Genomic DNA, 55544 nt, shown 5'->3' with positions numbered 1-55544 from the left:
CCCGTGCCTTCATGGATTTCATCCGTCGCACGCTGGACAGCCCGAGCACCCAGGTGCTCGAGTATGTGCGCGACACGCCCCACGGACCGCGTGTATTCGAGGCGCGCGCACGCGCGCTCGAAGCGCCGTTCGAAGGCAGGCGGGCGGCAGTGGTCCTGTTGCGCGACATCACCAACCGGGTCGAACTGGAGGAGGAAAGACGCATCGCCGCCATCGCCTTCGAATCGCAGCAGGGCATGATGATCACCGACGCACACAGCGTCATCCTGCGTGTGAACAAGGCATTCACCGGCATCACCGGCTTTCCGCCCGAAGAGGCCATAGGCCAGAGCACCCGGCTGCTGTCATCCGGACGCCATGACCACGCTTTCTATCGGGCGATGTGGGCGGCACTCCACACGCAGGGCGCCTGGGAAGGCGAAATATGGAACCGCCGGCGCAACGGCGAGGTGTTCCCGGAACGCCTGTCCATCAGCGCGGTGCGCAATGCGCAGGGACTGATCACGCACTTCGTCGCCGCCTTCACCGACATCACCTTCAGCAAGGCGGCCGAGGATGAAATCCGCCGCCTCGCCTTCTTCGATCCGCTCACCGGCCTGCCCAACCGCCGCCTGCTGTCCGACCGCCTGGGCCAGGCCATGGCACACAGCGCACGCAACAACCAGCACGGCGCGCTGATGTTCATCGATCTCGACGATTTCAAGAACGTGAACGATCTGCTCGGCCATCACAACGGCGACCTGCTGCTGCAGAAGGCGGCCGGCCGGCTGCGCGACCTGGTGCGCGAAAGCGATACGGTTGCGCGCTTCGGTGGCGACGAGTTCGTGGTGCTGCTGACCGAACTTCCGGACAACGCAGGGGACGCCGCCCAGCACGCCGAGCGCATCGCCTCGGCCATGCTGACGGCACTGAACCGGCCCTATGTTCTGGACGGACAGACCCGACAGATCGGCGCCAGCATCGGCATCGCGATGTTCAGCGGCAATGGTCTGTCGATCGACGAAATGCTGCGTCGTGCCGATCTGTCGATGTACGAATCAAAGCAGGCTGGCAAGAACACACTGCTGTTCTTCGATCCGGTGATGCAGGAAACGGTGACAGCCCGGTTGCGCCTGGAGGACGAAATCAGGGCCGGCCTCGCCGGAAAGCAGTTCGTCGTGTATTACCAGCCGCAGATCGAGAACGGGCGCGGCATCGCGTCGGCCGAGGCACTGGTGCGCTGGGAACACCCCGAACGCGGACAGATCCCGCCCGGCCAGTTCATCCCGGTGGCCGAACGCGCCGGCCTGATGCCGGCCCTGGGCCGTCTGGTGATGGAGGAGGCACTGCAGCAGCTCGCGCGCTGGTCGCGCGAACCGCACATGGCCCACCTGTCGATGTCCATCAACATCAGTGCCGCCCAGCTCTATCAGGACGATTTCGCCGATCAGGTGCTGGGCGCCCTGCAGCACAGCGGCGCACCGGCGCACCGTATCGTGCTGGAACTGACCGAGTCCATCCTGCTGGGCGACGTCGACGGCGCGATCGCGGTCATGCAGCGGCTGCGTGGACACGGCCTGCGCTTCTCCATCGACGACTTCGGCACGGGGTACTCCTCGCTGGGCTATCTGCAGAAGCTGCCGATCAACGAACTCAAGATAGACCGCAGCTTCGTGCAGTCGCTGGATGGTGGCGAGCGCAGCGCCGCCATCGTGCGCGCGGTGGTCGCGCTGGCTTCGGCGCTGCAACTGAAGGTGATCGCGGAAGGTGTGGAAAGCGAAGCGCAGCGCAGCGCTCTGGTCGGCTACGGCTGCACCTGCTTCCAGGGCTGGCTGTTCGGCCGGGCGCTGCCGCCGGAGGATTTCGAGACCCTGATAGGCCAGGCCGTCGGCGCATGAAGGTCGTGCGCGGCGCACCGGGATGTCGAAACCGTGCGCCGTCATCCGTCGTACCGGACATGCCGCGTCCGCGGCGCGAACCCGTTACCGGAGAATCCCGATGAACGATACCCACTTCCCGCCCCGGCCCGACGCCCTGCACACCGTGACGCCCCACATCGTCTGCAGCGAAGCCTCGGCGGCAATCGACTTCTACCGGCGCGCATTCGGTGCGATCGAACTGATGCGCCTGCCCGGCGCCGAAGGCAGAATCCTGCATGCCCAGGTGCGCATCGGCGATTCGGTCGTGATGCTGGTCGACGCACAGCCCGAGTGGTGCGTGTGCGACCCGAACACCCTGGGCGGCAGCCCGGTCGTGCTGCACCTGCAGGTCGAGGACGTCGACGCCTGGTACGCGCGTGCAGTGACCGCCGGTGCCGCTCCCCTGATGGCGCCGGAGGACATGTTCTGGGGCGACCGCTATGCCCGGGTGCGCGATCCGAACGGCCATGAGTGGGCGATCGCCACGCGCGTGCGCGAGGTGCCGCCGGAAGAACTGCTCGCCCGCGCGGCCACTCTCCGACCCGACTGCAACAGCAAGGAGAACTGAATGCCTCACATGCTGCTCATCATCGAACCGGTCGGCCAGCGTGCCACCCGCAGTGAAGCCGAAGGCCGCGATCTGTATGCACAGATGATGGCCTTCGGCGAAGGCCTGGCCGCGCAGGGACTGCTCATGGGTTCGCAATCCCTGAGCACGGTAGCCACCCGGCTCAGCGAACGCAACGGGCGGACCGAAATCGTCGATGGTCCGTTCGCCGAAGCCAAGGAACTGGTCGGCGGCTATTTCATCCTCGACACCGAGGACAGGCAACAGGCGCTGGCGATCGCGGCACGCTGTCCGGCGGTTTCCTGGGCCACGGTGGAAGTGCGCCACTTCGCTCCCTGCTTCGAGGGCTAGCCGCGCTCCGGGTGACGGCAAGCGCCGGCATGCCGGCACTGTCGATCCGGCACCCGGCCGCGCGTCGTGCACGGAACGGCGCAACCCGCGCCACACCGGGAGACAGAAGATGCGATACATGATCATCGTCAAAGCCACCACCGACAGCGAAGCGGGGGCCATGCCGGAGGAAGCGCTGCTGGCCGCGATGGCTGGCTATCACGAAGAGCTGGCCCGCGCCGGCGCCCTGCTCGATGCCAACGGACTGCAACCGAGCAGCCGCGGCTGGCGCATCCTTTACCGCGGGACGCAGCGCAGCGTGATCGACGGTCCGTTCGCGGAAACCCGTGAAATGATCGCCGGCTACACGCTGATCCAGGTGGCGTCGCGGGAGGAGGCGCTGGAATGGAGCCGGCGCTTCCCCAATCCCGCGGGCGCAGGCAATGACACCGAAATCGAGGTGAGGCAGGTGTTCGAACTGGACGACTTCGAACCTTCAGGGTCGATGGACCGCTTCCGCGCGCTCGACGCCGGGACGCGCTGAGCATGGCGGCCGGCGGCGACCTGCATCGTACGCTGGACGCAGTCTGGCGCATCGAATCGGCGCGCATCATCGGTGCACTGACGCGGCTGGTGCGCGATGTCGGCATTGCCGAGGAACTGGCCCAGGACGCCCTGGTCGTCGCGCTCGAACAGTGGCCAGTGAAGGGCGTGCCGGACAACCCGGGCGCCTGGCTCACCACCACCGCGCGCAACCGGGCTCTGGACCTGCTGCGTCATCGCGGCATGCAGGCCGCCAAGGCGGATGCGCTGACCTGGGAAATCGAGACGCAGATGCAGGACGGCGCGCCGCCGCCACCGGACGCCGGCTTCGACAATCCGCTCGGCGACGATGTGCTGCGCCTGATATTCATCACCTGCCACCCGGTGCTGTCGGTGGACGCCCAGGTCGCACTCACGCTCAAGCTGGTGGCCGGCCTGTCCACGCCGGACATCGCGCGCGCTTTCCTCGTGCCGGAGGCCACGCTGGCGCAGCGCATCGTGCGCGCCAAGCGCACGCTGACCGAGGCGCGCGTGCCCTTCGACCTGCCGGATGCGGCGGAACTGGGTCGCCGGCTCGACGCGGTGCTCAAGGTGATCTACCTCATTTTCAACGAGGGCTATGCGGCCACCGCCGGCGAGGACTGGATGCGTCCGGCCCTGTGCGAAGAAGCGCTGCGGCTGGGACGCGTGCTGGCCGAACTGGCGCCCGCGGCAGCCGAAGTGCACGGTCTCGTGGCGCTGATGGAAATCCAGGCCTCGCGCCTGCATGCGCGCACCGATGCGCACGGCAATCCGGTACTGCTGCTGGAGCAGAACCGCAGCCGCTGGGACCGCTTGCTGATACGGCGAGGCCTGGCGGCGCTGGAACGCGCCGCGGCGCTCGGCGGCTTCGGTCCCTATGCACTGCAGGCGGCGATCGCCGCCTGCCACGCGCGCGCGGCACGCGCCGAGGATACTGACTGGGCGCGCATCGCCGCACTGTATGACGCGCTGTCCCAGGTGGCGCCCTCACCGGTGGTGGAACTGAACCGCGCGGTCGCCGTCGGCATGGCCTTCGGCCCGCAGGCAGGTCTGGACATTGCCGACGCACTGCGCGACGAACCGGCGCTGAAGCACTATGCGCTGCTGCCGGCGGTACGCGGCGAACTGCTGGCACGGCTGGGCCGCCATGCGGAAGCGAGCGCTGCCTTCCGCGACGCCGCTGCACTGACACGGAACGCGCGCGAACGCGCACTGATGGAGGACAGGACACGCGCCGAGGGCAGCAAGACCTGACGTCGCATGGACCGGGCAAAAGAACGGCGGCGACCCGCAGGCCGCCGCCATCAACTCACAGCGCATCGCTGTGGAGGAGGAAGAGGCTCGCAGTGTGGCAGCGGATCGCTACGCCACCGTGTCAGCGACGGACAGACCCGCCCGGCCTCACCCGGGAAGAAGCGGAAAGCCGTTCAGGTGAAGACTCAGGTGAAAAAATAGCGCGTGACATGGAAGAACACCGGTGCCGCGAAACTGACCGAATCCATGCGGTCCATCATGCCGCCGTGGCCGTGGATCATGCTGCCCCAGTCCTTGGCACCCAGGCTGCGCTTCACCGCCGACAGCACCAGTCCGCCGAGAAAGCCCATCGCGACGATGACTGCGGACATGGCGGCCGCCTGCGCGGGCGTAAACGGCGTGATCCACCACATGGCGGCACCGATGGCCGTGGCCGACAGCGCACCGCCGATCAGCCCCTCCACCGTCTTCGACGGACTGACTGCCGGCGCCACCTTGCGCCGGCCGAACAGCTTGCCGAACACGTACTGCAGCACATCGGACAACTGCACCACCAGCAGCAGGTAGAACAGCAGCAGCGCATTGCGTCCCTCGTAGCCCGGTATGTCGAGCAAGAGCAGCGCCGGCACATGGCTGATGCAGTAGATCGTCAGCATGACGCCCCACTGAATCTTCGCCGCGCGTTCGAGAAAGTGTTCCGTGTCCTGCGCCAGCACCGACAGAGAAGGCAGCAGCAGAAAACCATAGACCGGGATCAGTATCGAGAACAGCGCATACCACTGGTCCGCGATCAGGGCGTACTGCAGCGGCAGCACGATGAAGAAGGACACCGACAGCGCGCGATGGTCGCCCGGCCGGGTGGGCGTGAGCGTCATGAACTCGCGCAGCGCGCACCAGGATATGAGCGCGAACATGAGCAGGGTGGCCGTGCGGCCGAGCACGAAGGCCACCGCGAAAACGCCCACCATGACCCACCACGCCTTGATGCGTGCATTCAGGTTGTCCACCACGGCGCGGGCGGACTCGCTGCCGGCGCGACGCGCCAGCGTCCAGCCCACCAGCGAGGACAGCAGCAGCACGGCAACGATGCCGCCCATGAGCCCGTTGAAGGTGTCCTGCGCACTCATGCGAGCTCCGTCACTGCGCGCCGTGCGCGCTCAAGGAAATCGGCCCGGGTTTCACCGGCGATGCGGGCAAGCGGCGCACCGAAGCGCACGGTACAGATGAGCGGCACCGGAAACACGCTGCCCTTGGGCATGCAGCGGTGCAGGTTCTCGAGATAGACCGGCACCAGTTCGACATCGGGAAAGCGCTCGGCCAGGTGAAACAAGCCGGCCTTGAACGGCGCCGGCAGCGCTTGCAGGTTGCGCGTCCCTTCCGGGAACAGGATGAGCGAATCGCCTGCGTCCAGCGCTTCAGCCAGCGGCGCCAGAGGGTCTTTCGTCGCCTCGCTGCGCTGGCGCTCGATGAATACGGCGTTCAGCCCGCGCACCGCGATGCAGCGGCGCACCGGATCGGCATTCCAGTAATCGGCCGCGGCCACCGGCCGGGTACGTCGGCGCAGCGCGCGCGGCAAGGCCGACCACAGCGCCAGGGTGTCGATATGGCTGGAATGGTTGGCGAAATAGATGCGCTGTGCAGCCGTCGGCACGCTGCCCATCCAGCGCGGCGCAGCGCCGACCAGCGCGCGGGTGAGACCGATCAGCAGCGCGGAAATCAGCATGCGCGCTCCGCGTCCTGCAACTGGCGTGCGATGTCGCGCGTGCGGGTGACGCAGGTGAGTGCCGAACCGAGCGCGATCGTCACGCAGGCAACCTTCAAGGACCACAGACTTCCCGCCCATACCTGTTCTCCGGCGCCGATCAGGCAGGCGCCTGTCATGACCGCCATGCGGTGCTGCTTGGCCATCGGACCGCGAAAGCTCTGCGCCAGACCGAGCGCGCCGCCCGCCAGCCGGACATAGGCGGTCAGCGCGGCCGCCAGGGCGCCGGACCAGCCCCAGGCCGGCATGCCGGACGCGTATCCCAGTGCCACGATGAACAGCGAATCTGCGATGCGATCCGGGAATTCGTTGTACAGCGCACCGAGCGGCGATTTCCTGCCGCCCTCGACCGCTACCATGCCATCGAGCAGATTGCACACCAGGCGCCCCTGAATGGCCAGCGCGCAGCCGACCAGGCCGACCAGCGTGGGCCAGCGCAGCAAAAGCAGCGCGCCGACCACCGCGAACACGATGCTGAACACGGAAATCTGGTTGGGCGTTACCCGGGTGCGTGCCAGCCATGCCGCCGCATGCTGCGCCCAGCCGGCGGAGCGGGCGGCGATCGGGCGGCGGTTGCCCGGGCGCGGCGATGCGGGCTCCGGACGACGGTCGCGATCAGTCATCGGAACACCCCGTCTGCACCATGACGCTCACGCTCGTCCGCACCGGCGTGCGACGGACCGGTTGCACAGGCCCGCCTTCGCGGACGTCCACCGGCGCGAACGGCGCAGGCCGCATGCCCTGATCCGCTGACGCTCATGATCCATCGCCCGATTTCACGATTCATCTTGCCGGCCTCCGATGCACACTGTCACGACGCCAATGAACCCGATACATGCCTGTTTGCGCCCGGCCGGAAGAAACCGCCCGCCGCGTCAGATCAGCGGGCGATCTTCCAGCTCGCGGGCCTCATAGTCGGCCAGCGACTGCAAGGACGCCAGCGCACCCAGCGTCAGGCGACCACGTTCCAGATGGAGCATCTTCATCGCATGCAGACGCCTGAGTGTGCGGTTGGTATGCACCAGAGACAGCCCCAGCGCGTCTGCCACATGATGCTGGGTGAGCGGAAAAGGCACGCTGTCGCCATCCGCCAGACCCAGCGCGCGCACCCGCTTGAACAGGTGTATGAGCAGCATCGCCACCCGCTCCAGTGCGCTGCGACGCCCCACGCTCACCAGATTGTCGTCGACCAGCAACTTTTCATGCGCACACAGCCAGGTGACATCGAAACCCAGTTCAGGATGGGCGCGGAACAACGGCCACAGCGCGTCACCCGGAAAAACGCACAGGGTCACATCGGTCAATGCCTCCACGCCGGTGCGCTCGACATCGAGAAGATTGCCCTGCAAGCCGATGAAATCGCCGGGCAGCAGGAAATTCAGTATCTGCCGGCGCCCGTCGGCAAGCGTCTGATAACGGAATGCCCAGCCAGTCAGCAGGGTATAGAGTTCGCTGCGCTTGTCGCCCTGCCGGAGCACGGGCGCCTGGGCCGGAACACTTCGCTCGCGAACCTTCATGCCTTGAATGAAATCGCGTTGCTCCGGCGTTACCGAAGCGAAGGCGGGCAAGGCGCGAAGCGGGCATTGGTTACAGGCGATTTCAGACTTCATGGCGGTGGGCGGGCAGACCGGACGCATCCCGGCGACCGCATGATGCCATCGCTGAGCCGCCGGATCACATTTCGCGCCGCATATGTCATTTGATATTGCGGTAAAGCCGCTCGGCTCACTACAGTGGGAAACCGTCAGCCGGAGTCTCGCCTTGATCCCTTACCAACTTGTCTATGTCAGCAAGCTCGCGCCGGATGCCCCGTTCGAGTGCATTCCGGACATCGTCCGGTCGGCAGGATAAAGAATCCGCAGCGCGGATTGACCGGCATGCTCCTCTTCGACGGACGTCGCATCTGTCAGTATCTCGAAGGCCGTCGTACGGACGTCGTTGTCATGGGAGGGCTGATCGAAACCGACCGCCGCCACACCGGATTCCGCGTACTGCACGAAGGCGAACTTGCGGGATCCCGCCTGTTCTCCCGCTGGAGCATGGGCTATGCGCCGATACAGAACGCCGATCTGGACAGGCTGGCCTCCTGCTCAGGCCCGGCCGTGGTCGACGAGTTGATACGCCGGCTGCCTTCGTTCTATGTCGCACCTTGACGGGCGAGACGGGATCTCCGTCGCTGCGCACGACCGGGTCGGGCGGTTCCGTCCCCGATGCCGCGCTGCCGAAGGCGTGCGGCATCCGCTCATCCGGTCACCGCGGCCGGTGCGCCATGCGCATTGGCGCCGTCGTCGCCCTCACTCGCCAGCCACCAGATGAGCGGAATCAGGCCGATCACCGTGAAGGCGATGAGCTGCCACCAGCCGCTGCGGCCGGTATCGTGCAGCCGCCGCGCCGCGGCCGCGATCGTGGGCAGCAGCAGCGCGAGATTCACCAGCAGGGGCAGCGTCCCCGAACCGTCCACGATGCCGCTGCCCCAGCCGACCAGCACCGTGAACAGGTAGAACCACCAGTATTCGGCGCGCGTGGCACGCCCGTTGAAATCCGCGTACTTGCGCAGGCAGGTGGTGATCGCATCGCCGAAGCTCATCATCGGCCGCTCGTCGCGCCCTGGCTGGCTCGCCGCAGGTGGCGCGACCGGCGGAGACGCGGCGAATGGATCGAGGCTGGCGCCGCATGCCGCGCAGAACTTCGCGCCCGTCTGGTTCTCATGTCCGCACTTCTGGCAATTCATCGCATCCTCCCGAGGCAGTCTTTTCCGATCCGGGGTACGCCCTCGCGCGGCCGGACCCTTTGCGTGAAGCATGTACAGGACCTGCTGGCTGCACATGACGGGCGCAAAGTATAGGACTTCGGAATGATGCCGGAGCAGGCGGCATTGCGCATCGCCAGAAAGAAGAAAGGCGACATCGGGCTGCGAACCCGATGTCGCCGGGGCAAGCACAGGCCGCGCGGGCGGATCAGGCGCGCCGGCGCGCCAGTCCGACCAGCCCGAGGCCGGCCAGCAGCAGCGCGTAGGCATGCGGTTCCGGCACCACGGTGACGCTGGACGGCAGTACCGCGGGCAGCAGGGCGTCACCGAAGGCGTCGCCCAGCGCATTGACGCCCAGCGACAGTCCGCTTACGCCTTGCGCGAGTGCCTTGAAGCTCAGCGTGACCAGCGTGAAACTGTCCGGCTGCAGCAGCGCGAGGTCGTCCGGGGTGTCGAAGGACAGCTCATAGAGGTTGAGCGAACCGAAACCCGAGGACGACACCGTGAACAGGCTGCCCAGTTCGAGCACATCCAGCCCGTTGCCGAAACTCACGCCGAACAGGCGCACGACCGATGGATCGAAGCCCAGATCCAGATCATAGGTGCCGATCGCCAGCGAGCCGTCCAGCCCGGACACGACCAGATCGACGGTGAAGGTGTCGCCGACGCCGACCACCGTTGCCGACGGCAGCACGGACAGCGATTGCGCGTGCGCGAAGCCGGACAGCAGCGACGCGGAAAGCAGCAGGGTGCGAAGGAATTTCATGGAGGTCCTCTGTCTGGAGATGAAAGATCGATGATTCACTTGGTGGCGCAGCGGGCACGCGAGCACAGCGCTGTGATGCGGCGCGTGTCGAGCGCGGTGATGCGCCCGTCGCGATCCACGTCGGCCTTGTCGTACGGGCCGGTCGCCGGCTGGTTCAGGCGCTTGCTCACCAGGGAAATGTCGGCGCTGTCGACCGAGCCGTCGCCATTCACGTCGCCCAGTTTCACGACATCGCTCACCAGCGCGGGCGTACTGGACGGCGGCACGCGACCCTGATTGAGCTGTTCGAAGGCATAGCCCAGGGCGATCAGCTTCGCCTCGCCGAAGGCGCGGCCGGCGAAGGAAATGCCGGACGGGATGGGTACGCCATTCGATTCGACGAAGCCCAGCGGCACGACGATGGACGGATAGCCGGCGCGCGCCCAGGTGCCGGCGCTGCCGCTGCCGGAATAGACGATGGCGTCGTAGTCGTCCTCGGTACCCTCGATGCCGTCCGGCCCGTTCAGCGCCCCGTTGATGATGCCGCGCGAACGTTCGTAGCCCAGGTCACGATTGGCGATATAGGTCGCCGTGTCGGCGCTGTCCGGACTGATGTCGAGCGCATTGGAAGCGATGAACGAAGTCTGGCCGTACTTCAGCGCGATGCCGGCATTCGCCTGGTTGAAGGCGATAAGATCGGCCAGGGACTGGATGGGAAAGGTGTCCGGCAGCGTATCCAGATAGGCATTCACGTCGCGCTTCTGGCCGTAGTTCAGGATGCCCGGCACGCCGATGGAGGCCAGCGCCGGAATCTGGTCCACCGTGGCGCCGGCCGCCCGCATCTTCGCGATGGCCGCATTCATCAGATCGGCCCGGTTGTTCGGGAAGGGCGGCACCGCGAGACGCGCGCCCTGCAGCGCGTTCTTGTCGAGGAAGGGCGTGTAGTCGCTGAGGCATTTGCCTTCATCCAGGCAGGCTTCGGTCGCCGGATCGTTCGGGTCGTACCCGGCGATCACGCCGAGCACGATGGCGGCATCGGTCACCGTGCGGGTCATCGGACCCGCCGTGTCCTGATCCGCGGTGATCGGGATGATGCCGTCGCGGCTGACCAGACCCACGGTAGGCTTGATGCCGACGATGCCATTGGCGTTGGACGGGCTCAGGATGGAACCGGAGGTTTCGGTGCCTATTGTCACCGCCGCCAGATTGGCCGCCGTGGCGATGCCCGAGCCGGAACTCGATCCGCTGGGGCTGAGCCGCGGCCGGCCGTCACCCCCCGGCAGCGGCACCGGATCATAGGGATTGAAACCGTAGCCGCCGAGCGAGCTGTAACCGGCCGGCATGCCGCTGGTGACGAAGTTCGCGAATTCGGTGAGCGTGAGCTTTCCGAGAATGACCGCCCCGGCCGCGCGCAACTTGCGCGTGATGAAGGCGTCGTCGAACGGAATGGAGCCGGCCATGCCCACCGCACCGCCGGTGGTCGGCATGTCTCCGGTGTCGATGATGTCTTTCAGCCCCACCGGAATGCCGTGCAGCGGTCCCACCGGCCGCCCTGGCGCGAAGCGCAGCGCATCCAGCGTATTGGCCTCGGACACCGCCTGCGGATTGACATGCAGATAGGCATTCAGCGCCGGACCGGCGTCGTCGTAAGCGGCGATCCGCGCCAGGTACATCTTCACCAACTGTTCCGACGACAGCAGGCCCGACTGCATGGCGGCCTGCATCTGCGGCACCGTGGCTTCGAGCAAGCTGAACTGCGTCGGCGTGCTCTGCGCGATCGCCTGCGACGCGGCCACGCCCGACAGCGCGGCAAACATACAGGCGACAACCCTCTTCATTTTCATGGACGACCTTTCGTGCGAATGAGTTGGAAACGGCGAAAAAGTCTTCTGACACCGGCCGCTTGACCGGGCCTGCCGCCCAACGCACGAAGCGTTCCACAACAAACTTACAAAGAGGATTTATTCAAAATCATATGGATGCGATCATTTTTTGACTCTATCCAGTTGCTTTGGAAAGACTTCGTTATGCAATGCAATCTTTGCACCGGCAAGGGGCGCAGGCGGGATGCATTCCCGACGTGGTGCAGGCACCATGAAACTGCCCGGCAACGGTGCGGCTCGACATGACAGGCGCGGATGCGCGCAGCCGACTCAAGCACGGAAAGGCCTGATCGCGCCGAAGCCGATGAGCAGCCAGAAGAACGCCGACATCGCGTAGGGCGCCACCATGGTGAGCAGCACGATGTCGCGCCAGATATCCTGATCGTCGGGCAGGGTCAGCCCGTGTGCGCGGACCGCCGCGTCCTGGTAGAACGCGACAAGGGTGGAAATGCGGAATTCGGCAAGCAGGAAAAGCATGGACAGCCCAAAGCCGCCGCCGGCCAGCAGCAGGCGTTGTCCGGCGTGCTCGACGAAGGCGCTGCCGCCATGCGAGAAAGGAAATGCCATCAGCGCACCGAGCACGGCAGTGAATACCGTGAACATGGCGAAGCGCATGGTGCCGTAGTGGCGCGCGGTCTCGCTGGTCAGACGCGCACGTTCGAGTCTTTCCTGCTCGGGGCAGTCCTTGCACATGGTTCGCTGTGTCCGTTCCGGTTTCGCTGCACAATACCGCAGGCATGCGCCGGCTGCGAACCGGGCCGGGCATGTCTATTGCCCGCGCGGTGCCGAATGTCCAGAATTCCGCCATTGCCCGGAGCTCATGCCTTGATTCCCTATCAACTCATCTACACCAGCACGCTCGCTCCACATATCTCACCTTCCTGCGTGGTGGACATCATGCTGGCCTCCCGGCAGAAGAATCCCGAGCGCGGACTGACCGGTCTGCTGCTGTTCGACGGACGGCACTTCTGCCAGTACCTCGAAGGGACGCGCACCAACGTGGTCGTGATGTGCGGCCTCATCGAAACCGACCCCCGACACAGCAACTTCACCGTGCTGCATGAAGGACCTCTGCTCGGCGAGCGACTGTTCGCGGACTGGAGCATGGCCTACGCCCCGACCGACGGTTCGGTATTTTCCAGCTTTGCCGGCCTCACCGGCCCTGCCGCAGTCGACCATCTGAAAAGTCTGCAAGCCGCCCTGGAAATCGAGGCCTGAACGGTTTGACGACACGGGCATGAACCGATGTTGCAGCGCCACAATCTGCGGCGCATGATGCGGGCATCCCTGGTCATGCTCGAGGCGAGCCATGCGCATCCACGTCCGCGTCCTGTATCTCTTCCTGCTGCATGCGGCAACGGCATTCGCCGATGCGCCTCCGGCCCTGCAACTCGAACCGCGCTTCAGCGTATCCGGACTTTCATCCGGTGCCGCGATGGCGGTGCAGATCGGCGTGGCGCATTCGTCCCGCGTGAGTGGCATCGGCATCGTCGCCGGGCCGCCCTATCTGTGCGCCCAGGGCTTCGTCACCACCGCCGTGAATGACTGCCTGCTGCTGGGCAGAAGCTGGTGGCAGAAGGTATTCGGCGGATGGTTCTCGCCACTGAGCGAAAGCGGCGAAAAGAACATCAACGTCAACGACCTGATCGCCGACACCCGAGAACTGGCGGACGCCGGGCGCATCGACCCGCTGCAAGGTCTGTCCGGCATGCGCGTGTGGGAGTACCGTGGCGAATCGGACACCGTGGTCGGCAGCAAGGCATCGTGGGCGCAGCGTGCCTGGTTCGAGAAGCTGGGCGCCGAATTCCACCGCGAAGCGCCGCGCGCCACGCCCCATACCATGCCCACGGCGGACAGCGACCTCGGCGGCTGCGACGTGAATGCCCCCGGTTATCGCCCCGATCCCGATTACGTGAGCAGTTGTGGCTTCGACGCCGCCGGAACGCTGCTGCGCTGGCTGCGCAAGCGCGACCAGGCGCAGCCGGAGGCGCCGCGCGGCCGCTGGTATGCGCTCGATCAGGGACAGTACATTCCCGACCTCGGCCGCGTCACCGACCCGGCGCAGAAGCGCCGGATGACCGGGCTGGAAGCCCAGGCGCGGGTATTCGTACCCGATGTCTGCCGGCAGGAAACCTGCCAGGTGCACGTCGCGCTGCATGGCTGCGTACAGGGCGAGAAACGCAAGGACTACGACACCTGGGTCGAACGCAGCGGCTACACACGCTGGGCCGGCCCGCTGCGCCTCGTACTGCTGTTCCCGCGCGTCACCGCGATCAAGCCGGGCGAGGCGGGTGCCTGGAGCAACGTATCCAATCCCATGGGGTGCTGGGACTGGTGGGGCTACTCCACGCCACAGCCCTATTACCGCATGCTCGATTACGCCACGCGGCAGGCGCCCCAGATCCGCACCATCACGAATATGGTGGACGCGCTTGGCGCGCAGCCCTAGACGCGACATCGCGGCCGGCATGCGCCGCATCGCGACCTGGGGGTCGCTCCTACGGGAGCACACCCAGACCAAGAACGGAGCCGGCGTGTCGTAGGAGCGAGCCCCGCTCGCGACCCTACCCTCGAACAGAGCCGCCGGCCCGCACACGCCACGTCGCGACCTGGGGGTCGCTCCTACGGGAGCACACCCAGACCAAGAACGGAGCCGGGGTGTCGTAGGAGCGAGCCCCGCTCGCGACCCCACCCCCGAACAAAGCCCGCGGCCTGCACACGCCGCGATCGCGGGGTGCGTCGTCACGGCTCCGGCGTATCGGTGTCCTGGCCGCCCCGGCTCAGTTCCACGCGGGCCTGCGCGGCCAGGCTTTCGTAGCGCTGCCGGAAGGTTTCCAGCGTGTCCTCTTCCAGTTCCTCGAGGTCGAGCAGGGCGTTGTGCGCACCGCGCGTGGCGCGTATGAGCTCGTCGAGCTTGATCTGTATCGCTTCGGTATCGCGGTTCTGCGTGTTCTGGATCAGGAACACCATCAGGAAGGTGACGATGGTCGTGCCGGTATTGATCACCAGTTGCCAGGTATCGCTGAAGTCGAACAGAGGGCCGGTGATGACCCACACGGCGATCACGCCCACGGCGAGCACGAACACGCGCGGGCGGCCACAGAAGCGGGAAGCGGATTTGGCGAAGCGCGCATACCAGGTGATGTCGGTCATGCCTTGATGTCCGGTCGGGTGGGGCGAAGTGTGCAGGCGATGGTCATGGCGACGGACCGGTCGCGTCGATCTCCAGTTCGCGTTCCAGCTCTGCGTGCCGGCGCGACTTGATTTCGCTGCGGCTGAAGAAGTGACCGTCCGGCCAGGTCAGGCCGGCGCTGACCGCCCTCGCCTTCAGCGCAGCGATATCGCGCACGCGCCGGTATGCCCAAAGGCGCCAGCGCGGCACCATGACGGCCCACCACAGCCAGGCGAGCACGAAGCTCGCGGCAAACACCGGCAGCACCATCCACTTGCTGTGGTCCGGCAACAGACCGCGATCAAAAAGCTGGCCGAACAGCCAGAGCGGCGCGCACAGCAGTGCCAGCACCGGCAGGTTCACCCACAGCGTGCCGAGCCAGATGGCGCGCGACACCGATATCGGCCCGATTGCCCGCTTCATGCGCCGGGTTCGGTCAGTGTCCCAGCTTGCGGCAGAAGCAATAGACGAACTTCTGTTCGCTGCCGCCCGGAGTACGGTGCGCTTCGCGCTCGTGACCCAGCAGTTCGAACGGGGCGCCGAACTCGGCGTGCAGGCCGTCGGCGCTGTAGCGCATGACCGGCAGACCGCTGCAGCGCTCGGGACCATCCTCGGCGAAGGTGGCGACAATGACGCGCCCGCCCGGCTTCACCGCGTGCAGCACCTGGCGGATATAGGCCGCGCGCTGACCGGCGTCGGTCAGGAAATGGAACACCGCGCGGTCGTGCCACACATCGTAGGCGTGACGTTCGAAACGGGCCTGCAGGATGTCCGCTTCCAGCCAGCACACCTGTTGCGCCCGTTCGCCCAGCCGGTCGCGCGCGGTGGCGAGCGCGGCGCCCGACAGGTCAAGCACGGAAACGTCGGTGAAACGCGCATCGAGCAGGTCATCGACCAGCGCCGAGGCGCCGCCGCCGACGTCGATGATGGATGCCGCGGGCGCGATGCCTGAGTCAAGTATCAGCTTGAGCGACAGCGCCGCATGCGGCTGGAACCAGCTCACCTCGGTCGAGTCGCGCGTGCTGTAGACACGCTCCCAGTGTTCTTTCGATTCCATCGGATGGCTCCGGTCATCTGTCCGCAAAGTATGCCTCGTCCGTAGCCGTACCGGCGATGTCCCGGCGATTCCGGGCAATGCACGCGCCGCTGCGGCTTCGCCGCGATGCACCGGATTTGATCTGGCGCAAACGGCCGCCGCTTGCAACCGCCGCGCAATCGATCCGTAGCCCGGCCGTCATCCGCACGGGCAATCGTGGCGGCCATCATCCATCAACGGAGTACCTTCAGCGATGACCCGCTTCCTGGACAAGGTCCGCACGCTGCGTGTGGACGACCACCGCTACTACCACCAGAGCCGCATCAACCAGACCCTGCATCTGGTGAGCGCGATCAGCTTTCTGGTCGCCTATGCCCTGCTGTTCATCGACCCGGCGGCGGCCGGTCTGACCGGATGGCTGGTCGGCATGGTGACACGGCAGTCCGGGCACATCTTCTGGGAGCCGCGCGGCTTCGACACGGTGCACGGCGTGAGCTACGAATACAAGGAATCGATCAAGGCCGGCTACAACATGCGGCGCAAGGGCATCCTGATCATGGTGTGGCTGTCCATCCCGCTGCTGCTCAGGGTGCGGCCCGATCTGTTCGGGCTGGTGGACGCGGCGCCCGACTTCGCCGGCTATGTGCATCAGGTCGGTCTGTTCTGGCTGGCCCTGGGCGCCGCCGGACTGCTGCTGCGCACGGCGCACCTGTCGCTGCTGCGCGGACCGTCCTGGGGGCTGGCCTGGGCGGTCAAGGTGCTGACCGACCCGGTGCACAACATCGACATCTACTGGAAATCGCCGCTGGCGCTGCTGCGCGGCGAACGGCTCGACCCGATGCAGGATGTGCTGCCGCCGCAACGCATGGCGTGAGCGGTCCGGCACGCGGGGGCTGCGTGGCCCCCGCGCGGCGCGGCTCAACGGCGCCGGCGGGCCGCCAGCGCGATGCCGCCCAGACCGGCGAGCATCAGTGCCAGCACGGAAGGCTCGGGCACCGGCGCATAGACGCCCGGGTTGGCCAGATCGTGGCGCGCCACCGTTTCCATCATGCTCACCAGCGTGACGCCATCGGCGCCGACCACGTTGTAGGTTTCCAGCGGCACATCGCCCGACAGCACGCTGCCGAAGACATCGCCCGCGACCGAGCGCAGCCAGCTTCCGGTCGAACTGCCGCTGTCGCCATACGGACGGTTGTAGGACACGCCGGACGCATCCAGCCCCTTGGGATAGGTGACCGAATCGACAATGGCGCCGCTGGCGTCATAGATATTGATGGTGTCGTTCTTGCCGAGATTGGACAGCGTGCCGATCGAGAACACCTTGACCGCGTCGGACAGGCCCCACAGCGTGCGGAAGGCGTCCACCGACATTTCGGTCAGCACCGCAGATTCGCCGGCCGCCAGACTGCCGAAGGCCGAACCGAAGGCGATCGGGTCATTCACGTTGTCGTCGTTGTAGACCCAGCCGGTGAGGTCCACCGCCTCGCTGCCCAGATTGGTGATTTCGAAGAACTCGCGCTTGTCGTCCGACACCTTGTAGTTCAGCGTGCCATTGGACTTGTATTCGACGGTATCGACGCCGACACCCTCGAACATCAGCTCGGTGATGCGCACCTGGGCCTGGGCCAGCGGTGCGGAGAAGAACAGCGCGGCAGCCAGCGCGCTCGCGACAGCGGTAAATTTCATGACGGGTATCCGGTTTGCGGGAAACCGGGCAGTGTGGCGCGGCCGCATGTCAGCGCCGTGACATGGCCGCCCGCGTATCGCGGGACCGTCTCAGTCGCCGCCGCAACCGCCGCCATCCGACCCGCCGTCGGACGCGCCGTCATCGAAGCCATCGGTTGCGCCATCGCCGTCGCCGCGGCTGAAATCGCTGCCGCAATAGGCGGTCGAGCCGCCATCTCCGCGCGTGTCGCGCCGCACGCCGTCGCAGTCCGGCAGGTAGCGGAAGCCGCCGTCCACCTGCAGCTTGGCGTCCAGTGCGAACAGCAGCGGCAGGCGCGTGGGCGCGCGCGGATCGATGTTTTCCTCGCGGCAGGCATGCAGCCAGCAGCGCCTCAGCCCGGCGTTCTTCACCTTGTCATCGCCCAGCACCACCGCCGGCGTGTGGTGCAGGAAACGGCCGAAGGCCTTGCGGCAGAAGGCGTCGTAGCTGCGCGTGCACAGAATGAACTCGTGCCACAGATCATCGGCCACCTGGCTGGGCATGGCGACAAAGCGGCGCCCGCTCTTCAGACAGGCGAGGAAGAACTGGCGCAGTCCCTGTGCGACGAGCTGGCAATCCTTCAGCGTCAGGTGCGGATGACGCTTGCGCAGGCGCTCGAACAGTCCCTTGGGCAATTCGGCCTGCCGTATCCACGCCTCGCGGCGCAGCGCGGTCAGACGGACCCACAGCGCAATCACCAGCACCAGGCCGGCCATCGCGAAAACGATCAGCAGCGGACTCATGGCCGGTCCGGGCGCGCGCGTCCGAGCATGGGTTGCAAGGCCCGGAAGGCCTGCGACGCCCCCGGCTCCCAGGGCCAGACGCCACGCGTTGTGGGATAGACGATCTGCACCGCCGTGAAAGCGCGGCGACCGTAATAGCGCGCGCAGCCCAGCATGTAGGGGGCCACGCGCGCTTTCTTCGCCGGCTCGATCAGCACCGGAAAACCCTCGAGAAAACCGTCGCAGGGCTCGCCCCGCACGAAGCGCGTGCCAGCCTGGATCTGGCGCAGGTACTCGTTGATCACCCTGTGCCCCAGCTTCACATCCAGGCCGATCACGATGGCCTCGGGCGCCCCGGTCGACTGCTCGATGCCTATCGAATACGAGAAATTGGGCGCCTGGCCCTCCGGATCGAACACGGTCACGACATGACAGCCATGGGTGCGGATGTCGTCCGCCACCCGCTCGTCGTTCGCCGCGCGTTGTTCAGGCGTGATCACGCTGTGTCTCCATGCGAAGGCCGGAAGGGATTGCGCATCGGCAATGCCGGCCACCGTACACGCAGGCAGGCCCGGTTGCCGCGAACTACTTCCCGGTGTTGATCAAGGGCGTCACCGTCATGCCCGAGGGCACGACGATGGTGTTCGAGTTGCCCTTCTCGGCAAACTTGAGCAGCGCCATGTTCGCCTCATGCTGCAGATATTCGCGCGTGAGCGAACCGGCGATGATCTGGTTCGACTCGGCGATGCCGCGCGCCTCGGTCACCTTGATTTCGGCTTCCTTCTTGGCGATTTCGGTCTGTACCTGCATGGCCTCCAGCTTCTTCTGGTTGGCGACCGCCTGCTGTATCGACTGTTCGATGGACGGATCGGTCTGCACCGAACGCACCACCACGCGCGACACCGTGAACACCCCCGGATCGTTCTTGTCGAGTTCGCCCTGCAACTGCTTCTGTATCGCCAGGCCCAATTGTTCGCGTTGCGTATGGATCACCAGTGAATCCAGCTTGGCGATTTCCTCGTAACAGGCGTTGCGGGCGATGCGCAGTATCAGCTCGTAGGCCGGCATGAAATAGCCGTCGTCGTGCCGCGCCGACTGCGACGCGTACTTCGCCGTGAGCTCGGAAATGCTGCCCGGGTTGGCCCGGTAGTAGATCGACACATCCATGTCGCGCAGCGACAGATTGTCCTTGGCCTTGGGCGTCAGGTCGGTCAGATCGATCGCGATGTCCTTGGCGGAAAACTCATGCACCGACGAAATGAGCGGCCACTTGAGGTACACGCCGGGGCCGATCTCATCGGTGGAAATCACGCCCAGCGTGGTCCGTATGCCGACATTGCCGGTCTGTATCGTGCCCGCCAGCGACATCAGCACGATGGCGCCCGCCACCAGGCCGACCGGCACCAGAACCTTGCCCATAGCCATCAAATCGTCTCCTGTCATGCATGATCGTTTCGTCGCCCCCCTGGCGGGCGGCCCGGAACGCTACTTTATGCGATCCGCCCCGCGTGCGGCATTCAGCTTGCATGAACAGAACATGACGGGCAGCGGCACTCGCGGACCGGAAACCGGCCACGGACACATCGCTGCACAGACAGGCGCGGCAAGCGTCACGCGGTGAGTCGGCAGCGACCGACCCGGAGCGTCGCCACATCGCGCGGCGCCAACGACGGTGCCAGTCGCGGAGCCGCACGCGCCAACACGAGCGATCCGCACAAGCAAACGAGCGGATTGCCGAGCCATGAGCCCAAGTACGCACTGACCCGTCGGACTGACGCCGGACCGGGAAGGGTGGGCCGATGTCGCTCGCACACGAATGTCCATTTGGTGTTCGCGGTGTGTCCTCTATTGTTCCTCGTGAACGCGCTGGAAACCTTCAGTCGAGAAGCGTAGTGCATCCAATCGGAAGCACTTGTCTTGCTCAGAAGGACGGCATCGCGTATACGCACGCAACCAATTTGAATTTCACTAGGCGGAATCCGATTGCGTCCAGCGAAATTCACAACTACTGTATATTTATACAGCTACGAGGTAAGTATGAGCTCAGCTTCGAAAATCGAGTGGACCGAGCTGACTTGGAACCCAGTCTCCGGCTGCACCAAGATCAGTCCCGGCTGCAAGAACTGCTACGCCGAGAAGATGGCGCATCGGCTCCAAGCCATGCGTGCGCCGGGCTATGAGAACGCATTCGAACTGACCCTGCAGCACGCTCGACTGGAACAGCCGCTTGGCCGACGCAAACCGACCGTGTGGTTCGTGAACTCGATGAGCGACCTCTTTCACGAAGACGTGCCGGACGACTACATCGACCAGGTCATGGACGTGATCCGGCGCACGCCGCAGCACACCTATCAGATCCTGACCAAGCGAGCGGATCGCCTGCCTCGCTATTTCAAGACGCGCTCGGTGCCGGGCAACGTCTGGCTCGGCGTGTCCGTCGAAGACCGCAAGTACGGTATGCCACGCATCGCACACCTGCGAAAGGTTGATGCTGCGATTCGTTTTCTGTCGGTCGAGCCGCTGCTTGAAGATGTCGGCGAGCTTGATCTAACCGACATCCACTGGGTAATCGTGGGAGGTGAGAGCGGAAAGAACGCACGTCCCATGGACATCGAATGGGTGCGCAACATCCGTCACCAGTGCGAAGACTCCGGAGCCGCGTTCTTCTTCAAACAATGGGGAGGCTGGGGCGCTGATGGCAAAAAGCGCAGTAAGCACGCGAACGGCCGGCTCTTGGACGGTCAGACGTGGGACGCGTACCCAGGATCTGCTACGCCCGCTTGAGCGAGTGGTGGGCGAACTTCTTCGCCAGCGCGATCGCGTTAGGCTTGTCGTTTGAGATCATAAAGTACAACGCGAACAGTGGTGCACCTTGGGCTCCGCTGCTGCGATGCGCGTAGAGCACTTTCGGCTCGGCAACGTACGGGAAAATCCTTTCCAGCCGACGCGTCACCCACTCAAGCATTTGCATGGGGCCGGCTTCCCGCTCATAGCCAGGCGCATCGTCGAACAAGCCGGCCTGCCGCTTGGGTGCATAAAAATCTCGTTCCCACTCATCCGTCCCCATCATGCGCGTCAGCGCGCGCTTTTTGTCTTCATCGATGCCAGACGCGTCGCGTGCTGCCTGTCTGTAGAACGCCGAGAGCGGGAACAGGTACCAGACATCAGCCACCTTTGAGCGGGCCACCGACTCAAGCGTGGACCACGCGAGCTGCATGCCATAAGGATCGATGAACACGATGGCCCGGTCGCGCCCCAACTGCCTCATCACATCAGGCAAATACTCATTCGCATCGCCCTGCTTCAACTCATAGTTTCGGCGGCCCGCCGCATCGAGCATAGCCCGGAGTCTGTCGATGTGCTTTCGCTCCTTTTCGATGAACACCATCTTGTGGAAGGGCGGCTCGCAGCGCATAGCAATCGAAGCCGAGCCTTCGATCTCGACCCTCGTTTCGCCGTCCCTGATGTTGCAGATGCCTGCACCCGCGAACGCATCAACGTAGTGCAGTTGGAATGGCTGATTCTTCAGCGCGGTGGTGTAGAGCGGCAAGTACTCCTCCACCACCCGCAGCTTCTCTGCGGTGTGCTGTGCACCGAACTCATGCCGTACATCCGAGAACGGATCTTCGCCACCCTGCCCCATTCAGCCCCCATGCCTATCCGCTCAATCCACAGAAACGCTCGACTACAGAAGCCCGGCCGACCGCAAGCCGCATCAGTCGAACCACCCAAACCCCTCATGACCCTGTTCGCTTACGGGAACAACAGGAACCACAGGGGACGCACCACGAATATCTTCCTCAGATCGGCTTTTATTTGAAAACCGGTTTGTGGGGTAAACCGTCAAGAATCGGAAGCGGTTCGTCACTTCTTTCATCGAGTTGCAGGCGCAGCCCATGCGCGCGAGCGTCTCATCGGCAGCAAAGCGCGGCAATCATCCTTTCTACCGATCCACCCACGGGCGCCGCAAAGGTCCCCGTTCAGCCCGTCAGGCTTTCCGCCAGCCAATCCATCAACACCCGCACCCGGTGCGGTACGTGGCGGTTGCCGGGCAGCACGGCGTATACGCCCAGTTCGGGCATCGCGCAGTCGGTGAGCACGGGCAGCAGTCGGCCGTCGGCCAGCCAGGGATCGAGGATGAAATCGGGTTGGCAGGTGAGCCCCATGCCGCGCGCGGCGGCTTCGGCGAGGACGTCGCCGTTGCTGGCGGTGATGCGGGCGCGCAGCGGGACGGTGACGGTGCGCCCGTCGGGTGTGGTGAACACCCAGCCCGGCGGGCCGCTGGCGGCGGTATAGCCCAGGCATTCGTGATGAGCGATGTCCTCCGGCGTGACCGGCGCGCCGTGGCGGGCGATGTAGTCGGGCGAGGCGACGGCGATGAGCCGGCTGGAAGCGATGCGGCGCGCGACGGTGGCCGGGTCCAGCCGCGCGGTGACGCGGATCGCCAGGTCCATGCCTTCTTCGATCAGGTTCACGCGGCGGTCGTTGTAGTCGATGTCGATCGCCACCTCCGGGTGCTGCTGCGCGAAATCCAGCAGCAGCGGCGACAGCCTCTTCAGCCCGTAGCTCAGGGGGGTGCCGATGCGGATCGCGCCGCGCAGCGCCTGCCGCTGTTCGGCGATGCCTGTTTCGGCTGCCTCGACCAGGTTGAGGATGACGCGGCATTTTTCGAGATAGGCGGTGCCGGCCGCCGTGAGCGACAGGCGGCGCGTGCTGCGCGCCATGAGCTTGACACCCAGATGAGCTTCCAGCGCGGCGATCTGCCGGGTCACCACCGATCGCGCCACCCCCATCTGCTGCGCCACCGCCGAGAAGCTCCCCAGTTCGGCCACCCGCAGGAAAAGCTGCATCGCATCCAGTCTGTCCATTGTTGTCTGTATGGCAACGATCATTTGCGGATTGTCGCCTATTTTGATCGGCCAACAGGGCTTACGCTGCAGGCATGTCATCCCTGATCGCTGCCGCCCGACCTGCCATGCCCTTCGCACCTGCTCCGGTGAGCCTGTTCGTTCCGCACGGCGCGCCCACCTTCGCGTTGCGCCCGGGCGCCGCGGGCGCCGCGCTGGCGGCGATGGCGGATGCGCTGCCGCGGCCGCGCGCCCTGGTCGTGGTGAGCGCGCACTGGGATAGCGCGCAAGCGGCGGTGGGCAGCGCCGACCGGCACGCCACGCTGCACGACTTCCACGGCTTTCCACGCGAGCTTTACGCGCTGAATTACCCGGCCACCGGGTGCCCGGAACTGGCCGCGCATATCGTGCGCACCTTGCATGATGCGGGGCTGCCGGCCGCGCTGGATGCGGGCCGGGGCCTGGATCACGGCGCCTGGGTGCCGCTGCGGCTCATGCATCCGGATGCCGATGTGCCGGTGATTCCGCTGTCGCTGCAAAGCCGTCAGGGCCCGCGCGGCGCCTGGCGCCTCGGTCGCGCGCTGGCGCCACTGACCGCGCAAGGTGTGCGCGTGATCGGCTCGGGCAATATGACGCACAACCTGCGCGACTGGCAGATCGTGGCGCAGGGCGACGGACAGCCGCCCGCCTATGTGCGCGGCTTCGCCGACTGGATGGCGGCGCGCCTCGCCGACGGCGACCTCGACGCGCTGCTGGACTACCGGCAGCGCGCACCGGATGCGGCACGCGCGCATCCGACCGAGGAACATCTGCTGCCTTTTTTCGTCGCACTCGGCGCCGCGGGCGACGCAGCCCGCGCCGAGCGCTTTCACGCCGGCATCGATGACTACGTGCTGGCCATGGATGCCTGGGCATTTCACGCCCGCCAGGAGGAGAAGACATGAGCCTGAAGAACACCGCCCGCGACTACGGCAGCATCGCGAAGTGGCTGCACTGGATGACCGCCGCGCTGTTCCTGGCCGCCTATGTGTCGGTGTACTACCGCCAGTGGTTCACCGAGAAACAGACGCCGGAAAACATGACTGCGCTGCAGATGCACCTGTCGGTCGGCGTGAGCATCGCGGTCATCGTCGCGCTGCGCGTGATCTGGCGGCTCATGAACCGCGCGCCGGACGACGAACCCGGCAGCGCGCTGGCGCACCGGGCGGCCCACCTCGGCCATCTGGCGCTGTACGCCGTCATGATCGTCGCGCCCCTCACCGGCTATCTCGGCACCGGCGTCGACACCCGGTACTTTTTCCTGTTCGACATTCCGAAGTTCGAAAGCACGGCACTGTTCCAGAGTGTCGTGGTCGACGGCTTCGGTCTGGATTTCAAGACTTTCGAGAAACCCATCGACTTCATCCACAAGGATGTGCTGGGTGCGCGACTGATCTGGCTGCTGGTGCTGGGCCATGTCGCCGCCGCGCTGTACCACCACTTCGTCCGGCGTGACCGCACGCTGCTGAAGATGACTTCGGGCCGCTGAGCGGCCCGTCCCGACCCGCCATAAAAAAGGAGCATCACCATGACCTCGCTGAAAGCACTCGTTGCCGCGCTCGCACTCGCCACTGTCGCCGCGCCGTCCTTCGCCGCACCGGAAACCTTCAAGGTCGATCCGTCGCACACCTTCCCGCGCTTCTCGTACAGCCACTTCGGCTATTCCACGCAGCTCAGCCGCTTCGACAAGACCAGCGGCACCGTCACGCTGGATCGCGCCGCCAGGACCGGCGCGGTGGACATCACCATAGACACCAAGTCGGTGAGCACCGGCTTCCCGCTGTTCAACGAACATATCCAGGCGCCCGATTTCCTGGATACCGAAGCTTTCCCGACCGCCACCTTCAAGTCGTCCAAGGTGGTGTTCGACGGTGACAAGCCGGTGGCCGTCGAGGGCACGCTGACGCTCAAGGGTGTGAGCAAGCCGGTCACGCTCAAGGTGACCAGCTTCCAGCTCATGCCCCACCCGATGAAGAAGAAGGATGCCATCGGCGCCAATGCCACCGTCACCGTCAAGCGCAGCGACTTCAACATGGGCAAGTACGCGCCCAATGTGAGCGACGACGTGGTGATCGACATCGCGATCGAAGCCATCAAGGACTGAAGCCAGGCCTGCGGCCCGCAGGCGCGCCGTCGCGACCTGGGGGGCGCTTCCACAACCGCTCGCCCTGGCCGCGAAGTGGGCGATGCCTGCCGTAGGAGCGAGCACCGCTCGCGACAACACCCGCAAACGCAGCCCGCGGCGCGCGAATGCTGCGTCGCGACCAGTGGGTCGCTCCTACGACGGCGCGCCCTCGCCACGAACGGCGCGGGATCTCCCGTAGGCGAGCACCGCTCGCGACCCCACCCTCGAACAAAGCCCGCGGCCTGCATGTGCCGCGTCGCGACCTTCGGGTCGCTCCCACAACAGCTCGCCCTGGCCGCGAAGGGGGCGATGCCTGCCGTAGGAGCGAGCACCGCTCGCGACAACACCCGCAAACGCAGCCCGCGGCGCGCGAATGCCGCGTCGCGACCAGTGGGTCGCTCCTACGACGGCGCGCCCTCGCCACGAACGGCGCGGGATCTCCCGTAGGCGAGCACCGCTCGCGACAACACCCTCGAACAAAGCCAGTGGCCTGCACACGCCGCGTCGCGACCTTGGGGGCGCTCCTGCAACCGCTCGCCCCGGCCGCGAAGTGGGCGATGCCTGCCGTAGGAGCGAGCACCGCTCGCGACAACACCCGCAAACGCAGCCCGCGGCGCGCGAATGCCGCGTCGCGACCAGTGGGTCGCTCCTACGTCGGCGCGCCCTCGCCACGAACGGCGCGGGATCTCCCGTAGGCGAGCACCGCTCGCGACCCCACCCTCGAACAAGGCCAGTGGCCTGCACACGCGGCGTCGCGACCTTCGGGTCGCTCCTGCAACCGCTCGCCCTGGCCGCGAAGGGGGCGATGCGTGCCGTAGGCGCGAGCACCGCTCGCGACAACACCCTCGAACAAAGCCCGCGGCCTGCATGTGCCGCGTCGCGACCTTCGGGTCGCTCCTACGACGGCGCGCCCTCGCCACGAACGGCGCGGGATCTCCCGTAGGCGAGCACCGCTCGCGACCCCACCCTCGAACAAAGCCGGCGGCCTGCGACCTTGCCCCGGAAGAGGGCTCAAGCCGGGCGCTCAGACCGGCAGTTCGTCGAGCGCGTTGTCGAGATGGGCGGCGTCGCCCCAGCGTTCGATGCGCCAGCCGCCGGCATCGTGGGCGACCCAGTTCAGCGCACAGTTGGCGATCTCAAAATCGCGCCTGGCGTCGAGCGGCAGGCCACGCACACGGCGGGCGACGATGTCGAGCACGCCGCCGTGGGTCACCAGCAACACGTTCCCGCCGGCATGGCGTTCGCGTAGCCGGCCGACCAGCGCCCAGATGCGTTCGGCGAAGCTGTCCAGGCTTTCGCCGCTGTCGCCGGGGAAGCGTGCATGGGTCACCCGCGCCTCGAACTGCGCGAAGTGCTCCGGATGGCGTTCGCGTGCCTCGGCCCAGGTCAGCCCCTGGAAGGCGCCATAGTGACGCTCGCGCAAGCCGGGCTCCGGCATGACGGCCTGGCGGCGGGGCGCGGCGATGCGGCCGGCGGTCACCCATGCGCGGCCGAGATCCGAACCATAGATGTGATCGATACGCGCGCCGGCCAGCGCATCGGCGGTGGCGCTGGCCTGGCGCAAGCCATGTTCGTTCAGAGGAATATCGATCTGGCCCTGGACGCGGCGGTCGACATTCCAGGTGGTTTCCCCGTGGCGGACGAGGCAGATGCGGGTGAGAGCGGTCATGATGGGTCCTTGTGCGACGCAATATTGTAGGCGGCAAGCTCATGTCCGGCTCGTTCGCACGGAACTGCCGGCGCCGCGCCATGCCGCCGGGCCGGGCGCCGGTCGACTCCGGACGCGGGCCAGCGTTTACCATCGCGCCTTCGCCACGCCGCCGATGACATGCGCCCCCTGCTCACGCTCGCCGACCTGATTGACCGCCTGAATGAAGCCTGCGGCCGCCTGCTGCCGTGGACGATACTGGCGGCCGTGCTGCTGGCGGTGGGCAATGCGCTGGCGCGCAAGTTCGATGCAGGATCCAACGCGCTGCTGGAAGCGCAGTGGTATCTGGTATCGGCGGCCTTCCTGCTCGGTGCCGGACGCGTGCTGAAGCTGGACGAGCATGTGCGCATCGATCTGCTCACCGCCCGGCTGTCGCCGCGCGGACGCCTGAAAGCCGACATCGCAGCGCTCGCGCTCACCGTGCTGCCGGTGTCGCTGCTCATGCTGTGGCTGTCCTGGCCCTGGTTCGTCGGCGCGTGGACCAGCAATGAAGTGTCGGCCAGCGCCGGCGGCCTGCCGCTGTGGCCGGCGCGAGCGCTGGTGCCGGCGGGCTTCGCGCTGCTGCTGCTGCAGGCGCTGGCACTGATCGCGCGCCGCATCGCCGCGCTGCGGGAGAGCCAGGCATGAGGTCATCGACGGCCATCGCACGCGACAACCGGAGGACCGGTCGATGAGCGGGTGGCTGGCCGCCAATCTGGCCCCGGTCATGTTCTTCGCAATGATCCTGTTCCTGCTGTCGGGAGCGCCGGTCGCATTCGCGCTGGCCACCTGCGGCATCGTGTTCGGCCTGATCGGCATCGAACTTGGACTGCTGTCGGCGTCACTGGTGCAGGCGATGCCGGACCGCGTATGGGGTGTCATGAGCAACGACACCCTGCTCGCCATTCCCTTCTTCACCTTCATGGGCCTGTTGCTGGAACGCTCCGGCATGGCCGAGGACCTGCTGGATACGGTGGGCCGCCTGTTCGGTACCCTGCGCGGCGGACTGGCGGTGGCGGTGGTGCTGGTGGGTGCCATGCTGGCCGCCACCACCGGCGTGGTGGCCGCATCGGTCATTTCCATGGGCCTCATTTCCCTGCCCATCATGCTGCGCGCCGGTTACGACGCGCGGCTGGCCAGCGGCGTGATCGCGGCATCGGGCACGCTGGCGCAAATCATTCCGCCGTCGCTGGTGCTCATCGTGCTGGCCGACCAGTTGAACCGGCCGGTGGGCGACATGTATCGCGGCGCGCTGTTGCCGGGGCTGATGCTGACCGGCCTCTATCTGCTGTATGTGCTGGCCGTGGCCTGGTTGAAACCGGCCAGCGCGCCGCCATTGCCGGAGGCCGACGAGCACGGCGCATCCGAGCGGCGCGGCGTGTGGGCGCTGTTCGCGCTCGCGCTGGCGGCCGGCATCGCGGCCAGCCGGTTGCCCGCGCTGCAGGCACACACCGCCGATGCGCGGGCGCTGCTGGCGGTGACCGCAGGCGGCGCCGCCGCCTGGCTCGCCGCGCTGGCCGACCGCCTGCTGCGGCTGAACCTGCTGCCCGACCTGGCGCGCCGTGTCGCCTTCGTGCTCATGCCGCCGCTGGCCCTCATCTTCCTGGTGCTCGGCACCATCTACCTCGGTCTGGCCACGCCGACCGAAGGCGGCGCCATGGGCGCGACCGGCGCGCTGCTGATGGCGCTGGCGCGCCGCCGGCTGGACCGCTCGCTGCTCACCCAGGCGCTGGACCGAACGGTGCGGCTCACCAGCTTCGTGCTGTTCATCCTGATCGGTGCACGGCTGTTCTCGCTCACCTTCTACGGCATAGACGGCCACCTGTGGGTGGAACACCTGCTGCTGTCGCTGCCGGGCGGCCAGACCGGCTTCCTGATCGCGGTCATGCTGCTGGTGTTCCTGCTCGCCTTCTTCCTCGACTTCTTCGAGCTGGCTTTCATCCTGGTGCCGCTGCTGGCGCCGGTGGCGGAAAAGCTCGGCATAGACCTGGTGTGGTTCGGCGTGCTGCTGGCGGTGAACATGCAGACCTCCTTCATGCATCCGCCGTTCGGCTTCGCGCTGTTCTACCTGCGCTCGGTCGCGCCGAAGTCGCTGCCCACGCGCGACATCTACTGGGGCGCCGTGCCCTTCGTGTGCATCCAGCTTGTGGCGGTGGCACTGGTGCTGGCCGTGCCACAACTGGTGACGGCGAATCTGGGCACGGGCTCGCGCGCGACGGGCGGCAGCCTGCCGGCGGAGTTCGGTGACTATCGGCGCGGGGCAGGAAGCCCGGGCCTGCCCGCCTCGCATCCCGATGCCCTGCTGGAACGTGCGATCGAACGCGCCGAAAGCGAGGCCGGCAACGACGGCGACGACTGATGCGGCGGCGGGCGCCGCTTGCCCTTCTGGCATCCGGTTCAAGTTCCGGGCCCTGCTTCCGTAAACAATCAGACACTTACGCCTCGGAGCCCGCCGTGAAGATATCCACCCGCCTCGCGCTGATCGTTGCCAGTGCAGCCGCAGGCCTGCTCATCCTCGGTGGCGTCGCCACCTACTCCATTCACGAAACGATGATGACCGAGCGCGAGGCGCGCATCGTGACGCTGCTCGATCTCACCAAGGGCATCCTGAACCGCTATCACGAGGCGGAGAAGGCCGGCACGCTGACTCGCGAACAGGCGCAGAAGCACGCCCAGGAAGCACTGCTGGGCCTGCAGAGCAAGGATCACTACGTATTCGCGCGCGACGACAAGGACACCATGCTGGCGCATGTGCGCAAGGAAAGGCTGGGCCAGGCGGACAATGGCGGCGTGGCGCCGGACGGCCGCACCAATGTGCAGGTGTATCGCGATGCGCTGGCCAAGAGCGACCCCGCCTTTGTCACCGTGCCGGCCAAGAAGCCCGGCGGCGACGTACCCTTGCCCAAGCTCAATGGCGTCACCCATTTCGCCCCCTGGGGCTGGACCGTGGGCACCGGCTTCTTCGTCGATGACATCGACAGTGCGCTGTATGCCTATGTGAGCAAGCTGCTCATTCTGGTGGTTCTGGTGATCGCGGTGACCATCGTGCTGACGGTGGCGGTGGCCCGTCGCATCTTTGCGCAGATCGGCGGCGAGCCGGAGGCGGCGATGCGGGCGGCCAACGAAATCGCCGCCGGCCGTCTGGACGTGGTGATGCCGACGGCGCGCAACGGCAGCCTGCTGCACTCGCTGTCCATCATGCGCGACAGCCTGAAGAACATGATAGGCGGCATCCAGCAGGGCTCGCGCTCGCTGAACACCGCCGCCCACGACATCGCCGAGCGCATGCAGCAGATCCGCAGCGCCTCCGGTCAGTCGGCCGAAGCCACCTCGTCGACCGCTGCGGCGATCGAACAGATGACGGTGAGCGTGAGCCAGATTGCCGATAGCGCGCGCGACTCGGAACAGCACTCCAGCCGCTCGTCGGAACTGGCCGGCGTGGGCGAACAGCGCGTGCATTCGGCATCGGATGCCATCGCCGCGGTATCGCGCCAGGTCAGCGACGCCTCGGGGCGCATCGGCGAGCTGGCCGAGCGCTCGCGCCAGATCAGCGGCATCGCCAAGACCATCAAGGAAATCGCCGAACAGACCAATCTGCTGGCGCTGAATGCCGCCATCGAGGCGGCGCGGGCCGGCGAACAGGGACGAGGCTTCGCGGTCGTGGCCGACGAAGTGCGCAAGCTGGCCGAACGCACCACGCTCGCCACCGGCGAAATCGCGCAGACCATCGCGGCCATCCAGACCGATACCGACGCCGTCGTGCACAGCATGCAGGCGGTCGGTCCGCAGGTGGAAAAGGGCGTGGCGCTGGCAGGCGAAGCCGCCGAGGCGCTGCGCAGCATCAACGACGGCGCCATCGAAGCCCTGACGCAGATCCGCAGCGTCGCGCACGCGACTGCCGAACAGACTCAGGCGAGCAATGCGATCGCCGCCAATGTCGAACGTATCGCCCACATGGTGGAGGAATCCGACCGCTCTGTCGTGGCGGCGGAAGACACCGTGCAGCAGCTCAGCCGTCTCGCCGAGGAACTGGATTCGACGATCGCGCGCTTCAGGGTGTGAGCCGGCCGGGCCGGCTCGCCGTCTGGTCGCGGAGAAGCTCCAGTACCTTCTCCGCGCATGCCTGAGGCGCTTCCATAGGCACCAGATGCCCGGTCGGCAGCTCGTGCCAGTGTTCGCCCCAGAAACGCCGGTTGGCGTCGCGGCCAGCCAGGCGCAGTTCCTCCGAGTCGCGGCCGGCGATGAAGTGCGCCGGCACGCCGCGCGCGCGCAGCGCGCGCACTGCACGGATCGCCTCGCGATGCGCAATGGTGGCGTAGATGGCACGTTCCGCCTCACGCGGAATGGTGAGCGTCACACCGCCGCCCGGATGCTCGGTCAGGCCGTCGCGGATGAAGTCGTCCAGTACGCCGGGCGCCCAGCGCTGCACGAAGTGCTTGGCGGCGAGGTGCGCCCGCGCCTCCTCGCGCGAGTGCCAGTAATGGCGCCGCCGTGCCGCCACCGGCGCCGGACCGACACGCCAGGTGGCGCCCGACAGCTTGGCCGCCGACAGTACGGCGCCGCGCCAGCCCAGTACCAGCGGTGATTCCACCAGCACGACGGCCGAAACCGGATGCCGCGCGCACGCCGCGACCATGGCCGCCAGATAGCCGCCCATCGAATGACCGACCACGGTCAGCGGCGCAGCCGCCGCCAGGTCGGACAGCGCCCGCTCGACTTCGCGCCGCATGCGCTGCCAGCCCTGCGCCGGCGCGTGCTCGGGGCGGGCGCCGATGCGATCGACCGCAGTGATGTCGAACACCGGTGAAAGATGCTGCAGAAACTGTCGATAGACCCCGCCCGGATACCCGTTGGCATGAAGAAACAGCAACCCGGGCCGTTGATGACGGAGCGTGTCATCCTTTTCCATACGTCATGGATGTGCATGTTGCGCCGCACGAAGAGCGGCGCGGATTGAGGAAAACCGGCCAGGGGACCGAGGTCGATACCGATGCAACACGGGCACTTGAGTCACATCAATACTGCACTGCAAAACCGAACGCACACTGATGTCAACGAAGAATTCAATCAAACTCACAGGAAATCATCATGAATGCAAAGTGGATCGCGGTGGTCGCCGCACTCTGTATCTCGCCTGTCCATGCCGATCAGTCCGGCAAGCATGCCGGCACTGAACATCCGGCCGAAGCGGTGAAAGGAAAGAAACCCGCCAACGTCGGCAACAAGCCGGCGCTGCCCCCGGGCGTCAAGCCGGACTACCGCAAGATACATGCCGGCCAGGAGCATCCGGTGATCGAGGCACACGAGCATCCGCGGCCGACTGCGGTCGAGAACAAGCCGGCGCTGCCGCCGGGTGCGACCACGGCCACGCACAAGGTGCATGCCGGGCAGGAGCATCCGGTGATCGAGGCGCACGAACATCCGCTGCCAACCGCCGTCGAGAACAAGCCGGCGCTGCCGCCGGGCGCCACGACCGCGACCCACAAGGTGCATGCCGGGCAGGAGCATCCGGCCATTGAAACCCACGATCTGCCGCCGCCGACCGCGACCACGGCAAAGCCGGCCCTGCCGCCGGGCGTGGTGAAACCCTGAGCGTCAGCGACCCGACGCGCGTTCCAGTTCTGTCATGTGCTCGGCCGTGTCGGCGTCTATGCCGGCATGGGCCAGTACATGCAGTCCAAGTTGCAAGGCCGCTTCCAGCGCTTCCGGGATGACCTCGCTGGCGCCAGCCGCAAGCAGACGCCCTGCATGATCGCCATCGCGCGCACGCGCGATCAGTGGCAACCCCGGAAACTCCTTGCGCAAGGCATGCACCACATGCAGTGCGGCGGCGGTGTCGTCCATGGTCACGACCACCGCGCGCGCCTTGCCGGCCCCCAGGTGATGCAGCAGCGCAGGCTGTCCGGCATCGCCCACCATGACCGCCAGTCCGCGCGCATGGTGGGTGGCCGCCGCCGCTGCATTGCGCTCGATCGCCAGCCAGCGCACGTCGGCGCGGTCGAGCAGGCGCGCCACGCACTGGCCGACGCGACCGAAGCCGGCGATGATGACGCGGCCGTCCTCGCCCGAAGCCGGCAGGACCGGGGCGGCGGTGTCCTGTGCCGACGCCAGCCGTGCGTGCCAGGCGCGACCGGCGCGGGCGGCGAGCGGCGTCAGGAACATGCTCAGCGTCACCACCAGCAGCATGAAGTTGCCCACCGCGCCGGTCATGACGCCGGAAGCCACCGCCATCCCGAGCACGATGAAACTGAACTCGCCCGCCTGACCGAGCAACAGCGCCGCCTCCACTGCCTCGCCATGCGACAGTCGCGCCAGGCGGAACAGCGCATACATCGCGCCGCTCTTGATCAGATAGAGGCCCAGCACGGCCGCCAGCAGCCAGCCGGCGTCGTCGAGCACCTGCAGCAGATCGAGGCTCATGCCGACCGACACGAAAAACAGGCCCATCAGCAGGCCCTTGAATGGCTCGATCGCCACCAGCGCGGCGTGACGGAACTCGGTTTCGGCGAGCATGAGGCCGGCGAGGAAGGCGCCCAGCGCCATGGACAGGCCGGCGGCACCGGTCAGCGCGGCCACGCCCAGCGTAGCGAACAAGGTGAGGGCCATGAAGCTGTCGGCCTGGGTAGTGACCGAAACGCGACGGAACAGCGGCGTGAGCACCAGGCGACCGGCAAGCAGAATGAGCACCACGGCCGCAAGCGCCTTGAACAGTGCGTTCGCCATGAGAGACACGAAGCTGCCACCCGGGTCGCCGCCCAGCAGGCCGATCAGGATGAGCAGTGGCACCACCGCGATGTCCTGCAGCAGCAGCACCGCGAAGCTCATGCGGCCGACGTTGGATCGGGTCTGCCCGGATTCGGCCAGAAGCTGCATCACCACCGCGGTGGATGACATGGCCAGGCCGAGGCCGAGAAGCACCGAAGTTTCGATGCCGTGCCCGAACGCCAGCGCCACGCCGGCGATCAATGCGCCGCAGCCCAGCCACTGCGCACTGCCCACACCCAGCACCCAGCGGCGCAGCGACCACAATTGACGCGCCGGCAGTTCAAGGCCGATCACGAACAGCATGAATACCACGCCCAGTTCGGCAAGCAAACGCACGCCGCCACCCTCGGCGATGGTCAAGGCGCGCAGCCATGCATGGTCGGCGGCGATGCGCCCGAGGCCGTGCGGACCGACCAGCGCGCCGATGGCCAGGAAGGCGACCACCTGGCTCACCCGCGCGCGGGCGAGCAGCGGCATCACCAGTCCGGCGATGGCGAGGTAGAGCAGCAGGGGTTGCAGATGCGGCAGGCCGGCGTGAGCGTCCATCCGTTCAGAATGCGCGAAAGCCGGCGCTGCCGTATTGATTCAGGTCGATCAGCCTGCGACCGGAGCGTAGACGTTGCTGAGCGTACCGATGCCGCTGACGGTCACGTCCACTGCGGTACCGGGCTTCATCGGCAGCACGCCGACCGAGGTGCCGCAGCAGATCACGTCGCCCGGCATCAGGGTCATGTCGCGGGAAATGCGCGCCACGAGCTGGGCCGGAGAGAAGATGAGATCGGATACCGGATAGCGCTGGCGCTCGCGCCCCCCGACCGTGGTGACGATTTCGGCATCGGCGGGCAAGGGGTCGGTGGAAATGACCGGACCGAAGCAGCCGAAGCCATCGAAACTCTTGGCGCGGGTCCACTGGCCGAAGGACGGGTTCTTGTCCACCAGTTCGAGCGCACTCACGTCATTGATGCAGGTGTAGCCGAAGATGGCGTCGGCCGCCTGCGCCTCATCCAGGTTGCGCGCCACCTTGCCCACCACCACGCCCAGTTCGCCCTCGTAGAACACCCGGCCGTCGAACCCGGCAGGCTTGGGAATGGGTTGCTGGTGCCCGTTCAGCGCCTGCGGCGAGCGGATCAGGTAGAGCGGATCCTCGGGGATCGGATGACCGGCCTTTTCCACGGCGGTACGGACGTTGTGCACGATGATGATCATCTTGGGCGGCACGCAGGGCATGAGCCATTCGATGCCCTCGACCGGTACGGTTTCACCGGTCGGCGTCGGGCTGCCGAACAGATCGCCCGCCAGCAGTTCAACGGTGTCGCCATTCAGGCGGCCCAGGCGTTCGGCGCCGCCATGGCGCAGTCGCAGGTATTTCATTGCAGATCCAGGTTATCGTTGTTAATGGAACACGCAGTGCCCGGCCGGCAGCGTCGCCGGCGCCGGAGCGGGCCGCCGCGGACTCAGGCGCGCAGGCGCGAGGACACATCCACCAGCCTTTCGGCGATGCGGGCGAGCATTTTCTGCATTTTCTCGTCGGCGAGGTCGCCGCCGGGTGCGAAGGCACTGGCGGCACCACCGACCGCGATCTGCTCCGACAGCACCAGCGCCCCCACCGACTGCAGCACGGCACGCAGGTGCACCAGACCGCGCAGACCACCGAGCGCCCCCGGCGATGCGGCGCCGAGCGCAACCACCTTGTTGGCATAGGGCACCGTGCCGGCTTCGTCGCCGGCCGGGCGCGACACCCAGTCCAGCGCATTCTTGAGCACCGCGCTCATCGAACCGTTGTACTCGGGCGAGGCGATGAACAGCCCGTCGTGCGCCTTGAACAGTTCCTTGAGCGGCCGCACGCCCAGCGGCAGCCCGGCGGATGCCTCCAGGTCGCCGTCGTACAGCGGCAGCGGATGATCGCGCAGGTCCATCACCGTGGCACTGCCGCCGGCCAGTTCGATGGCCCGGGCAGCGGCCGTTGCCAGCTTCCGGTTGAACGAGCCTTCGCGGGTGCTGCCGGCAAAGCACAGGATGCGGGGCAGATTGCCATCGCGTTCGGAGCTGTCGTGCACGACAGCGAGATTCTTGTTGCGGTTCGTCATGGGGAATCCAGCCAGTCGATGATGGGTTGCCACTGTTCGCGATCCTGCAGCGCCCGCGAGCGCGACAGGTCGAAAATCGTCATGCCGTGCGCCGCCGCCTGAACATAGAGCTGCGAATTGCGCAGATAGGCCAGCACCGGCAGATCGAGTGCGGCACAGAAACGTTCGAGTTCATGGGCCGCGCGCGTACGCACATCCACGCGCATGCCGACGATGCCCAGCTTCACCCTGCTCGCGGCCACGCGCTTGTGCTCGGCCAGTTCCGTCAGGAAGTCACCGGTGGCGAGGATGTCGAACAGTGACGGCTGGACCGGCACGAGCACGCGATCGACCATGCGCAGTGCCGCCTCCAGCCGCTTGCCGCGCAGCCCGGCCGGGGTGTCGAGCACGACATGCGTGGTGCCGCGCGGCGGCCGCGCCGGCTGTTCGGGTTCGATGTCCCAGCCCTGTATCGGCGCGAGCAGCGGCGAACGCAGCGCCAGCCAGTGCCGCGCCGACTGCTGGCGATCGATGTCGCCCAGCATGACGCGTGCGCCCAGGCTGGCCCAGTGACCGGCGACATTGGTCGCCAGCGTGCTCTTGCCGGCGCCACCCTTGGGATTGGCGATCATCACACTGCGCAGCATGCGTTCGGTCATGACAAGACGATTTCGCGCGAGAACTGTCCCGCCGGTTCAACATGCAAGGTCCAGAAAGTGTCCGCAACCCGCGCGGCATCGAGCAGGCTGCCTTCGCGCAGCACGCCGGCAATGGTCACCACCGCCGCATGCACGCCGGCCGGTGACAGTTCCTGGTGCAGGCTGAACACCAGATTGCGCAGCGCTGCCTTCTGTGCCGACAGTGACGCCACCGCCGCCACCGGTTCCATGGCCAGGCCACCGCCGGAAAACAGAAGGCTGCCGCGTCCGGACGCGCGCATCGCCGGCAATACCGCACGGGTCGCGATCAGCGCGCCCAGCACGCCGATGCGCAGATCGGCGGCCAGCGCTTCCGGATCGAGCGCCGACGGTGCGCCCTCGCGCGACACCGAGGCATTGAATACCAGCACCTCGGGCGGCTGCAGCGAAGTACGGACGGCGTCGAAAGCGGTCAGTATCGATTCGTCACTGCCTGCATCGGCAACGAAACCCTGCGCGGTGACGCCTCGCTCCGCCAGTTCGTGCTCATAGCGCTCGAGCTTGCCGGCATTGCGCGAAATCATCGCCACGCAATAGCCCTCGGCGCCGAAGCGCCGCGCGACCGCGGCGCCCACGCCCGAGCCCATGCCGACGATGGCACATACCTTGGAACCCATAAACCTCCCCGTGCGCGTCACGCGCCGCTCGATATCCGGATGACGTCTCCGACCAGGAAAAGCTCCCGATCACCGCCGGCTGCCGGACAGCATGCAAGCCTACCTGTTTTTTGCTGCGGCGCGGGCCGCCGCCAACGCGGCACGACGCTCTTCGTCGGCCTGCGCGATGGCCCGCTTCTGTTCATCGCTCAGCGACTCACCGAGCTGTTTTTCGATCGCGGCCGCCACCCGCGCCGATGTTTCGGTAATGCGTCCCTCGGCCGGCATGGCCGCACGCACCTGGCTGGATGGCAGGTGGGTGATGTCGACCACGCGCTGTACGAACTGGTCGTCGATGCGACGGACTTCGGCCTTCATGAAGGCCATCTGGGCGGGCGTCTGCGCAAACGCAGGCGCCAGAAGGCCGCCGCAGGTCAATAGTAATAGCAGGAACTTCATCGGACGGGGCTCCGGAAAGCGAAAGGATGGCGGATCGCCGGATTCAGGCGGGCAGCAGCACGGTGGAGCCCGCAGTCCTGCGCCCGGCGAGCGCCTCGTGCGCCCGTGCGCAATCGGCTAACGCATGACGCTGTGCCACGTTGATGCGAAGCGTGCCATCCAGTACGCGGGCGAACAGTTCGTCGCTCGCAGCGACCAGATCGGCACGTTGCGCGACGTAATGGAACAGCGTCGGGCGAGTCAGGAAGAGCGACCCCTTCTGCGCCAGCAGCGCGGGTTCGAACGGGGCGACCGGGCCGGATGCGTTGCCATAGCTCACCATCGTGCCCAACGGTGCCAGGCAGTCGAGCGAAGCCATGAAAGTGTCGCGCCCTATGCTGTCATAGACCACACGAACGCCCCGTCCGCCGGTAATGTCGCGAACCCGCGCCGGCTGCGCCGCCGGGGATACGCCCGTGAGTACATGTTCGCAGCCGTGCGCAGCCGCCAGCGCCGCCTTTTCCGGCGTGCTCACCGTGCCGATCACCGTGGCGCCGAGCGCACGCGCCCACTGGCAGGCAATCAGTCCGACGCCGCCGGCAGCGGCGTGGATGAGCACCATGTCGCCCGGCTCGACGTGGCAGGTACGGCGCAGCAGGTAGTGCGCAGTGAGGCCTTTCAGCATCAGCGCGGCGGCCGTGTCGAAGCCGATTTCGGGTGGCAGCGGCACAAGCCGGTCGGCCGGCATGCAGCGCGCGGTGGAGTAGGCGCCCAGCGGCCCGGTGGCGTAGGCGACGCGATCACCCACCGCCAGGCCGGTGACGCCCTCCCCCACCGCCTCGACCACTCCGGCCGCTTCCAGGCCCAGCGCACCGGGCAACGGCGTGGCGTACAGCCCGCTGCGGTAGTAGATGTCGATGAAATTCAGCCCGATCGCGTGGTGCCGGACGCGCACCTCACCCGGCCCGGGATTCCCCACCACGACCGCCTCGTACTGGAGTACCTCTGGGCCACCGGTACGGTGAAAGCTGACCGCGTATTCGCTCATCGTCATGCCGCCTGGAAAATGCGTGATGCCCGATTCTAACGGCCAGCGTCATGGTGCACCGCACACGGCATTCGGGCAAAATGTATTTTTACGCTCAGGAGAGTGTCCATGCGCCGGGTCGTATTCAACCAGAAGGGTGGCGTAGGCAAGTCCACCATCACCTGCAACCTTGCCGCCATCAGTGCCGCGCAGGGACTGCGCACGCTGGTGATCGACCTGGACACGCAGGCCAACTCGAGCCACTACCTGCTGGGCGAAGCGGTGGCCAACGCCAGCGGCGGTGCCGCGGAGTTCTTCGACCAGATGCTGAACCTGCGCCTGTCGCCGAAGGGCACCGAGGAATTCGTGACCGCCACCGCGCATCCCGGCCTGTCGGTCATGACCGCGAGCCCGCAACTGGCCGAACTCGAATCGAAGCTCGAATCCCGCTACAAGATCTACAAGCTGCGCGAGGCGCTGGATGCGCTGGAGGACTTCGACCGCATCTACATCGACACGCCGCCAGCGCTGAATTTCTATTCGCGCTGCGCGCTGATCGCCGCCGAATCGGTGCTCATCCCGTTCGACTGCGACGAGTTCTCGCGCAAGGCGCTGTACCAGTTGCTGGAGAATATCGGGGAAATCCGGGCCGATCACAACGCCGGACTGAAGCTCGAGGGCATCGTCGTGAACCAGTTCCAGGCACGCTCCAGCCTGCCGGCGCGCGTGGTGCAGGAATTGCGCGACGAGGGACTGCCTGTGCTGGACGCCACGCTGTCGCCATCGGTCAAGGTGAAGGAATCGCACGAAGCCGCGTTGCCACTGATCCACTTCGCACCCGGTCACAAGCTCGCGCAGGAGTTCGTCGCACTGCACACATTGCTCGATGGGCGCTGAACCGGGCGCCGCCGGCACGCGAACTTGCGGCGGCTGTCCTGTGTCCGATCGAGCATGATGTCGCGCGTGCGCTCAACCTTCCGTCTCGTCGCCCCTGCCGCCCTGCTGGCGCTTGCAGCGGCCGGCGTATCGGCGACCCAACCCGAAGGCGGCCGCTTCCGCGCGCTCGTCGAACTGGACAACGGCTGGCCGCGCGCTTGCGGCAGTGCAGTCGCGGTCGCCGGCTGGGATATCCGCATCGTGCGCGAGCGTCAGGGCGACGAGGTGCTGGCGCGGGTCGAAGTGCGCCCGCCACCGGGCAACCCGGCGCTTCCGGTACTCGCCCGACTGGAAATCGAACAGTTCCACCCCGCCATCCTGCTGGTGCCGCGGGACGGCCTGCTCGCGCTGCCCGGATTCGATTCGGACAACAAGGTCGACTGGGCGACGCTGATGCGCAATTTCATGTTCTTCGGTGGCACGCTGGTACTCGGCCAGGTGGGGGGCGACATCGAACTGCCCTTCCGTGGCCCGGCGCCGCGCGATGTGACCGGCCAGTATCTGAACTGCAGCGGCGATCTGGCCGCGCCCTTGCGCAACGGCAGTTGACGCGCATCCGTGGTGGCCCGCGCACGGGTACCGACCGCTCAGCTATGCGTCCGCGGCTCGCCCAGCGTGGTGAGCATCCAGCCGTCGGGCGATGTCGTTTCCTCGACCTTGAACAGCGTGCCGTCCATCATGTCGACCTCGAAGCTGCGACGCGGCTGGCTGCGGCGGCGACCATCGGCCACGGCCAGCCACGCGGCGATGTCCTGCGTCTCGATGCGCGGCCCCACCCCCAGCTCATGGCAGCGGCGCATCAGCCCGCCGAAAGTGATGTCGCCCTGCGGCACCGCGTAAAGGGAAACGAAGGCGGCATTGGCAAATACGAGTCTGTCCTGCGGATCGAACAGCGCACAGGCGGTCTCGCCGGCGTCCAGACCGGCGAGCAACTGGCGCAGCACTTCCGGCCGCAGTGCCGCGGCGGCCATGTGCGACGGTATGCGCACCGCGCCCGCCTCGATTCCCGTGACGTCGAGGCCGGCGCCCGGCAGGACCACGCGATCGCGGCCCGCATGCTTGGCGCGATAGAGCATCTGGTCGGCCACCCTCATCCAGGCCTCGCAGTCCTCGATCAGCGGGTTCAGTTCGGCCACGCCAAAGCTGGCGGTCACGACTTCGCCATCGATCAACGGTTCGGCATGCAGGCAGGCGCGCAGCCGGTTCATCAGATCGCGCGCGCCTTCCGCGGTGGTGTCCGGCAGCAGGATGCCGAATTCCTCACCGCCATAGCGTCCGGCACTGTCATTGATGCGCAGTTCGCGCATCAGCAGTGTCGCGAAGCGGCGGATCACCTCGTCGCCCGCGGCGTGGCCGTGCCTGTCGTTGATCGCCTTGAAATGATCGAGATCGGCCAGCACCAGCGTGACATTGTGACCGTAGCGCCGCTGGCTCGCGAATTCCTTGCGCACCAGTGCTTCCCAGTGACCGCGATTGGCCAGGCCGGACAATGCATCGGTCCTGCTCAGCCTCTGCAGCGCCTCGCGCTGCTGCTGCAGCTTGCGTACCGCCTGATTGGTGGCATAGCCGATGGCCACCGGATGCAGCAGCATGGGCGCGCTGAACAGCACGGTGAGCAGGCTGGACATGGGCGCCCACTCGAAGCCGTAAAGCAGGACGCCGAACAACACGCCCAGCGCATGGCAGGCGATGCCGCGCATCATCAGCCGCATGCCGCAGCCCGCCACGCTGTCCATGCTCATGAGCGCAAGCATGAGCAGAGACGGCACGGCACTGAACGCCATCATGGCGGTCCATACGCCGCCGAAGAAATGGTCGGCCAGCAGGTGCTGTCCTTCGGTACGGAAAGGATCGGACGACTGCCGCGCGCGCCACCAGGCGAAGTGGGGCCATACGAAGGCATGCAGAAGCGGGCCGAGCCACATCGCCCAGGCGTAGTCGCCGCGCTGGTACAGCACGCTGAGCACCATGGGCAGGCCGAGCAGCAGGCCGAACATGCGCGCGCGGTAGGACCGTCTGGCGAAACCCAGATAGGGCGTGGACGCCTCGACATAGGCCGCTTCCGGTGCGGGGTGCGGGGCGTTCACGGCATCTCCGCGGCACGCGGACCGCACAGGACTGAGACAGGCGCGGCATATGCGCTACTGAGCGACATCTTCGCAGGGAACACCGGGTCTGCAGGGGTGCCCATTGTAGGGGTCGCAGGCGCCCCGCACCGCCCGCAATCACGTTTCATCGCGGTACGACAGATCGAGCGCACCGGGCGCCAGGAAGCGGCGTTCGAATTCGGCGGCGGTCAATGGCCTGGCGTGGAAGTAGCCCTGGCTGGCATCGCAACCATGCGTCTTGAGCAGCTCATGCTGCCCTGCCGTTTCCACCCCTTCGGCGAGCACGGAAAGACCGAGCTTGTGGCCAAGGGTGATGATGGTGTCGACCAGTTCCACCGCGCTCGCGTCCTCGGGCAGATCGCACACGAAGCTGCGGTCTATCTTCAGGGTATGCACCGGCAACCGCTTCAGATAGGCGAGCGACGAATACCCGGTGCCGAAATCGTCGACCGACATGCGTATCCCCATGGCTTCCATCGCATCCAGGAAGGACTCGGTGTTCTCCCCCTGGTCCATCAGGCTGGATTCGGTCATTTCGAGCTCGAGCAGCGAGGGCGGAAAGCCGGTATCGGACAGCACGCACTCGATGCGCTGCTGCAGGCCGCCACGGCGGATTTCGACCGCCGACACGTTGACCGCAAGACTGATCGGCGGCAGCCCCGCATCCAGCCACGCCCGCCCCTGGCGGCAGGCCAGTTCGCGCACGCGGTTGCCCAGCGGCACGATCAGTCCGTTCGCCTCCATCAGTGGAACGAAGGTGCCCGGGCCGGCCTGCACGTCGGCGGCCTCGCTCAGCCGCACCAGCACTTCGGCCCCCAGCAGCCGTCCGTCCTGCAGGCCCATGAGGGGCTGGAAGCGCAACTCCACCTGATCGTTCTCGAGCGCGCGGCGCAGCGCGGTGTCCAGCGACAGCCTGCGCGTGGCCTCGCGCTTCAGGGTATCCGTGTAGAAGCGGATGCCGTTGCGCCCCGACTGCTTGGCCTGGTACATCGCGCCATCGGCATCGCGCAGCAGTTCGTCCGCGCTGTCGCCATCCTCCGGGAACATGCTGATGCCCATGCTCACCTGCACATAGATTTCCTGGCCGGACGCCAGATGGATGGGCTGCGCGAGACAGGCCTTGACGTCCTCCGCCACGCGCGCCGCTTCGGCGGCCTCGCGCACGTTCTCCAGCACCAGCACGAACTCGTCGCCACCCTGGCGGCCCAGCGTATCCTGCCTGCGCAGCCGCATGCGCAGGCGCTGCGCAACCGCAGACAGGACTTCGTCGCCGCTGGCATGCCCGAGGCTGTCGTTGATGGTCTTGAAGTGATCGATGTCGACACAGATGACGGCAATGCGGTCGCCACGACGGGCACACTGTTCGATCGCATGGCCGAGCCGGGCGCGGATCAGCACCCGGTTGGGCAGATCGGTCAGCGGGTCATAGTGGGACAAGTGTTCGAGCTGTGCTTCGGTACTGCGCATCGAGGTGGTGTCGGTGAGCACGCATACGCGATAGCCTCGCTCGCCGCCCTCTTCCTGGACGGGCGCACAACTGAGCCAACCGGTCCAGCGTTCGCCACTGCGACGCCGCCCATTCACTTCACCCTGCCATCCGGCGCCATCAGCCAGCGCCACCGCAAGGTCGGCCGCAGCTTCCTGCGCATCCAGCGCCAGCAACACCGGCAGCACGCGGCCGACCACTTCGTCCTCGGCTTCGCCGACCATCGCACAGAAAGCGGCATTGGCCTGCACCAGGTGGCCGCGCGCATCGGTCACCACCACGCCATCGCGCGTGCTTCGCAACGCGTCGGCGAGCAGACGTGCGGAACGCTCCGCCTGCCGCCGCGAGCGCTCGTCGCGCAAGCGGCGCAGCGCGAATGAAATGTCCATGCTCACTTCTTCGAGCAGACGGATCTCGTCCTCGTCGTCCACATCGAGCGACGGCGCAAGCATGAACAGCACCGCCACCACGTCGTCGTCGAGCTGCAACGGCAGGGCGACGCAGGCGTCACATCCGGTGACGCGCGCCGTCGCCATCCACGGAGCGTCGCCCTGGAGCGGGGTCAGTCTGAGCATGCGGCCGGACGCCGTCACACGCGCCACCACGCTGTGCTCGATGGAACGGCCTTCGCCGTCGGCGAGCGCAACGCGGTCATTAGCGGGCAGGCCGGCACAGGCCCGCAACCCGGTCTGCCCCGGATCACTGTCGTGCTGCAGAACCCAGGCGGCCCGGTAACGGCCGTACTCGACCGCGACGCGGCAGATGCGATCGAACAGCTCGTCCTCGCTGGCCGACCAGACGATGGTCTGGTTCACCTGACTCAGGAAATTGTAGAGCCGGGTCAGTTGATGTGCGCGTTCCTCAGCGCGCTGCCGCGCGGTGACGTCCCAGGCAACCCACACCACACGGTCGCTGCCCGGCACCGGCGAGACTCTCGCATCGAATACGACGCGGCGGTCGTCGACGTCGAGTTCGTAGCTGTAGGGCAGCGTGCGCTGACGCGCGAGCGCCTGGCGGATGACCGCCAGAAAACGGCTGCTCACCTCTTCCGGAAAGACCTCGTCCAGCGTGCGCCCGATCAGCGTGTCGGGCGGCGCGGCAAGCAACTGCCGGGAACTGCCGTAGGACTCGATGTAGCGCCCCTGTCGATCGAGCATGAAGGCGACGTCCGGCAGACTGTTCACGAAGGCGCGCAGCCGGCCCTCGCTGCTGACCAGCGAATCGAGCGCAATATCGCGACGACGATGGCTCAGATAGAGAAAGAGCAGCAGGAACAGCGCGGTGGTCGCCAGCAGGATGAGCGTCGCGCGATCGTGTGTGCGCAGAAGCGCACGACGAGCGGACAGTTCGTGCAGCAATGCGGCCTCGACCGCCGTTGCGCGGGCATCGATCGCTCGCTGGGAGAGGCGCAGCAGTTCGCCGCCGGCCTCGAAACCGGACAACTGTCTTTCCATCACGATGCGCGCGTCGGCCAGTGTGCCGATATAGGCATCGGTGCTGGCGGCCACCTCGCCGGAGGGCGGATACCCGTTCGCGAATCCGATCAGCGCACCGTGCCCTTCGCGCAGATCGCGCGCCACCACCAGCGCCCGGTCCAGATGCGCGAGCACGCGCGCCCGGGGCACTGAAACATCGCCGGCCAGCAGTCTTTCGGTATCCAGTTGCGCGAGCAGCGCGTAACGACGCGATTGCGCCAGATTGTCGCGCGCAGTGATCGCTCCGGACAGACTCGCGTCCCAGTGATGATGCGCGAACGCGATCAGCCCCATGCAGATGCCCACCAGCAGAGCCAGTCCGAATACCGGCGCCGACGTGTGCAAGGCAGAGCGTGCGCTCATTTCGCCGGTCCGGGCAGATTGGCTTCGGAAAAGCCGAAACGTCCGATCAGCGCGCGATGCTCCTCCCCGCCGAGTATCTGTTCCAGCGCCGCATCCAGCCGGCGACGCAGGGCTTCATCGCCGACGCGTACCGCGAATGCCGGCATGCCGTCGCCCACGCCGGCATCCCGTCCGGTACCGGTCTGCAGCCGTACCACCTCGACGCCACTCAGGCCCGCCACCTGCACCAGATAATTCAACGACACATCGGACAGCGCAAGTACGTCGGCGCGACCCTCGATCACCGCAATGGCCGCGGACATCGCGTCGCCATGGCGCTGGATGCGTTCCGCCGGCACCCCCGCGCGGCGAGCCACGGCCGATTCGATCGCGCCATCGACCACCGCCAGCACGACGTCTGACTGCCTCACCACATCGGCGAGGGAGCGGATGCCTCTCGGATTGCCGGACATGACGAGCAGCGCCGCCGAAACGCGGGCGGTCGGCCGGGTGAAGGCCACGCGACGCGCGCGCTCGGACGTGCTGAAAAGGCCGCTGGCGATCACATCGGCGCGACCCAACGCAAGATCGTGCATCAAGTGGCTGAACTCGGCATGGATGAAATCCACCTCGGCGAAACCGGCCCGCTGCGCAGCCAGCCTGAGCAATTCCGGTGCCTCACCGCTGACACGCCCGTCGCCATCGATAAAGGCATACGGTGGCTCGATGGAATAAAGTGCCCGCAGCCGGTCTGGATTTCGTTCGGCGGTTTCATCACCGTGCATGCCGGCACCCAGCACGACTGCAAGCATCGCGACGATGACGCTGACAACGAGATAGGAAGTGCGCATGGCGGACCACGGTTCTGAATCGGGGCCGATGCGGAGCGGGAACATCCGCACCGGACCGGCGATTGTAGTCGCACATGGTTCCGACGACCGTGACGACTCCCCGATATTGCGGCAACGGTTTCATCGACCGGCCTGCGCGAGCACGCGCCTGGCCGCGGCAACGACGGCGGATTGAAGCGGACCGCCACGCAGCCGGTCGCTCAGCTCGAGCTGCAGGCCGGCACCGCGCCGGCCGCGATTGCACAGGTTGGCGGCACTCAGCCCTGCGTAGCGATGAGCGCTGGTCCACGCGGGCACACCGCGCACGTACAACGCGTCGGCCAGCGTGCAGGCCAGCCGCCGGTCGCGACCGCCGATCAGCGCCCGCGTGCCGGCATCGGCCACGCCATGCACGATCAGCACTTGCTCGCACTCCGCAAGCAATCCGATGGCCCGCGGCTCGTCGAAACGGCTGCTCGTAATGTGCAATTGTTCGAAATTGTGCGAGGGCAGCAGGCCCTCGAACAGATACAGATCGAACTCGTCGCCGGCGATTGCGCGCGCCACCTCGGAACAGCCACGCTCGATGTGTCCCCCGTGCGGTGCCAGCACACCGACACCGCTGCCGCGACGCAGCACGGTGATGCGATAGTCGCGCCCCTCTCGATAGACCGAGGCGAGCTGGGAATAGCTAGCGAATCGATCCCTGTGCATGGGGGCGGCGTCAGTTCGACGTGTCGGAAAGGAAAAGCTTCTCCATGCGCAGCATGCCCGGATGCGGGTGACCGGAGCGCCTCAATTCGGTGAAGTCCTCGCGCAGCACGCGCCGGAATTCATCCTTACCGCGCAAGGTCATGTTCTGCGCGTACACCTCGCGTGCGTTGCCGACCTGACCGTTCAGCAACAGGGCATGCGCCATGTTGATCTGCGCCGCCTTGTATTCCGGCGCTTCCTTCGGCACCTTCTGCACGGCTTCCAGCACCTCGTCATAGCGACCGAGATTGAGGCAGGCCCACGATAACGCGACCCAGACGCCATTGTCTCGATAGCCCGCCTGGATCGCCTTTTCCAGCCAGCGTGCGGCTTCGCCGTAATCGGTCTGCCGGCCGCCACCGCTGTACAGGGCGGCCAGATGCACGAAGGCGGGTGCGTACTCCTTGTCCGCGGCGCGGCGCGTCCAGGCAAGCGCGAGCTCGGCGGCCAGCGGATCCGCCGCATCCGCCTCGAAAACCTTCGCCAGCAGCAGCATGCCCTCGGGATCGCCGGCATCCGCAGCCTTCTGATACCAGTCGCGAGCGACCGCCTCGTCCTTGGCCACCCCCAGACCGCTGGCGTGGATCTGTCCCGCCACCACCTGCGCGCGAGGCAGTCCGGCTTCGGCCGCCAGCAAGGCCCAGCGTGCCGACGCCACATCGTCCTTGTCCAGACAGGTGCCGAAGAAGTGCCAGTCGGACATCTGCAGCATGGCCTCCGGCTCGCCCTTCTCCGCCGCCGCTCTGGCCGCCGTCAGCGCCGCCTCGCACTCGCCGCGCAGGTGGGCGGTTCGCCACTGTTCCGACGCGCCCGCTGCCGCGCCGAGCAGCACGGCACACAGCAGGAGGAAAGGACGGACGATGCGCATCATGCCGTCTATGCGGGCGTGAGCTTGGCAACCGACAGGGCCAGCCACTTCACGCCGTGGGCGCCGAAATTGACCTGGACGCGCGCGTCCGAACCCGACCCTTCGGCATTGACGATGACGCCGGCGCCAAACTTGGCATGTGCCACCTGCTGGCCGACCCGGAATCCGGTGTCGTTCGAAGCATTGCGCCGACCGCTGCCGAAGCTGCGTGGATTGGACGAGTGCGCAACGGACGCGGAGGCCCCGCCCTGGCTGTCGAACCCGCCGTAGCCTCGCGCCGACGCAGGTGGCGTGAGCCACTTCATCAGTTCTGCCGGGATTTCGTCGAGGAAACGACTGCGCACGTTGTAGCGGGTCTGTCCATGCAGCATGCGCGACTGCGCAAAGGACAGGTAGAGGCGCTGGCGCGCACGCGTGATGGCGACATACATCAGGCGGCGTTCCTCTTCCAGCCCGTCGCGCTCGAGCACCGAATTCTCGTGCGGAAACAGACCCTCCTCCAGGCCGCCGATGAACACCACGTCGAACTCCAGCCCCTTGGCCGAATGCACGGTCATGAGCTGCACCGCCGACTGGCCGGCGTCGGCCTGGTGTTCGCCCGCTTCCAGCGAGGCGTGCGACAGGAAGGCGGACAGCGGATCGGGTGGCGCGGCCTCGTCCTCGGCAGCCACCTGGGCGTAGCCTTCCTCGGAAATGAAGTTGGCGGCGGCATTGATGATTTCGTCGAGGTTGGCCACCCGCTCGGCGCCTTCCTTCTCGGTCTGGTAATGCGCCCGCAGACCGGACAGTTCGAGCACCTGTTCGACCATTTCCGGCAACTTCAGTCCTTCGCAGGCGAAGCGCAACTGATCGACCAGCTTCACGAAGGCACCGACCGACTGCGCGGCCTTGCCGGTCAGGAAATTGAGCGCGCCGTACAGGCTGCTGCTGTGCGCCTGCGCGGCGTCCTGCAACTGTTCCAGCGAGCGCGCGCCGATGCCGCGGGTGGGGAAATTCACCACGCGGGTGAATGCCGTGTCATCGTGCGGATTGGCGATCAGCCGCATGTAGGCCAGTGCGTGCTTCACTTCCTGCCGCTCGAAGAAGCGCAGACCGCCATAGACGCGGTAGGGAATGCCGGACGAGAACAGCGCATGTTCGAGCACGCGCGACTGCGCATTGCTGCGATAGAGCAGCGCGATGTCGTCGCGCGCTGTGCCGTCGTGGATCAGCGCGCGGATTTCCTCGACCACCCAGCGCGCCTCCTCGATGTCGTTGAACGCTTCATAGACGCGCAGCGGTTCGCCGCTGCCCGCTTCGGTCCACAGGTTCTTGCCCAGGCGACCGCTGTTGTGGCGGATCACCGCATTGGCCGCGTCGAGTATGTTGCCGTGCGAACGGTAGTTCTGCTCCAGCCGGATCACGTTGTCGACGTGGAACTCGCGCTCGAAGTCGCGCATATTGCCGACCTCGGCGCCGCGAAAGCGGTAGATGCTCTGGTCGTCGTCGCCGACTGCCATCACCGCCGCCGGCCGCTCCGTGCCCAGACCGGCCAGAAGCTTGAGCCAGCGGTACTGAAGCACATTGGTGTCCTGGAATTCGTCGACCAGGATGTGGCGGAAACGGCGCTGGTAATGCACGCGTATCGGTTCGTTGCGCTGAAGCAGTTCGTAGCAGCGCAGCAGCAGTTCGGCGAAATCGACCACGCCTTCGCGCTGGCACTGCGCCTCGTACGCTTCGTAGAGTTGCACGCGCTTGCGTGCGAAATCGTCCCAGGCCTCGACCTCGTGCGGGCGCAAGCCCTGTTCCTTGGCGGAATTGATGAAATACATCAGATCGCGCGCGGGGAACTTCTCGTCGTCGATGTTCAGCGCCTTCAACAGGCGCTTGATCGCCGAAAGCTGGTCGGCGGAATCCAGTATCTGGAACAACTGCGGCAACCCGGCGTCCTTCCAGTGGGCGCGCAGCATGCGGTTGCACAGACCGTGGAAGGTCCCCATCCAGAGGCCGCGCGCATTCATCGGCAGCATCGCGGTGAGCCGCGCCAGCATTTCCTTGGCCGCCTTGTTGGTGAAGGTGACGGCGAGAATGCCGTGCGGCGACACCTGGCCGGTGGACATGAGCCAGGCCAGCCGCGTGGTGAGCACGCGGGTCTTGCCGGAACCGGCGCCGGCCAGGATGAGCGCCGATTGTGGCGGCAGGGTGACGGCCTGGAACTGCTGCTCGTTCAGGCCGGACAGGAGCGGATTGGAGGTCATGCCGCGGATTCTACCGGCCGTGCCCGGGTGCTGCTCGGCATCGTCAGCCTGTAGTCCTTCTCCGACAGGATGGAACCCCCGGCCGTAATGCACGGTCCGGCCTGAACAACTTTGCATTCAGGGAGAACATCACAATGACCGACTGGGCCCACGCCTCCGCCTGGCTCTACACATGGAGTGCAGAACGCCTGCCGCTGCTGCTGGACCTGACGATCCGGCTCGCCGTCATCCTGGTCATCGCCTGGTTCCTGCGCCTGCTGGCGCGCCGTGCGATCCGCATCGTCCATGCGACCTTGCGCAACCGCACCGATAGCATCGAGGACATCAAGCGCATCGACACGCTGGTGCGCGTGGCGCGCTATGCCGCCTCGGCAGTGATCGTCATCATCGCCGGCGGCCTTGCGCTGAGCGTGCTCGGCATTTCCGTAGCGCCTCTGCTGGCCACCGCCGGCGTGGCAGGTATCGCCATCGGCTTCGGAGCGCAGTCGCTGGTCAAGGACATTTTCTCGGGCTTCTTCGTACTGCTCGAGAACCAGATACGGGTCGGCGACGTGGTGAGCATCGCGGGACGCGACGGCGCGGTCGAAGAAGTGACACTGCGCTACGTCAGGCTGCGCGATTACGCAGGCGACGTTCATTTCATACCGAATGGCGAGATCAATGTGGTGACCAGCCGCTCGCGGGAATTCTCGCAGGCGGTGATGGACATCGGTGCGCACTACCGCGACAACGTCGACGAAATCTTCGAACTGATGCGCGCCGTCGCCCATGACATGCGCACGGACGAACGCTACGCGGGCAAGATTCTCGACGATCTGGAAATCGCGGGTGTCGAGGCGTGGGACGGTTCTTCCGTCACCTTGCGTGCCCGCCTCAAGACCTTGCCGCTGGCACAGTGGGAAATCCGGCGCGAATTCCTGCGCCGGCTCAAGGCGCGCTTCGACGCCGACGGCCTGGAAATACCCTATCCCCAGGTGACGCTGTCGCTGGCCCGGGAAACCGAAGCCGCCCTGTCCGGACACGCCAGCCGACTGATCGGCGCGAAACCGACCGCGTGACCGACCGGCCACCCGCTCGATGGCGGGCGTCCGCCGTGGTCGGCGTCCGGCAGGACAACACCCCTATAATGGTGGGTTAGCGTTCATTTCCGCCGCCCCGCCTCATGTCAGAAAAGCAGATTCCCGCCTACAACCCGGCCGACATCGAAGCCGCCGCACGCCGGCACTGGGATGACAGCCAGGCCTTCAAGGCCATCGAGGACGCCTCGAAACCCAAGTACTACTGCCTGTCGATGTTCCCCTACCCGTCAGGCAAGCTGCACATGGGCCATGTGCGCAACTACACGATAGGCGACGTGCTGTCGCGTTTCCATCGCATGCGCGGATACAACGTGCTGCAGCCCATGGGCTGGGACGCCTTCGGGCTGCCGGCCGAGAACGCGGCGATCAAGAACGCGGTGCCACCGGCGAAATGGACGTACGACAACATCGACTACATGCGCCAGCAGCTCAAGTCGCTGGGTTTCGCCATCGACTGGAGCCGCGAACTGGCCACCTGTCAGCCGTCCTACTACAAGTGGAACCAGTGGCTGTTCCTGCGCATGCTGGAAAAGGGCATCGCCTACAAGAAGACCCAGGTGGTGAACTGGGATCCGGTGGACCAGACCGTGCTGGCCAATGAACAGGTGATCGATGGCCGCGGCTGGCGCACCGGCGCGCTGGTCGAGAAGCGCGAGATTCCCGGCTACTACCTGGGCATCACGCAGTACGCCGACGAGCTGCTGGACGACCTGGACACGCTGGATGGCTGGCCCGAGCGCGTGAGAACGATGCAGGCCAACTGGATAGGCAAGAGCACCGGCGTGCGCTTCCCCTTCAGCCACGACATCCGCGATGACAGCGGCGCACTGATCGGCGACGGCAAGCTGTGGGTGTTCACCACCCGCGCCGACACCATCATGGGTGTCACCTTCTGCGCGGTGGCCGCCGAACATCCGCTGGCCACGCACGCGGCGCGGGGCAATCCCGAACTGGCCGCCTTCATCGAGAAGTGCAAGCACGGCTCGGTGATGGAAGCCGACATGGCGACCATGGAAAAGGAAGGTCTGCCGACCGGCCTCACCGTGGTGCATCCGCTGACCGGCGAATCGGTGCCGCTGTGGGTGGGCAACTATGTGCTGATGAGCTACGGCGACGGCGCGGTGATGGCGGTGCCGGCACACGACGAGCGCGATTTCGGCTTCGCGAAGAAGTACGACCTGCCGATCAGACAGGTGATCGCAGTCGGCGACAACGCCTTCTCGACCGACGCCTGGGCCGAGTGGTACGGCTCGAAGGACGGCATCTGCGTGAACAGCGGCAAGTACGACGGCCTGGGCTACGCCGCCGCGGTCGACGCGGTCGCCGCCGATCTCGCGGCCAAGGGCGGCGAGAAGAAAGTGCAGTGGCGTCTGCGCGACTGGGGCGTATCGCGCCAGCGCTACTGGGGCTGCCCGATTCCCATCATCCACTGCGATCACTGCGGCGACGTGCCGGTGCCGGACGATCAACTGCCGGTGGTGCTGCCGGAGGACTGCATTCCGGACGGTTCGGGCAACCCGCTGCTCAGGCGCGACGACTTCATCAATGTCGCCTGCCCGAAGTGTGGCGCACCGGCGAAGCGCGAAACCGACACCATGGACACCTTCGTCGATTCGAGCTGGTACTACGCCCGCTACTGCTCGGTCGGCAACGACGCGGCCATGGTGGACGAGCGCGCCAACTACTGGATGCAGGTGGACCAGTACATCGGCGGCATCGAGCACGCCATCCTGCACCTGCTGTACTCGCGCTTCTGGTCCAAGGTGATGCGCGACATGGGGCTGATGACGGTGAAGGAACCGTTCGCCCGCCTGCTCACCCAGGGCATGGTGCTGAACCACGCCTGGCTGCACAAGCCGGAGGGTGGCGGCAAGAACTACTACTGGGAAAGCGATGTAGACGTCCAGCGCGACGCCAAGGGCCAGATCACCGGCGGCCGGCTGAAGGCCGACGGCACCGTGCTCGAGCACGAACTGACCACCATGTCGAAGTCGAAGAACAACGGCGTGGACCCGCAGGCGCTGATCGACCAGTACGGCGCCGACACCGCGCGCTTCTTCATGATGTTCGCCAGCCCGCCGGAACAGACGCTGGAATGGAACGACGCCGGCGTCGAAGGTGCGCACCGCTTCCTGAAGCGGGTGTGGAATTTCGGCCAGGACTACAACGACGCGCTGCGCGCCCGCGTGCCGGCCGCGTCAACGCTGGGCAAGGCCAAGCTGCCGGCCGCGCTGGCTGACCTGCGACGCGAACTGCATCTGGTGCTGAAGCAGGCCAGCTACGACCTCGGCAAACAGCAGTTCAACACGGTGGCGTCCGGTTGCATGAAGATGCTCAACGCGCTGGAAAAGGCGCCGCGCGATGGCGCCGATGCGGCCGAAGTCATCGGCGAAGGGCTGTCCATGCTGCTGCGCGTACTGTCACCGATCTGCCCGCACATCACGCATGTGCTGTGGCGCGACTGCGGCTTCGGCGACGACATCCTGAACGCGCCCTGGCCGGAACCGGCCGAATCGGCGCTGGTACAGGACGAGGTCGAACTGATGCTGCAGGTCAATGGCAAGCTGCGCGGCAGTCTGCGCGTGCCCGCCGATGCGGCGAAGGATGCCGTCGAAGCGGCGGCGCTGGCGAACGAGGCGGCGCAGAAATTCATGGAAGGCAAGCCGGCGAAGAAGGTGGTGGTGGTGCCCGGCCGCCTGGTCAACATCGTGTGCTGAAGCAGGAGATTGCCGTGAACGCCCCCGCCCGACCGTCCCGACGCAGTCTGCTGCTGGCGACACTCGCCACGCTGCCGCTGGCCGCCTGCGGCTTCCAGTTGCGAGGTGTGCGCGACCTGCCCTTCGCCACGCTCTATATCAATTCGGACAGGTACTCGGAACTGACCGCCCAGTTGCGGCGCGCCATCGAGGCACAGAGCCGGACCAAAGTGACCGATGAAGTGACTGCGGCGGAAGCTGTTCTGGACATCACCGGCAACGTTTTCGAGAAAATCATCCTGAGCCTGAACTCCGCCGGTCGGGTACGCGAGTACCAGCTCAAGCAGCGTTTCACCTTCAAGGTCCGTACGCCGACCAATGTGGATATCGCGCCGCCATCGACCATCGAGGTCAGGCGGGACCTGACATACAGCGATGTCGACATCCTGGCCAAGCAACAGGAAGAGCAGCTCCTGATCGCCGAAATGCAGTCGGACGTGATCCAGCAACTGCTGCGCCGCCTGCAGGCCATCAAGCGCAATCCGGCCTGAACGATGGCGCTGCGGCCCGAACAACTGGACGCCCATCTGAAAGGGTCACTGGCGCCCTTGTACGTGCTGCATGGCGACGAACCCCTGCTGGTGATCGAGGCGGCGGACGCGATACGCGCCGCGGCACGCGCGCGCGGCTACGGCGAGCGCGAAGTGCTGGTGGTGACGCAGTACTTCAAGTGGTCGGCGCTGCTCGAGGCGGCGGGCAACATGTCGCTGTTCGGCGGCGACAAGCTGATCGACCTGCGCATTCCGACCGGCAAGCCGGGGCGTGAAGGCGGCGATGTGTTGAGCCGCTACGCGGCGCAACCGCCCGCCGGCACGGTCACCCTGGTCACCCTGCCGCTGATGGACTGGAAGGCGAAGAAAAGCGCCTGGTTTGCTGCGCTGGCCGAACACGGCATCGAGGTCGAACTGAATGCGCCACCGCTGGATCGTCTGCCGGCCTGGCTGGCCGGACGCCTGGCACGGCAGCAGCAGTCGGCGACCCCGGAGGCGCTCGAATTCATGGCGAACCATGTGGAAGGCAATCTGCTCGCGGCCAACCAGGAAGTCATGAAGCTCGCACTGCTGCACCCGCCGGGCGAACTGACGCTGGAACAGGTGCGCAACGCGGTGATGGACGTGGCTCGCTACGATGTTGACGACCTGCGCCAGGCGCTGCTGGCGGGCGATGCCGCGCGCGCCAGCCGCCTGATCGACGGCCTGCGCGCGGAAGGTGTGGCGCCACCGCTGGTACTGTGGATCGTCGTGTCGGAACTGCGCGTGCTCGCAAGCGCCCGCGCCGAGATGGATGCCGGCCGCAGCGCCGACGACGCACTGGCCGCGGCGCGCATCTTCGGCGCCCGCCAGTCGCCTTACCGCAAGGCACTGAACAGGCTTTCGTCGGCAGCCACCCGCACCGCGCTGATGCAGGCCGCGCGGCTGGACCGCATGATCAAGGGCGTGGCGCGTGGCGACGTATGGGACGAATTCCTGCAGATCGCACTGAGGGTGTGCGCGCGCTGAGGACGTACTCACGAGGGTTGTCGATGTTGTGCCGGGTTTTGCGCGCCCCGGGCGGCAGGGACGACCTGGCGACGCGGCCGTCCCCTCGCTTCAAGTCACGGCAATGTGGCGCGGCCCCGTCAGGCACCCGCTTCCCCGGGGGTGCCACCCTGTACACCCATGTAGCGACCCCGTGACGACTGGCAAGACGCCGCGCTTTCTGCTTTCATCCGTGTTTGGCTGCAGGATCCCGCATCGTGCGCGGCCTGCCGGTTTTCGGGAATCGAGATGGACATCCAGGACTACATGAACACGCTGGGCCGACAGGCCCGTGCCGCCTCGCGCCTGATGGCACAGGCCTCCACCGCCGCCAAGAACGATGCGCTGATGCGCATCGCCGCATTGCTGCGGGAACGCGCGCCGCAGTTGCTGGCCGCCAACGCGGCGGACGTGGACGCAGCGCGTGCCGGCGGTCTGGACCCCGCCATGATCGACCGTCTGACGCTGAGCGCAAAGGGTG

56 protein-coding genes (2 of these 56 only partly in view) are annotated in these 55544 nt (G+C 66.5%); 24 read left to right on the top strand and 32 right to left on the bottom strand.

The window, feature by feature from the left end; all coding sequences use genetic code 11:
* The 5 genes from A3Q7_RS0117835 to A3Q7_RS0117815 all read left to right on the top strand — a co-directional run.
* A protein-coding gene (locus tag A3Q7_RS0117835; RefSeq protein ID WP_018413280.1) for an EAL domain-containing protein crosses the window boundary here: on the top strand, positions 1-1877 show its 3' portion. It extends 760 nt beyond the left edge of the window; 1877 of the gene's 2637 nt are visible here — the last part of the coding sequence; the start codon falls outside the window, past its left edge; the stop codon is at positions 1875-1877.
* Positions 1878-1977: 100 nt separating this feature from the next.
* Positions 1978-2466, top strand: a complete 489-nt coding sequence (locus A3Q7_RS0117830) for a VOC family protein (RefSeq protein WP_018413279.1) — start codon at positions 1978-1980, stop codon at positions 2464-2466.
* Positions 2467-2817 (top strand): YciI family protein, encoded by a 351-nt coding sequence (locus tag A3Q7_RS0117825; RefSeq protein WP_026224990.1) that lies wholly within the window; start codon positions 2467-2469, stop codon positions 2815-2817. It abuts the gene before it with no gap.
* 109 nt (positions 2818-2926) lie between these two features.
* Positions 2927-3340, top strand: a complete 414-nt coding sequence (locus A3Q7_RS0117820; protein WP_026224989.1) for a YciI family protein — start codon at positions 2927-2929, stop codon at positions 3338-3340.
* A gap of 2 nt (positions 3341-3342) precedes the next feature.
* Positions 3343-4614 (top strand): RNA polymerase sigma factor, encoded by a 1272-nt coding sequence (locus tag A3Q7_RS0117815; RefSeq protein WP_018413276.1) that lies wholly within the window; start codon positions 3343-3345, stop codon positions 4612-4614.
* Positions 4615-4799: 185 nt separating this feature from the next.
* On the opposite strand, the gene A3Q7_RS0117810 is transcribed toward A3Q7_RS0117815, so the two are convergent.
* From A3Q7_RS0117810 to A3Q7_RS0117795, 4 genes are all read right to left on the bottom strand, one after another.
* Positions 4800-5741 (bottom strand): phosphatidate cytidylyltransferase, encoded by a 942-nt coding sequence (locus A3Q7_RS0117810; RefSeq protein WP_018413275.1) that lies wholly within the window; start codon positions 5739-5741, stop codon positions 4800-4802.
* Positions 5738-6337, bottom strand: coding sequence for a lysophospholipid acyltransferase family protein (locus A3Q7_RS0117805; protein ID WP_018413274.1), 600 nt, complete (start codon positions 6335-6337; stop codon positions 5738-5740). The genes A3Q7_RS0117810 and A3Q7_RS0117805 overlap by 4 nt, the downstream gene beginning before the upstream one ends.
* A complete protein-coding gene (locus A3Q7_RS0117800) occupies positions 6331-6999 on the bottom strand; it encodes a CDP-alcohol phosphatidyltransferase family protein (protein ID WP_018413273.1) in 669 nt (222 codons plus the stop codon). Before A3Q7_RS0117800 ends, A3Q7_RS0117805 begins: the two co-directional genes overlap by 7 nt.
* Positions 7000-7251: 252 nt before the next feature.
* Positions 7252-7893 carry a Crp/Fnr family transcriptional regulator gene (locus tag A3Q7_RS0117795; protein WP_018413272.1) on the bottom strand — a complete coding sequence of 214 codons (642 nt, stop codon included), beginning with the start codon at positions 7891-7893 and terminating at the stop codon, positions 7252-7254.
* 300 nt (positions 7894-8193) lie between these two features.
* Here A3Q7_RS0117795 and A3Q7_RS20120 point away from each other — a divergent pair, with 300 nt between their 5' ends.
* The gene (locus A3Q7_RS20120; RefSeq protein ID WP_269745091.1) at positions 8194-8529 is read left to right on the top strand and encodes a BLUF domain-containing protein; all 336 of its coding nucleotides are present in this window, start codon (positions 8194-8196) and stop codon (positions 8527-8529) included.
* Positions 8530-8618: 89 nt separating this feature from the next.
* Here A3Q7_RS20120 and A3Q7_RS20980 read toward each other — a convergent pair whose 3' ends face one another.
* The 4 genes from A3Q7_RS20980 to A3Q7_RS0117770 form a co-directional block, all read right to left on the bottom strand.
* Positions 8619-9107, bottom strand: coding sequence for a DUF805 domain-containing protein (locus A3Q7_RS20980; RefSeq protein ID WP_018413269.1), 489 nt, complete (start codon positions 9105-9107; stop codon positions 8619-8621).
* Positions 9108-9333: 226 nt separating this feature from the next.
* Positions 9334-9891, bottom strand: coding sequence for a cohesin domain-containing protein (locus tag A3Q7_RS20350; RefSeq protein WP_018413268.1), 558 nt, complete (start codon positions 9889-9891; stop codon positions 9334-9336).
* A gap of 35 nt (positions 9892-9926) precedes the next feature.
* Positions 9927-11714, bottom strand: a complete 1788-nt coding sequence (locus A3Q7_RS20100; protein WP_018413267.1) for an amidase family protein — start codon at positions 11712-11714, stop codon at positions 9927-9929.
* Between the two features lie 309 nt (positions 11715-12023).
* Positions 12024-12446 (bottom strand): hypothetical protein, encoded by a 423-nt coding sequence (locus A3Q7_RS0117770; RefSeq protein WP_018413266.1) that lies wholly within the window; start codon positions 12444-12446, stop codon positions 12024-12026.
* 132 nt (positions 12447-12578) lie between these two features.
* Here A3Q7_RS0117770 and A3Q7_RS0117765 point away from each other — a divergent pair, with 132 nt between their 5' ends.
* Positions 12579-12971, top strand: coding sequence for a BLUF domain-containing protein (locus A3Q7_RS0117765; protein ID WP_026224986.1), 393 nt, complete (start codon positions 12579-12581; stop codon positions 12969-12971).
* A gap of 91 nt (positions 12972-13062) precedes the next feature.
* Positions 13063-14202 (top strand): hypothetical protein, encoded by a 1140-nt coding sequence (locus A3Q7_RS0117760; protein WP_018413264.1) that lies wholly within the window; start codon positions 13063-13065, stop codon positions 14200-14202.
* Between the two features lie 293 nt (positions 14203-14495).
* Here the strand turns inward: A3Q7_RS0117760 and A3Q7_RS0117755 are convergent, their stop codons facing one another.
* From A3Q7_RS0117755 to A3Q7_RS0117745, 3 genes are read right to left on the bottom strand one after another with little or no spacing between them, the layout of a single operon-like run.
* Positions 14496-14906 carry a low affinity iron permease family protein gene (locus A3Q7_RS0117755; RefSeq protein WP_018413263.1) on the bottom strand — a complete coding sequence of 137 codons (411 nt, stop codon included), beginning with the start codon at positions 14904-14906 and terminating at the stop codon, positions 14496-14498.
* Positions 14907-14949: 43 nt separating this feature from the next.
* Complete coding sequence (locus A3Q7_RS0117750; protein ID WP_018413262.1) at positions 14950-15348, bottom strand: hypothetical protein; 399 nt, start codon at positions 15346-15348, stop codon at positions 14950-14952.
* A 13-nt stretch (positions 15349-15361) separates the two neighbouring features.
* Positions 15362-15982: a class I SAM-dependent methyltransferase gene (locus A3Q7_RS0117745; RefSeq protein ID WP_018413261.1), complete on the bottom strand. Its 621-nt coding sequence runs from the start codon at positions 15980-15982 to the stop codon at positions 15362-15364.
* A 232-nt stretch (positions 15983-16214) separates the two neighbouring features.
* On the opposite strand from A3Q7_RS0117745, the gene A3Q7_RS0117740 reads away from it, so the two are divergent.
* Positions 16215-16835, top strand: a complete 621-nt coding sequence (locus tag A3Q7_RS0117740) for a hypothetical protein (RefSeq protein ID WP_018413260.1) — start codon at positions 16215-16217, stop codon at positions 16833-16835.
* Positions 16836-16879: 44 nt separating this feature from the next.
* On the opposite strand, the gene A3Q7_RS0117735 is transcribed toward A3Q7_RS0117740, so the two are convergent.
* The 4 genes from A3Q7_RS0117735 to A3Q7_RS0117720 form a co-directional block, all read right to left on the bottom strand.
* Entirely contained in the window at positions 16880-17647 is a 768-nt protein-coding gene (locus tag A3Q7_RS0117735) for a lamin tail domain-containing protein (protein WP_018413259.1), read from the bottom strand.
* 90 nt (positions 17648-17737) lie between these two features.
* A complete protein-coding gene (locus A3Q7_RS0117730; RefSeq protein ID WP_018413257.1) occupies positions 17738-18409 on the bottom strand; it encodes a glycine-rich domain-containing protein in 672 nt (223 codons plus the stop codon).
* A complete protein-coding gene (locus tag A3Q7_RS0117725) occupies positions 18406-18888 on the bottom strand; it encodes a DUF4262 domain-containing protein (RefSeq protein ID WP_026224985.1) in 483 nt (160 codons plus the stop codon). The genes A3Q7_RS0117730 and A3Q7_RS0117725 overlap by 4 nt, the downstream gene beginning before the upstream one ends.
* Positions 18889-18973: 85 nt before the next feature.
* Entirely contained in the window at positions 18974-19813 is an 840-nt protein-coding gene (locus A3Q7_RS0117720; RefSeq protein WP_157278231.1) for an SPFH domain-containing protein, read from the bottom strand.
* Between the two features lie 612 nt (positions 19814-20425).
* Here A3Q7_RS0117720 and A3Q7_RS0117710 point away from each other — a divergent pair.
* Entirely contained in the window at positions 20426-21172 is a 747-nt protein-coding gene (locus tag A3Q7_RS0117710; RefSeq protein ID WP_018413253.1) for a DUF5131 family protein, read from the top strand.
* On the opposite strand, the gene tcmP is transcribed toward A3Q7_RS0117710, so the two are convergent.
* Together tcmP and A3Q7_RS0117700 are read right to left on the bottom strand one after the other, a co-directional pair.
* Positions 21159-22031 carry a three-Cys-motif partner protein TcmP gene (tcmP, locus tag A3Q7_RS0117705; RefSeq protein WP_018413252.1) on the bottom strand — a complete coding sequence of 291 codons (873 nt, stop codon included), beginning with the start codon at positions 22029-22031 and terminating at the stop codon, positions 21159-21161. The two genes, A3Q7_RS0117710 and tcmP, sit on opposite strands and share 14 nt — an antisense overlap.
* A 337-nt stretch (positions 22032-22368) precedes the next feature.
* Positions 22369-23256, bottom strand: a complete 888-nt coding sequence (locus tag A3Q7_RS0117700) for a LysR family transcriptional regulator (RefSeq protein WP_018413251.1) — start codon at positions 23254-23256, stop codon at positions 22369-22371.
* Positions 23257-23363: 107 nt separating this feature from the next.
* Here A3Q7_RS0117700 and A3Q7_RS0117695 point away from each other — a divergent pair, with 107 nt between their 5' ends.
* The 3 genes from A3Q7_RS0117695 to A3Q7_RS0117685 are packed head-to-tail and all read left to right on the top strand — an operon-like array spanning position 23364 to position 25378.
* Complete coding sequence (locus A3Q7_RS0117695) at positions 23364-24179, top strand: DODA-type extradiol aromatic ring-opening family dioxygenase (RefSeq protein WP_018413250.1); 816 nt, start codon at positions 23364-23366, stop codon at positions 24177-24179.
* A complete protein-coding gene (locus A3Q7_RS0117690; protein ID WP_018413249.1) occupies positions 24176-24763 on the top strand; it encodes a cytochrome b in 588 nt (195 codons plus the stop codon). Before A3Q7_RS0117695 ends, A3Q7_RS0117690 begins: the two co-directional genes overlap by 4 nt.
* 39 nt (positions 24764-24802) lie before the next feature.
* Positions 24803-25378 carry a YceI family protein gene (locus A3Q7_RS0117685; protein WP_018413248.1) on the top strand — a complete coding sequence of 192 codons (576 nt, stop codon included), beginning with the start codon at positions 24803-24805 and terminating at the stop codon, positions 25376-25378.
* A gap of 1045 nt (positions 25379-26423) precedes the next feature.
* Here the strand turns inward: A3Q7_RS0117685 and A3Q7_RS0117680 are convergent.
* A complete protein-coding gene (locus A3Q7_RS0117680; protein WP_018413247.1) occupies positions 26424-27068 on the bottom strand; it encodes a histidine phosphatase family protein in 645 nt (214 codons plus the stop codon).
* Positions 27069-27227: 159 nt separating this feature from the next.
* Between A3Q7_RS0117680 and A3Q7_RS0117675 the strand changes: the two genes are divergently transcribed.
* The 3 genes from A3Q7_RS0117675 (at position 27228) to A3Q7_RS0117665 (ending at position 31148) form a co-directional block, all read left to right on the top strand.
* A complete protein-coding gene (locus A3Q7_RS0117675; RefSeq protein ID WP_018413246.1) occupies positions 27228-27734 on the top strand; it encodes a TRAP transporter small permease subunit in 507 nt (168 codons plus the stop codon).
* A gap of 43 nt (positions 27735-27777) precedes the next feature.
* Positions 27778-29445 carry a TRAP transporter large permease gene (locus A3Q7_RS0117670; RefSeq protein ID WP_018413245.1) on the top strand — a complete coding sequence of 556 codons (1668 nt, stop codon included), beginning with the start codon at positions 27778-27780 and terminating at the stop codon, positions 29443-29445.
* Between the two features lie 95 nt (positions 29446-29540).
* Positions 29541-31148, top strand: a complete 1608-nt coding sequence (locus A3Q7_RS0117665) for a methyl-accepting chemotaxis protein (protein ID WP_018413244.1) — start codon at positions 29541-29543, stop codon at positions 31146-31148.
* On the opposite strand, the gene A3Q7_RS0117660 is transcribed toward A3Q7_RS0117665, so the two are convergent.
* Positions 31138-31995, bottom strand: a complete 858-nt coding sequence (locus A3Q7_RS0117660; RefSeq protein ID WP_018413243.1) for an alpha/beta fold hydrolase — start codon at positions 31993-31995, stop codon at positions 31138-31140. The two genes, A3Q7_RS0117665 and A3Q7_RS0117660, sit on opposite strands and share 11 nt — an antisense overlap.
* 179 nt (positions 31996-32174) lie before the next feature.
* Here A3Q7_RS0117660 and A3Q7_RS0117655 point away from each other — a divergent pair, with 179 nt between their 5' ends.
* Positions 32175-32678 (top strand): hypothetical protein, encoded by a 504-nt coding sequence (locus tag A3Q7_RS0117655; RefSeq protein WP_018413242.1) that lies wholly within the window; start codon positions 32175-32177, stop codon positions 32676-32678.
* 3 nt (positions 32679-32681) lie between these two features.
* Here the strand turns inward: A3Q7_RS0117655 and A3Q7_RS0117650 are convergent, their stop codons facing one another.
* The 7 genes from A3Q7_RS0117650 to A3Q7_RS0117620 form a co-directional block, all read right to left on the bottom strand.
* The gene (locus A3Q7_RS0117650; protein WP_018413241.1) at positions 32682-34397 is read right to left on the bottom strand and encodes a cation:proton antiporter domain-containing protein; all 1716 of its coding nucleotides are present in this window, start codon (positions 34395-34397) and stop codon (positions 32682-32684) included.
* Between the two features lie 48 nt (positions 34398-34445).
* Complete coding sequence (locus tag A3Q7_RS0117645) at positions 34446-35222, bottom strand: fumarylacetoacetate hydrolase family protein (protein ID WP_018413240.1); 777 nt, start codon at positions 35220-35222, stop codon at positions 34446-34448.
* An 83-nt stretch (positions 35223-35305) separates the two neighbouring features.
* Positions 35306-35938 (bottom strand): NADPH-dependent FMN reductase, encoded by a 633-nt coding sequence (locus A3Q7_RS0117640; RefSeq protein WP_018413239.1) that lies wholly within the window; start codon positions 35936-35938, stop codon positions 35306-35308.
* Entirely contained in the window at positions 35935-36576 is a 642-nt protein-coding gene (locus A3Q7_RS0117635; protein ID WP_018413238.1) for a ParA family protein, read from the bottom strand. Before A3Q7_RS0117635 ends, A3Q7_RS0117640 begins: the two co-directional genes overlap by 4 nt.
* Positions 36573-37232, bottom strand: a complete 660-nt coding sequence (locus A3Q7_RS0117630; RefSeq protein WP_018413237.1) for an SDR family NAD(P)-dependent oxidoreductase — start codon at positions 37230-37232, stop codon at positions 36573-36575. Before A3Q7_RS0117630 ends, A3Q7_RS0117635 begins: the two co-directional genes overlap by 4 nt.
* Before the next feature lie 99 nt (positions 37233-37331).
* A complete protein-coding gene (locus A3Q7_RS0117625) occupies positions 37332-37670 on the bottom strand; it encodes a hypothetical protein (protein ID WP_026224984.1) in 339 nt (112 codons plus the stop codon).
* Between the two features lie 43 nt (positions 37671-37713).
* On the bottom strand, positions 37714-38703 hold the full coding sequence (locus A3Q7_RS0117620) for a quinone oxidoreductase family protein (RefSeq protein WP_018413235.1): 990 nt from the start codon (positions 38701-38703) through the stop codon (positions 37714-37716).
* A gap of 102 nt (positions 38704-38805) precedes the next feature.
* Between A3Q7_RS0117620 and A3Q7_RS0117615 the strand changes: the two genes are divergently transcribed.
* Positions 38806-39573 (top strand): ParA family protein, encoded by a 768-nt coding sequence (locus A3Q7_RS0117615; RefSeq protein ID WP_026224983.1) that lies wholly within the window; start codon positions 38806-38808, stop codon positions 39571-39573.
* A gap of 57 nt (positions 39574-39630) precedes the next feature.
* Complete coding sequence (locus A3Q7_RS0117610; protein WP_408630409.1) at positions 39631-40161, top strand: hypothetical protein; 531 nt, start codon at positions 39631-39633, stop codon at positions 40159-40161.
* Positions 40162-40199: 38 nt separating this feature from the next.
* On the opposite strand, the gene A3Q7_RS0117605 is transcribed toward A3Q7_RS0117610, so the two are convergent.
* The 6 genes from A3Q7_RS0117605 to uvrD form a co-directional block, all read right to left on the bottom strand.
* A complete protein-coding gene (locus tag A3Q7_RS0117605; RefSeq protein ID WP_018413232.1) occupies positions 40200-41699 on the bottom strand; it encodes a diguanylate cyclase in 1500 nt (499 codons plus the stop codon).
* Positions 41700-41837: 138 nt separating this feature from the next.
* A complete protein-coding gene (locus A3Q7_RS0117600) occupies positions 41838-45044 on the bottom strand; it encodes a sensor domain-containing protein (RefSeq protein WP_018413231.1) in 3207 nt (1068 codons plus the stop codon).
* The gene (locus A3Q7_RS0117595; protein WP_026224982.1) at positions 45041-45874 is read right to left on the bottom strand and encodes a transporter substrate-binding domain-containing protein; all 834 of its coding nucleotides are present in this window, start codon (positions 45872-45874) and stop codon (positions 45041-45043) included. The genes A3Q7_RS0117600 and A3Q7_RS0117595 overlap by 4 nt, the downstream gene beginning before the upstream one ends.
* A gap of 120 nt (positions 45875-45994) precedes the next feature.
* A complete protein-coding gene (locus tag A3Q7_RS0117590; RefSeq protein WP_018413229.1) occupies positions 45995-46567 on the bottom strand; it encodes a poly-gamma-glutamate hydrolase family protein in 573 nt (190 codons plus the stop codon).
* Positions 46568-46577: 10 nt separating this feature from the next.
* Complete coding sequence (locus tag A3Q7_RS0117585; protein ID WP_018413228.1) at positions 46578-47477, bottom strand: tetratricopeptide repeat protein; 900 nt, start codon at positions 47475-47477, stop codon at positions 46578-46580.
* Between the two features lie 5 nt (positions 47478-47482).
* Positions 47483-49711 carry a DNA helicase II gene (uvrD, locus tag A3Q7_RS0117580; RefSeq protein WP_018413227.1) on the bottom strand — a complete coding sequence of 743 codons (2229 nt, stop codon included), beginning with the start codon at positions 49709-49711 and terminating at the stop codon, positions 47483-47485.
* 134 nt (positions 49712-49845) lie between these two features.
* On the opposite strand from uvrD, the gene A3Q7_RS0117575 reads away from it, so the two are divergent.
* The 5 genes from A3Q7_RS0117575 to A3Q7_RS0117555 form a co-directional block, all read left to right on the top strand.
* Positions 49846-50769, top strand: coding sequence for a mechanosensitive ion channel family protein (locus A3Q7_RS0117575; RefSeq protein WP_018413226.1), 924 nt, complete (start codon positions 49846-49848; stop codon positions 50767-50769).
* Between the two features lie 104 nt (positions 50770-50873).
* The gene (gene leuS, locus A3Q7_RS0117570; RefSeq protein ID WP_018413225.1) at positions 50874-53507 is read left to right on the top strand and encodes a leucine--tRNA ligase; all 2634 of its coding nucleotides are present in this window, start codon (positions 50874-50876) and stop codon (positions 53505-53507) included.
* 14 nt (positions 53508-53521) lie between these two features.
* A complete protein-coding gene (locus A3Q7_RS0117565; protein ID WP_026224981.1) occupies positions 53522-54037 on the top strand; it encodes an LPS-assembly lipoprotein LptE in 516 nt (171 codons plus the stop codon).
* Between the two features lie 3 nt (positions 54038-54040).
* On the top strand, positions 54041-55045 hold the full coding sequence (gene holA, locus A3Q7_RS0117560; RefSeq protein ID WP_018413223.1) for a DNA polymerase III subunit delta: 1005 nt from the start codon (positions 54041-54043) through the stop codon (positions 55043-55045).
* A gap of 267 nt (positions 55046-55312) precedes the next feature.
* Positions 55313-55544, top strand: the start of a protein-coding gene (locus tag A3Q7_RS0117555) for a glutamate-5-semialdehyde dehydrogenase (protein WP_018413222.1). It continues 1025 nt past the right edge of the window; the window shows 232 of its 1257 coding nt (coding positions 1-232); the start codon lies at positions 55313-55315; its stop codon lies off the right edge, out of view.

It is taken from the genome of Methyloversatilis thermotolerans (assembly GCF_000372885.1).
GTDB classification, from domain to species: domain Bacteria; phylum Pseudomonadota; class Gammaproteobacteria; order Burkholderiales; family Rhodocyclaceae; genus Methyloversatilis; species Methyloversatilis thermotolerans.
Note: the sequence above shows the minus strand (reverse complement) of the source record. Positions and strands in the feature narration are given on the sequence as shown.

Excerpts from the sequence above, each read along its gene's own strand:
- A3Q7_RS0117830 (WP_018413279.1), top strand. The coding sequence starts at position 1,978 with ATGAACGATACCCACTTCCCGCCCCGGCCCGACGCCCTGCACACCGTG.
- A3Q7_RS0117825 (WP_026224990.1), top strand. The coding sequence starts at position 2,467 with ATGCCTCACATGCTGCTCATCATCGAACCGGTCGGCCAGCGTGCCACC.
- A3Q7_RS0117820 (WP_026224989.1), top strand. The coding sequence starts at position 2,927 with ATGCGATACATGATCATCGTCAAAGCCACCACCGACAGCGAAGCGGGG.
- A3Q7_RS0117815 (WP_018413276.1), top strand. The coding sequence starts at position 3,343 with ATGGCGGCCGGCGGCGACCTGCATCGTACGCTGGACGCAGTCTGGCGC.
- A3Q7_RS0117810 (WP_018413275.1), bottom strand. The coding sequence starts at position 5,741 with ATGAGTGCGCAGGACACCTTCAACGGGCTCATGGGCGGCATCGTTGCC.
- A3Q7_RS0117805 (WP_018413274.1), bottom strand. The coding sequence starts at position 6,337 with ATGCTGATTTCCGCGCTGCTGATCGGTCTCACCCGCGCGCTGGTCGGC.
- A3Q7_RS0117800 (WP_018413273.1), bottom strand. The coding sequence starts at position 6,999 with ATGACTGATCGCGACCGTCGTCCGGAGCCCGCATCGCCGCGCCCGGGC.
- A3Q7_RS0117795 (WP_018413272.1), bottom strand. The coding sequence starts at position 7,893 with ATGAAGGTTCGCGAGCGAAGTGTTCCGGCCCAGGCGCCCGTGCTCCGG.
- A3Q7_RS20980 (WP_018413269.1), bottom strand. The coding sequence starts at position 9,107 with ATGAATTGCCAGAAGTGCGGACATGAGAACCAGACGGGCGCGAAGTTC.
- A3Q7_RS20350 (WP_018413268.1), bottom strand. The coding sequence starts at position 9,891 with ATGAAATTCCTTCGCACCCTGCTGCTTTCCGCGTCGCTGCTGTCCGGC.
- A3Q7_RS20100 (WP_018413267.1), bottom strand. The coding sequence starts at position 11,714 with ATGAAAATGAAGAGGGTTGTCGCCTGTATGTTTGCCGCGCTGTCGGGC.
- A3Q7_RS0117770 (WP_018413266.1), bottom strand. The coding sequence starts at position 12,446 with ATGTGCAAGGACTGCCCCGAGCAGGAAAGACTCGAACGTGCGCGTCTG.
- A3Q7_RS0117760 (WP_018413264.1), top strand. The coding sequence starts at position 13,063 with ATGCGCATCCACGTCCGCGTCCTGTATCTCTTCCTGCTGCATGCGGCA.
- A3Q7_RS0117755 (WP_018413263.1), bottom strand. The coding sequence starts at position 14,906 with ATGACCGACATCACCTGGTATGCGCGCTTCGCCAAATCCGCTTCCCGC.
- A3Q7_RS0117750 (WP_018413262.1), bottom strand. The coding sequence starts at position 15,348 with ATGAAGCGGGCAATCGGGCCGATATCGGTGTCGCGCGCCATCTGGCTC.
- A3Q7_RS0117745 (WP_018413261.1), bottom strand. The coding sequence starts at position 15,982 with ATGGAATCGAAAGAACACTGGGAGCGTGTCTACAGCACGCGCGACTCG.
- A3Q7_RS0117740 (WP_018413260.1), top strand. The coding sequence starts at position 16,215 with ATGACCCGCTTCCTGGACAAGGTCCGCACGCTGCGTGTGGACGACCAC.
- A3Q7_RS0117735 (WP_018413259.1), bottom strand. The coding sequence starts at position 17,647 with ATGAAATTTACCGCTGTCGCGAGCGCGCTGGCTGCCGCGCTGTTCTTC.
- A3Q7_RS0117730 (WP_018413257.1), bottom strand. The coding sequence starts at position 18,409 with ATGAGTCCGCTGCTGATCGTTTTCGCGATGGCCGGCCTGGTGCTGGTG.
- A3Q7_RS0117720 (WP_157278231.1), bottom strand. The coding sequence starts at position 19,813 with ATGGCTATGGGCAAGGTTCTGGTGCCGGTCGGCCTGGTGGCGGGCGCC.
- A3Q7_RS0117710 (WP_018413253.1), top strand. The coding sequence starts at position 20,426 with ATGAGCTCAGCTTCGAAAATCGAGTGGACCGAGCTGACTTGGAACCCA.
- tcmP (WP_018413252.1), bottom strand. The coding sequence starts at position 22,031 with ATGGGGCAGGGTGGCGAAGATCCGTTCTCGGATGTACGGCATGAGTTC.
- A3Q7_RS0117700 (WP_018413251.1), bottom strand. The coding sequence starts at position 23,256 with ATGGACAGACTGGATGCGATGCAGCTTTTCCTGCGGGTGGCCGAACTG.
- A3Q7_RS0117695 (WP_018413250.1), top strand. The coding sequence starts at position 23,364 with ATGCCCTTCGCACCTGCTCCGGTGAGCCTGTTCGTTCCGCACGGCGCG.
- A3Q7_RS0117690 (WP_018413249.1), top strand. The coding sequence starts at position 24,176 with ATGAGCCTGAAGAACACCGCCCGCGACTACGGCAGCATCGCGAAGTGG.
- A3Q7_RS0117685 (WP_018413248.1), top strand. The coding sequence starts at position 24,803 with ATGACCTCGCTGAAAGCACTCGTTGCCGCGCTCGCACTCGCCACTGTC.
- A3Q7_RS0117680 (WP_018413247.1), bottom strand. The coding sequence starts at position 27,068 with ATGACCGCTCTCACCCGCATCTGCCTCGTCCGCCACGGGGAAACCACC.
- A3Q7_RS0117675 (WP_018413246.1), top strand. The coding sequence starts at position 27,228 with ATGCGCCCCCTGCTCACGCTCGCCGACCTGATTGACCGCCTGAATGAA.
- A3Q7_RS0117670 (WP_018413245.1), top strand. The coding sequence starts at position 27,778 with ATGAGCGGGTGGCTGGCCGCCAATCTGGCCCCGGTCATGTTCTTCGCA.
- A3Q7_RS0117660 (WP_018413243.1), bottom strand. The coding sequence starts at position 31,995 with ATGGAAAAGGATGACACGCTCCGTCATCAACGGCCCGGGTTGCTGTTT.
- A3Q7_RS0117655 (WP_018413242.1), top strand. The coding sequence starts at position 32,175 with ATGAATGCAAAGTGGATCGCGGTGGTCGCCGCACTCTGTATCTCGCCT.
- A3Q7_RS0117650 (WP_018413241.1), bottom strand. The coding sequence starts at position 34,397 with ATGGACGCTCACGCCGGCCTGCCGCATCTGCAACCCCTGCTGCTCTAC.
- A3Q7_RS0117645 (WP_018413240.1), bottom strand. The coding sequence starts at position 35,222 with ATGAAATACCTGCGACTGCGCCATGGCGGCGCCGAACGCCTGGGCCGC.
- A3Q7_RS0117640 (WP_018413239.1), bottom strand. The coding sequence starts at position 35,938 with ATGACGAACCGCAACAAGAATCTCGCTGTCGTGCACGACAGCTCCGAA.
- A3Q7_RS0117635 (WP_018413238.1), bottom strand. The coding sequence starts at position 36,576 with ATGACCGAACGCATGCTGCGCAGTGTGATGATCGCCAATCCCAAGGGT.
- A3Q7_RS0117630 (WP_018413237.1), bottom strand. The coding sequence starts at position 37,232 with ATGGGTTCCAAGGTATGTGCCATCGTCGGCATGGGCTCGGGCGTGGGC.
- A3Q7_RS0117625 (WP_026224984.1), bottom strand. The coding sequence starts at position 37,670 with ATGAAGTTCCTGCTATTACTATTGACCTGCGGCGGCCTTCTGGCGCCT.
- A3Q7_RS0117620 (WP_018413235.1), bottom strand. The coding sequence starts at position 38,703 with ATGACGATGAGCGAATACGCGGTCAGCTTTCACCGTACCGGTGGCCCA.
- A3Q7_RS0117615 (WP_026224983.1), top strand. The coding sequence starts at position 38,806 with ATGCGCCGGGTCGTATTCAACCAGAAGGGTGGCGTAGGCAAGTCCACC.
- A3Q7_RS0117610 (WP_408630409.1), top strand. The coding sequence starts at position 39,631 with ATGTCGCGCGTGCGCTCAACCTTCCGTCTCGTCGCCCCTGCCGCCCTG.
- A3Q7_RS0117600 (WP_018413231.1), bottom strand. The coding sequence starts at position 45,044 with ATGAGCGCACGCTCTGCCTTGCACACGTCGGCGCCGGTATTCGGACTG.
- A3Q7_RS0117595 (WP_026224982.1), bottom strand. The coding sequence starts at position 45,874 with ATGCGCACTTCCTATCTCGTTGTCAGCGTCATCGTCGCGATGCTTGCA.
- A3Q7_RS0117590 (WP_018413229.1), bottom strand. The coding sequence starts at position 46,567 with ATGCACAGGGATCGATTCGCTAGCTATTCCCAGCTCGCCTCGGTCTAT.
- A3Q7_RS0117585 (WP_018413228.1), bottom strand. The coding sequence starts at position 47,477 with ATGATGCGCATCGTCCGTCCTTTCCTCCTGCTGTGTGCCGTGCTGCTC.
- uvrD (WP_018413227.1), bottom strand. The coding sequence starts at position 49,711 with ATGACCTCCAATCCGCTCCTGTCCGGCCTGAACGAGCAGCAGTTCCAG.
- A3Q7_RS0117575 (WP_018413226.1), top strand. The coding sequence starts at position 49,846 with ATGACCGACTGGGCCCACGCCTCCGCCTGGCTCTACACATGGAGTGCA.
- leuS (WP_018413225.1), top strand. The coding sequence starts at position 50,874 with ATGTCAGAAAAGCAGATTCCCGCCTACAACCCGGCCGACATCGAAGCC.
- holA (WP_018413223.1), top strand. The coding sequence starts at position 54,041 with ATGGCGCTGCGGCCCGAACAACTGGACGCCCATCTGAAAGGGTCACTG.